The 57027-nt window shown below is 60.9% G+C and carries 57 protein-coding genes and 2 tRNA genes (2 of these 59 cut by a window edge); 21 read left to right on the top strand and 38 right to left on the bottom strand.

Annotation, left to right across the window (positions count from 1 at the left end; translation table 11 throughout):
• Both sufB and PZ897_RS04965 read right to left on the bottom strand, forming a co-directional pair.
• On the bottom strand, positions 1-111 hold the start of the coding sequence (gene sufB, locus PZ897_RS04970; protein WP_275750445.1) for a Fe-S cluster assembly protein SufB. The gene continues 1359 nt to the left of window position 1, outside the view; only the first 111 of its 1470 coding nucleotides appear in the window; its start codon is at positions 109-111; the stop codon falls past the left edge of the window.
• Positions 112-265: 154 nt separating this feature from the next.
• Complete coding sequence (locus PZ897_RS04965; RefSeq protein WP_275750485.1) at positions 266-1438, bottom strand: cysteine desulfurase family protein; 1173 nt, start codon at positions 1436-1438, stop codon at positions 266-268.
• Between the two features lie 244 nt (positions 1439-1682).
• On the opposite strand from PZ897_RS04965, the gene PZ897_RS04960 reads away from it, so the two are divergent.
• On the top strand, positions 1683-2360 hold the full coding sequence (locus tag PZ897_RS04960) for an alpha/beta hydrolase (RefSeq protein WP_275750443.1): 678 nt from the start codon (positions 1683-1685) through the stop codon (positions 2358-2360).
• 168 nt (positions 2361-2528) lie between these two features.
• Here the strand turns inward: PZ897_RS04960 and PZ897_RS04955 are convergent, their stop codons facing one another.
• From PZ897_RS04955 to PZ897_RS04840, 24 genes are all read right to left on the bottom strand, one after another.
• Complete coding sequence (locus PZ897_RS04955; RefSeq protein ID WP_275750442.1) at positions 2529-3230, bottom strand: ABC transporter ATP-binding protein; 702 nt, start codon at positions 3228-3230, stop codon at positions 2529-2531.
• Positions 3223-4518 (bottom strand): lipoprotein-releasing ABC transporter permease subunit, encoded by a 1296-nt coding sequence (locus PZ897_RS04950; RefSeq protein WP_275750440.1) that lies wholly within the window; start codon positions 4516-4518, stop codon positions 3223-3225. Before PZ897_RS04950 ends, PZ897_RS04955 begins: the two co-directional genes overlap by 8 nt.
• 27 nt (positions 4519-4545) lie before the next feature.
• On the bottom strand, positions 4546-5889 hold the full coding sequence (proS, locus tag PZ897_RS04945; protein ID WP_275750438.1) for a proline--tRNA ligase: 1344 nt from the start codon (positions 5887-5889) through the stop codon (positions 4546-4548).
• A 474-nt stretch (positions 5890-6363) separates the two neighbouring features.
• Entirely contained in the window at positions 6364-6597 is a 234-nt protein-coding gene (locus PZ897_RS04940) for a hypothetical protein (RefSeq protein ID WP_275750436.1), read from the bottom strand.
• 96 nt (positions 6598-6693) lie between these two features.
• Positions 6694-6975 (bottom strand): DUF1467 family protein, encoded by a 282-nt coding sequence (locus tag PZ897_RS04935; RefSeq protein ID WP_275750434.1) that lies wholly within the window; start codon positions 6973-6975, stop codon positions 6694-6696.
• An 11-nt stretch (positions 6976-6986) separates the two neighbouring features.
• The gene (gene mce, locus PZ897_RS04930) at positions 6987-7391 is read right to left on the bottom strand and encodes a methylmalonyl-CoA epimerase (RefSeq protein ID WP_275750432.1); all 405 of its coding nucleotides are present in this window, start codon (positions 7389-7391) and stop codon (positions 6987-6989) included.
• A gap of 10 nt (positions 7392-7401) precedes the next feature.
• Positions 7402-9069, bottom strand: coding sequence for a ribonuclease J (locus PZ897_RS04925; protein WP_275750430.1), 1668 nt, complete (start codon positions 9067-9069; stop codon positions 7402-7404).
• A 131-nt stretch (positions 9070-9200) separates the two neighbouring features.
• Positions 9201-9944 (bottom strand): biotin--[acetyl-CoA-carboxylase] ligase, encoded by a 744-nt coding sequence (locus tag PZ897_RS04920; protein ID WP_275750429.1) that lies wholly within the window; start codon positions 9942-9944, stop codon positions 9201-9203.
• Positions 9945-9962: 18 nt separating this feature from the next.
• Positions 9963-11405: an NADH-quinone oxidoreductase subunit NuoN gene (gene nuoN, locus PZ897_RS04915; protein ID WP_275750427.1), complete on the bottom strand. Its 1443-nt coding sequence runs from the start codon at positions 11403-11405 to the stop codon at positions 9963-9965.
• 20 nt (positions 11406-11425) lie between these two features.
• Complete coding sequence (locus tag PZ897_RS04910) at positions 11426-12937, bottom strand: NADH-quinone oxidoreductase subunit M (RefSeq protein ID WP_275750425.1); 1512 nt, start codon at positions 12935-12937, stop codon at positions 11426-11428.
• Positions 12937-14922, bottom strand: coding sequence for an NADH-quinone oxidoreductase subunit L (gene nuoL / locus PZ897_RS04905; RefSeq protein ID WP_275750424.1), 1986 nt, complete (start codon positions 14920-14922; stop codon positions 12937-12939). The genes PZ897_RS04910 and nuoL overlap by 1 nt, the downstream gene beginning before the upstream one ends.
• A gap of 7 nt (positions 14923-14929) precedes the next feature.
• Positions 14930-15238 (bottom strand): NADH-quinone oxidoreductase subunit NuoK, encoded by a 309-nt coding sequence (gene nuoK, locus PZ897_RS04900; protein WP_275750422.1) that lies wholly within the window; start codon positions 15236-15238, stop codon positions 14930-14932.
• Positions 15239-15264: 26 nt separating this feature from the next.
• Entirely contained in the window at positions 15265-15879 is a 615-nt protein-coding gene (locus tag PZ897_RS04895; protein WP_275750421.1) for an NADH-quinone oxidoreductase subunit J, read from the bottom strand.
• Positions 15880-16021: 142 nt separating this feature from the next.
• The gene (nuoI, locus tag PZ897_RS04890) at positions 16022-16510 is read right to left on the bottom strand and encodes an NADH-quinone oxidoreductase subunit NuoI (RefSeq protein WP_275750420.1); all 489 of its coding nucleotides are present in this window, start codon (positions 16508-16510) and stop codon (positions 16022-16024) included.
• A gap of 61 nt (positions 16511-16571) precedes the next feature.
• On the bottom strand, positions 16572-17618 hold the full coding sequence (nuoH, locus tag PZ897_RS04885) for an NADH-quinone oxidoreductase subunit NuoH (RefSeq protein WP_275750418.1): 1047 nt from the start codon (positions 17616-17618) through the stop codon (positions 16572-16574).
• Positions 17619-17632: 14 nt separating this feature from the next.
• A complete protein-coding gene (nuoG, locus tag PZ897_RS04880) occupies positions 17633-19714 on the bottom strand; it encodes an NADH-quinone oxidoreductase subunit NuoG (RefSeq protein WP_275750417.1) in 2082 nt (693 codons plus the stop codon).
• 110 nt (positions 19715-19824) lie between these two features.
• Positions 19825-20682: a hypothetical protein gene (locus PZ897_RS04875; protein ID WP_275750415.1), complete on the bottom strand. Its 858-nt coding sequence runs from the start codon at positions 20680-20682 to the stop codon at positions 19825-19827.
• A gap of 78 nt (positions 20683-20760) precedes the next feature.
• The gene (nuoF, locus tag PZ897_RS04870) at positions 20761-22068 is read right to left on the bottom strand and encodes an NADH-quinone oxidoreductase subunit NuoF (protein ID WP_275750483.1); all 1308 of its coding nucleotides are present in this window, start codon (positions 22066-22068) and stop codon (positions 20761-20763) included.
• Between the two features lie 9 nt (positions 22069-22077).
• A complete protein-coding gene (locus tag PZ897_RS04865; RefSeq protein WP_275750414.1) occupies positions 22078-23253 on the bottom strand; it encodes an NADH-quinone oxidoreductase subunit E in 1176 nt (391 codons plus the stop codon).
• A 98-nt stretch (positions 23254-23351) separates the two neighbouring features.
• Positions 23352-24542: an NADH-quinone oxidoreductase subunit D gene (locus tag PZ897_RS04860; RefSeq protein ID WP_275750412.1), complete on the bottom strand. Its 1191-nt coding sequence runs from the start codon at positions 24540-24542 to the stop codon at positions 23352-23354.
• Between the two features lie 11 nt (positions 24543-24553).
• Entirely contained in the window at positions 24554-25156 is a 603-nt protein-coding gene (locus tag PZ897_RS04855) for an NADH-quinone oxidoreductase subunit C (RefSeq protein ID WP_275750482.1), read from the bottom strand.
• An 11-nt stretch (positions 25157-25167) separates the two neighbouring features.
• Complete coding sequence (locus tag PZ897_RS04850; RefSeq protein ID WP_275750411.1) at positions 25168-25743, bottom strand: NADH-quinone oxidoreductase subunit B; 576 nt, start codon at positions 25741-25743, stop codon at positions 25168-25170.
• Positions 25734-26099 carry an NADH-quinone oxidoreductase subunit A gene (locus tag PZ897_RS04845; protein ID WP_275750410.1) on the bottom strand — a complete coding sequence of 122 codons (366 nt, stop codon included), beginning with the start codon at positions 26097-26099 and terminating at the stop codon, positions 25734-25736. The genes PZ897_RS04850 and PZ897_RS04845 overlap by 10 nt, the downstream gene beginning before the upstream one ends.
• Positions 26100-26531: 432 nt before the next feature.
• Positions 26532-26608 (bottom strand) — tRNA-Asp (locus tag PZ897_RS04840).
• Positions 26609-26854: 246 nt separating this feature from the next.
• Between PZ897_RS04840 and PZ897_RS04835 the strand changes: the two genes are divergently transcribed.
• Positions 26855-26930: transfer RNA gene (locus PZ897_RS04835), tRNA-Val, on the top strand.
• 167 nt (positions 26931-27097) lie between these two features.
• Here PZ897_RS04835 and PZ897_RS04830 read toward each other — a convergent pair.
• Entirely contained in the window at positions 27098-28249 is a 1152-nt protein-coding gene (locus PZ897_RS04830; RefSeq protein WP_275750409.1) for an anhydro-N-acetylmuramic acid kinase, read from the bottom strand.
• Between the two features lie 227 nt (positions 28250-28476).
• Between PZ897_RS04830 and tyrS the strand changes: the two genes are divergently transcribed.
• The gene (gene tyrS / locus PZ897_RS04825; RefSeq protein ID WP_275750408.1) at positions 28477-29730 is read left to right on the top strand and encodes a tyrosine--tRNA ligase; all 1254 of its coding nucleotides are present in this window, start codon (positions 28477-28479) and stop codon (positions 29728-29730) included.
• A 60-nt stretch (positions 29731-29790) separates the two neighbouring features.
• Here the strand turns inward: tyrS and PZ897_RS04820 are convergent, their stop codons facing one another.
• Positions 29791-33174: a DUF3971 domain-containing protein gene (locus PZ897_RS04820; RefSeq protein ID WP_275750407.1), complete on the bottom strand. Its 3384-nt coding sequence runs from the start codon at positions 33172-33174 to the stop codon at positions 29791-29793.
• Positions 33175-33301: 127 nt separating this feature from the next.
• On the opposite strand from PZ897_RS04820, the gene bcp reads away from it, so the two are divergent.
• The 4 genes from bcp (at position 33302) to PZ897_RS04800 (ending at position 37957) form a co-directional block, all read left to right on the top strand.
• On the top strand, positions 33302-33769 hold the full coding sequence (gene bcp / locus PZ897_RS04815) for a thioredoxin-dependent thiol peroxidase (RefSeq protein WP_275750406.1): 468 nt from the start codon (positions 33302-33304) through the stop codon (positions 33767-33769).
• 35 nt (positions 33770-33804) lie between these two features.
• On the top strand, positions 33805-34632 hold the full coding sequence (locus PZ897_RS04810) for a ferritin-like domain-containing protein (protein ID WP_275750480.1): 828 nt from the start codon (positions 33805-33807) through the stop codon (positions 34630-34632).
• Between the two features lie 109 nt (positions 34633-34741).
• A complete protein-coding gene (locus PZ897_RS04805) occupies positions 34742-36046 on the top strand; it encodes a M23 family metallopeptidase (protein WP_275750405.1) in 1305 nt (434 codons plus the stop codon).
• A gap of 348 nt (positions 36047-36394) precedes the next feature.
• Positions 36395-37957 carry a DEAD/DEAH box helicase gene (locus PZ897_RS04800; protein WP_275750402.1) on the top strand — a complete coding sequence of 521 codons (1563 nt, stop codon included), beginning with the start codon at positions 36395-36397 and terminating at the stop codon, positions 37955-37957.
• Positions 37958-38067: 110 nt separating this feature from the next.
• Here PZ897_RS04800 and PZ897_RS04795 read toward each other — a convergent pair whose 3' ends face one another.
• From PZ897_RS04795 to PZ897_RS04765, 7 genes are read right to left on the bottom strand one after another with little or no spacing between them, the layout of a single operon-like run.
• On the bottom strand, positions 38068-38385 hold the full coding sequence (locus tag PZ897_RS04795) for a TfoX/Sxy family protein (RefSeq protein WP_275750400.1): 318 nt from the start codon (positions 38383-38385) through the stop codon (positions 38068-38070).
• Positions 38375-40024, bottom strand: coding sequence for a molybdopterin-binding/glycosyltransferase family 2 protein (locus tag PZ897_RS04790; RefSeq protein ID WP_275750398.1), 1650 nt, complete (start codon positions 40022-40024; stop codon positions 38375-38377). Before PZ897_RS04790 ends, PZ897_RS04795 begins: the two co-directional genes overlap by 11 nt.
• A gap of 4 nt (positions 40025-40028) precedes the next feature.
• The gene (locus PZ897_RS04785; RefSeq protein ID WP_275750396.1) at positions 40029-40724 is read right to left on the bottom strand and encodes an XdhC family protein; all 696 of its coding nucleotides are present in this window, start codon (positions 40722-40724) and stop codon (positions 40029-40031) included.
• Positions 40724-41083 carry an XdhC family protein gene (locus PZ897_RS04780; protein WP_275750394.1) on the bottom strand — a complete coding sequence of 120 codons (360 nt, stop codon included), beginning with the start codon at positions 41081-41083 and terminating at the stop codon, positions 40724-40726. The genes PZ897_RS04785 and PZ897_RS04780 overlap by 1 nt, the downstream gene beginning before the upstream one ends.
• A gap of 49 nt (positions 41084-41132) precedes the next feature.
• Complete coding sequence (locus PZ897_RS04775) at positions 41133-42362, bottom strand: VWA domain-containing protein (protein ID WP_275750392.1); 1230 nt, start codon at positions 42360-42362, stop codon at positions 41133-41135.
• The gene (locus PZ897_RS04770; protein WP_275750390.1) at positions 42362-43288 is read right to left on the bottom strand and encodes a MoxR family ATPase; all 927 of its coding nucleotides are present in this window, start codon (positions 43286-43288) and stop codon (positions 42362-42364) included. The genes PZ897_RS04775 and PZ897_RS04770 overlap by 1 nt, the downstream gene beginning before the upstream one ends.
• 41 nt (positions 43289-43329) lie before the next feature.
• Positions 43330-43824, bottom strand: a complete 495-nt coding sequence (locus tag PZ897_RS04765) for a flavin reductase (protein ID WP_275750389.1) — start codon at positions 43822-43824, stop codon at positions 43330-43332.
• 179 nt (positions 43825-44003) lie between these two features.
• On the opposite strand from PZ897_RS04765, the gene PZ897_RS04760 reads away from it, so the two are divergent.
• The 7 genes from PZ897_RS04760 to PZ897_RS04730 all read left to right on the top strand — a co-directional run bounded on the left by PZ897_RS04760 (position 44004) and on the right by PZ897_RS04730 (position 49976).
• Positions 44004-45128 (top strand): ABC transporter substrate-binding protein, encoded by a 1125-nt coding sequence (locus PZ897_RS04760; RefSeq protein WP_275750388.1) that lies wholly within the window; start codon positions 44004-44006, stop codon positions 45126-45128.
• A complete protein-coding gene (locus PZ897_RS04755) occupies positions 45125-46135 on the top strand; it encodes a P1 family peptidase (RefSeq protein WP_275750386.1) in 1011 nt (336 codons plus the stop codon). Before PZ897_RS04760 ends, PZ897_RS04755 begins: the two co-directional genes overlap by 4 nt.
• A gap of 87 nt (positions 46136-46222) precedes the next feature.
• Positions 46223-46954, top strand: a complete 732-nt coding sequence (locus PZ897_RS04750) for a DUF2259 domain-containing protein (protein ID WP_275750384.1) — start codon at positions 46223-46225, stop codon at positions 46952-46954.
• Positions 46951-47535, top strand: coding sequence for a hypothetical protein (locus PZ897_RS04745; RefSeq protein WP_275750382.1), 585 nt, complete (start codon positions 46951-46953; stop codon positions 47533-47535). The genes PZ897_RS04750 and PZ897_RS04745 overlap by 4 nt, the downstream gene beginning before the upstream one ends.
• Positions 47536-47612: 77 nt before the next feature.
• The gene (gene purB / locus PZ897_RS04740) at positions 47613-48941 is read left to right on the top strand and encodes an adenylosuccinate lyase (RefSeq protein ID WP_275750381.1); all 1329 of its coding nucleotides are present in this window, start codon (positions 47613-47615) and stop codon (positions 48939-48941) included.
• 130 nt (positions 48942-49071) lie between these two features.
• A complete protein-coding gene (locus tag PZ897_RS04735; protein WP_275750379.1) occupies positions 49072-49308 on the top strand; it encodes a hypothetical protein in 237 nt (78 codons plus the stop codon).
• Between the two features lie 113 nt (positions 49309-49421).
• Positions 49422-49976 carry an alpha/beta hydrolase gene (locus tag PZ897_RS04730; RefSeq protein ID WP_275750377.1) on the top strand — a complete coding sequence of 185 codons (555 nt, stop codon included), beginning with the start codon at positions 49422-49424 and terminating at the stop codon, positions 49974-49976.
• 17 nt (positions 49977-49993) lie between these two features.
• On the opposite strand, the gene PZ897_RS04725 is transcribed toward PZ897_RS04730, so the two are convergent.
• Together PZ897_RS04725 and PZ897_RS04720 are read right to left on the bottom strand one after the other, a co-directional pair.
• Positions 49994-50755, bottom strand: coding sequence for an aldolase/citrate lyase family protein (locus PZ897_RS04725; RefSeq protein ID WP_275750375.1), 762 nt, complete (start codon positions 50753-50755; stop codon positions 49994-49996).
• A 116-nt stretch (positions 50756-50871) separates the two neighbouring features.
• Positions 50872-51192 (bottom strand): DUF1476 domain-containing protein, encoded by a 321-nt coding sequence (locus PZ897_RS04720; protein ID WP_275750373.1) that lies wholly within the window; start codon positions 51190-51192, stop codon positions 50872-50874.
• 223 nt (positions 51193-51415) lie between these two features.
• Between PZ897_RS04720 and purC the strand changes: the two genes are divergently transcribed.
• From purC to PZ897_RS04685, 7 genes are all read left to right on the top strand, one after another.
• Positions 51416-52180, top strand: a complete 765-nt coding sequence (gene purC / locus PZ897_RS04715) for a phosphoribosylaminoimidazolesuccinocarboxamide synthase (RefSeq protein WP_275750371.1) — start codon at positions 51416-51418, stop codon at positions 52178-52180.
• A gap of 18 nt (positions 52181-52198) precedes the next feature.
• Entirely contained in the window at positions 52199-52441 is a 243-nt protein-coding gene (gene purS, locus PZ897_RS04710) for a phosphoribosylformylglycinamidine synthase subunit PurS (protein WP_275750369.1), read from the top strand.
• Between the two features lie 3 nt (positions 52442-52444).
• Positions 52445-53119 carry a phosphoribosylformylglycinamidine synthase subunit PurQ gene (purQ, locus tag PZ897_RS04705; RefSeq protein WP_275750368.1) on the top strand — a complete coding sequence of 225 codons (675 nt, stop codon included), beginning with the start codon at positions 52445-52447 and terminating at the stop codon, positions 53117-53119.
• Positions 53120-53286: 167 nt separating this feature from the next.
• The gene (locus tag PZ897_RS04700; RefSeq protein WP_275750367.1) at positions 53287-53664 is read left to right on the top strand and encodes a hypothetical protein; all 378 of its coding nucleotides are present in this window, start codon (positions 53287-53289) and stop codon (positions 53662-53664) included.
• 148 nt (positions 53665-53812) lie between these two features.
• Positions 53813-56044, top strand: coding sequence for a phosphoribosylformylglycinamidine synthase subunit PurL (purL, locus tag PZ897_RS04695; RefSeq protein ID WP_275750479.1), 2232 nt, complete (start codon positions 53813-53815; stop codon positions 56042-56044).
• A 21-nt stretch (positions 56045-56065) separates the two neighbouring features.
• Positions 56066-56299, top strand: coding sequence for a BolA family transcriptional regulator (locus PZ897_RS04690; protein WP_275750365.1), 234 nt, complete (start codon positions 56066-56068; stop codon positions 56297-56299).
• A 9-nt stretch (positions 56300-56308) separates the two neighbouring features.
• Positions 56309-56584, top strand: coding sequence for a hypothetical protein (locus tag PZ897_RS04685; RefSeq protein WP_275750364.1), 276 nt, complete (start codon positions 56309-56311; stop codon positions 56582-56584).
• Positions 56585-56606: 22 nt separating this feature from the next.
• Here PZ897_RS04685 and PZ897_RS04680 read toward each other — a convergent pair whose 3' ends face one another.
• Positions 56607-57027, bottom strand: partial view of a phosphodiester glycosidase family protein gene (locus PZ897_RS04680; RefSeq protein ID WP_275750362.1) — the 3' portion only. 284 nt of this gene lie beyond the right edge of the window; 421 of the gene's 705 nt are visible here — the last part of the coding sequence; its start codon lies beyond the right edge, outside the window; the stop codon is at positions 56607-56609.

The following is a 57027-nucleotide window of genomic DNA, read 5'->3' as shown; positions in this document are numbered from 1 at the left end:
GCTCAGGCCCTTGGGCGCGGTATCGCTCTCGATAACCGTCTCAAAGCCGTATTTGTACTGGTCAACGTCAATTTCTCTGACCTGATCAATAGTTTCCTGCACAGCACGCATGGCGCTCTCCAATCTCGCCGGGTCAAGGCCGGCAGCTTGTTAACGTCGGGTGATGGACCTCAAAAGGCTCACCACTATGTAGGGTGTGGCGACTGGTAACGCCACATTGCACGCGAAATAATTCTGTCTCGCGCACCAAAAACTCTTGGCTGCATCAAGCCGCCGCTGGTGCGCTCCTGCGCGCCATTCGCCGGCTGTTAATGGCATTGAACGAGCCAAGGAACTGCTCAATGTCACTCTCTGTGTGCCCATTGCCAAGGCTGATCCGGATCGCGCCCAGATCCGCGTCGGCGCCCATGGCAGACAAGACGTGGCTCAGGCCAATCTTGCCTGACGAGCAGGCAGCTCCCGCCGACACCGCCAGCCCTTCCATATCGAAAGCAATCTGCGCCGTCTCTGCCTTGAGGCCGGGAAGCGAGAAAAAGCTGGTGTTGCCCAACCGCAAAACCGCATCGGCGTGCACGATCAGATCGGGCGCGCTCGCGCGCATGGCGGTTTCCATCTGGTCGCGCAAACCGGCAAGCCGGGGCATGTCGGACAGCGCAGCACCGGCAGCCTCCGCTGCTGCGCCAAAGCCTGCAATGCCGATCAGGTTTTCAGTGCCGCCACGATGGCCCTTTTCCTGACCGCCGCCGCGCACCAGCGGGACTGGCATCAATGTTTCACCGGCACTGACAAGCGCGCCTGTCCCCTTCGGTCCGCCGAACTTGTGCCCTGACAGAATCAGGAAATCCGCACCAAGATCGCCAAGCCACAGCGGCAGCCGGCCCGCACCCTGCACTGCATCAACAACCACCAGGCCGCGATGCGCGTGGACAAGATCGGCCGCCTCACGGACGGGCTGAATGACACCGGTCTCATTGTTGGCCAGTTGCAGACCAAGCATCACCTGACCGGTGGTTTCGTCATGATCGGCCAAAGCCTGTTCAAGCGCGCCAAGATCCAGTCGTCCGTGACGGTCAACGGCGAGCACGGTAATCTGATCGGCCGAAAACCGGCCGCCCGCCAGAACTGCCGGATGTTCCACCGCCGAAACCAGCAAGCGGGAGACGCGAATGGCAGAGCGGCCCATCCGGTAGTCAGGCGTCAACACATGGTTGGCCGCTTCCGTCGCGCCCGAGCAAAAGCTGACCTGCGCGCCCGGCACGCCGCAAAGGCTGGCGACGGCCTCGCGTGATTTCGACAGGACCGATCTCGCCCCGCGTCCCTCGGCATGCACCGAAGACGGATTGCCGGAGAGCTCCATCGCATCGATCATCGCAGCCCGCGCTGCCGGCAAAAGCGGCGCGGTGGCGTTGTAATCGAGATAGAGACGCTCTTTTTTCATGTTTTCCTTGCCTGCGGAGTGCGGAAACCAGGTGGTCAACGCATTTTCCTTGAATTTTCTGTATCCGATGCCGTAAGACACATGCACGTTCAGCGATCACGCTGCAGTTTCGAACGATTCTAAACTAGGTTCTAAGGAGACGCCCCGTCCCCGTCAAGGGCACGGAAGCGATATCCACCCGTCCGCCAGCTTTCAACAAAACCAGCGGCAGGTCACGCGAACCCAGACTATGCACGGAGTAACAATGCCTGAAGTAATTTTCAACGGACCCGCCGGACGTCTCGAAGGCCGCTATCAGCCGGGCAAGGAAAAGAATGCGCCGATCGCCATCATCCTGCACCCGCATCCGCAATTCGGCGGAACCATGAACAATCAGATCGTCTACCAGCTGTTTTACATGTTCCAGCAGCGCGGCTTTACCACCTTGCGGTTCAACTTCCGCAGCATCGGCCGCAGCCAGGGTGAGTTCGATCATGGCGCCGGTGAACTGTCCGACGCCGCCGGCGCTCTCGACTGGGTCCAGAGCCTGCATCCCGATTCGCGCAGCTGCTGGGTCGCCGGCTATTCCTTTGGCGCCTGGATCGGCATGCAGCTGTTGATGCGGCGGCCCGAAATCGAGGGTTTCTTCTCGATTGCGCCGCAGCCCAACACCTATGACTTCTCGTTCCTGGCGCCCTGCCCTTCATCGGGCCTGATCATTCACGGTGACGCCGACCGGGTTGCGCCGGAAAAGGACGTCAACGGCCTGGTCGAAAAGCTCAAGCTGCAAAAGGGCATCCTGATCACCCAGAAGACCATGCCCGGCGCCAACCACTTTTTCTCGGGCAAGATCGACGAGCTGATGAGCGAGTGCGAGGATTATCTCGACCGCCGGCTGGCCGGCGAACTGGTGCCCGAAACCGCTGCCAAACGCCTGCGCTGATCCGGGCAAACCGATACGATTACAAAGGCATGGTGGAGAAATCCGCCATGCCTTTTTTTTGGGGTTTGATTGTGATCGGCGCCAACTCCAAGCGAGGAGGGAATGCGGCGCGGCCGGGACGCGGAACGCACCCGGGAGCTGGAAGAATTGCGGACGCGGCGCTCCGGCCTAAACTTCCACCACCTTGCCATCGTGCAAGGTCACCCGACGATCCATCAGGCTCGCCAGGTCGTGGTTGTGCGTGGCAATCACGGTCGACAGCCCGGACTGCCGCACCAGCGCGTCAAGCGCCTCGAACACATAGCCGGCGGTTTCGGGGTCAAGATTACCGGTCGGCTCGTCTGCCAGCAGCAGCAACGGCGCATTGGCGACAGCGCGCGCAATTGCCACACGCTGCTGTTCACCGCCCGACAGTTCGGACGGGCGGTGCGCGCCCCTGTGTCCGATCCGCATGTAGTCCAGCAATTGCTCTGCCCGTTCCTTGGCGTCGGCCTTCGACAGACCCGAAATCAGTTGCGGCATCATGATGTTTTCGAGCGCGGTGAATTCCGGCAGCAGATGGTGGAACTGGTAGACGAAACCGATTTCCGAGCGCCTGATCGCCGTACGGCGGTCATCCGACAATTGCCCGCACGCCTCGCCGGCGATGATCACATCGCCTTCGTCAGGCCGCTCGAGCAATCCGGCCAGATGCAAAAGCGTGGATTTTCCGGTTCCCGACGGCGCCACCAGCGCCACGGTTTCACCCGCCTGCAGGCTGAAACTCGCGCCATCCAGAATCGATATGTCTTTCTCACCCTGGACGAAATGACGCCCAACGTCGATCATCTGCAAAACCGCAGGCTTAGGCGTGCGGACGGGATCATTCATAGCGCAGCGCCTGTACCGGATCGAGCCTTGACGCCCGCCAGGACGGGATCAGCGTGGCGATGAAAGACAGAACAAGGGCCACCAGCAGCACCACGATTGTTTCGCCGGTGTCCATGTCGGCAGGCAATTGGCTCAGGAAATAAAGCTCCGGATTGAACAGGGTGGTGCCGGAGAGCCAGGAGAAAAACTGGCGGATGCGTTCGACGTTGAGGCAGACCACAACTCCGAGCAGGAAGCCGGCAATGGTACCGGACACACCGATGGCGGCACCGGTCATGAAGAAGATTCGCATCACCGAACCTGCCGACGCCCCCATGGTTCTCAGGATGGCGATGTCCCTGCCCTTGTCCTTGACCAGCATGATCAGCCCCGACACGATATTGAGCGCGGCCACCAGGATGATCAGCGTCAGGATCATGAACATCACATTGCGCTCGACCTGTAGGGCTGAGAAGAAGGTCTGGTTGCGTTGCCGCCAATCGGTGATGAAGATCTGCCGTTCGGCCGCAGCCTCAAGCAGGGGGCGCATCCGGTCGATCTCATCCGGTTTGTCCACGAAGATCTCGATGGATTGAACCAGTCCCTCGGCATTGAAATAGAGCTGCGCCTCTTCGAGCGGCAAGTAGATGATCGAGGAATCATACTCCGACATGCCCACTTCAAAGATCGCCGATACCGGGTAGGCCTTGACCCGCGGGGTCATGCCGAAGGGCGTCACATCGCCTTCCGGTGCCACCAGCGTGATCAGGTCGCCTGCAGCCAGGCCGAGCGACTGCGCCATCCGCGACCCGATCGCCACCCCTTCGCCAGAGAGAAACCCGACCAGATCACCTGCGCGGATATTGTCGGAGATGATCTTCATGGATTGAAAGTCTTCAGCCCTGACGCCGCGAACCAGCGCCCCGGTTCCAGCCCCGCCGGCGCCGGAGGCCAGGGTCTGTCCCTCGACCATCGGAATCGCATTGACCACGCCATCAACCAGTTTGAAGCGCGATGCCAGCGCCGCATAATCGTCCAGCGGGCGGTCGATCGGCTGCACCACCATGTGACCATTGATGCCCAGAATCCGGGTGATCAGTTCACCGCGAAACCCATTCATCACCGCCATGACGATGATCAGGGTCGCCACCCCGAGCATGATTCCGAAAAACGAAAACCCGGCAATCACCGAAATGAAGGCTTCCTTGCGCCGTGACCGCAAATAGCGCCAGGCGACCATGCGTTCAAACGCCGAGAACGGCTTGGCGACAGGCGCGGCAACAGGGGGTACGGTATCCGGATCGGTCATGGCGCTATCCTTTGGATCAACCTTGGCCTAGCGGGCTTGTGCGAGGCGGTTGATAGCAGCGTCGATCGACATCGTTTCCCGCTCGCCCGTGGCCCGGACCTTGATTTCGACATTGCCGTCGGCAACGGCACGCGGCCCCGCAATCACCTGTATCGGCAGGCCGATCAGATCAGCCTTGGCGAACTTGCCGCCGGCGCGCTCGTCGGTGTCATCGTAAAGCACCTCCAGTCCCGCATTCTCAAGCGCTGACTCGATACGTTCGCAGGCTGCATCGCAAGCGGCATCGCCGGGCTTCATGTTGATAAGGCCGACATCGAACGGCGCCACGCCTTCAGGCCAGATGATGCCGTTCTCGTCGTGCGATGCCTCGATGATGGCGCCAAGCAGGCGGGACGGGCCGATCCCGTAAGAGCCCATCGAAACGTAATGCTGCTTGCCGTCCGGCCCCTGAACAAAGGCATTCATCGGTTCGGAGTATTTGGTGCCGAAATGAAAGATGTGACCGACTTCGATGCCGCGAGCGGAGACGCGGGCGTCCTCGGCGAGCCCATCCCAGGCTTCCCGCGCCCAGTCTTCCTTGTCCATGATCTCGTCGGTGGCTGCAAACGGCGCCGTCCATTTGTCGACAATGGCGGCGACGGCTGCGGCATCGTCATAATTGATATCCGCACCCGGCACGGAAAAACCTTCAAAATCGCGATGGCAGAAGACCTGACTTTCCCCTGTTTCGGCCAGAACGATGAACTCATGGCTGAGACTGCCGCCGATCGGCCCGGTGTCGGCCCGCATCGGGATCGATTTCAGTCCGCAGCGTTCGAATGTGCGCAGATAGGACACGAACATCCGGTTGTAGGCGGCCCGTGACGCCTCATAATCGAGATCGAAGGAATAGGCATCCTTCATCAGGAACTCGCGGCCGCGCATGACCCCGAAACGGGGCCGGCGCTCATCGCGGAACTTCCACTGGATATGATAGAGATTGAGCGGCAGATCCTTGTAGGACTTGACGTAGGAGCGGAAGATATCCGTCACCATCTCCTCATTCGTCGGACCGTACAGCATCTCCCGATCATTGCGGTCCTTGATGCGCAGCATTTCCTGACCGTAATCATCGTAGCGGCCGCTTTCTCTCCACAGGTCCGCGGGCTGCACGGTTGGCATCAGGATTTCGATTGCCCCTGCCCGGTCCTGTTCCTCGCGGACAATGGTGCACACCTTGTCGAGAACCCGCTTGCCAAGCGGCAGCCAGGAATAGATCCCGGCCGATTGCTGCTTGATCATGCCGGCGCGCGCCATCAGACGGTGGGAAACGATTTCCGCATCCTTGGGGTTTTCCTTGAGGATGGGCAGAAAATATTTAGACAGACGCATGGGATGATCCGCTTTGGCTCAGCTCTGAAGGAAGAATCAGGCAAAATAAGGGTTGCCCGGCCGGGGCCAGGACTCATGCGTTCTTATCCGCTTCGCCCGCCAAAGAAAACCCGTAGCGCCGCCTGTCATCGGCTTCATGGCCAGATTGCCGCACGATTGTGAATGCAACCGGCATTATTGTCATAAAAAGCGCGTGACAAGCCTTCCGCATTGAGTTAAATAAAGCCCACTAAAGAGGCAAGTCCTATCAGGAGTTGCCCAATTCGCGGTCAAAGTCTTGGGAGGATAGGATCTCAGGCGCGCTTTGTTCGCAGCCCCCGGGCAACCGGGAAACAGATCACGCGACACTTAAACAGCAAGGCTTCGAGCCTTGTTTTTTTTGTCCTGATTCCCCCGGCCTTCTCTTGGGCAGGCTGGTGTGCCGCTCCGGCCATCTCGCAGATTCACTCAAGCGAGGGAACCACCCGTCGCGTTTCAATCGTCCTTGCGCGCGCCTTTGCCAAGCTCGGCTTTGGCACGGACATCCTTGTCGGCTTTCTTCAGGCTCTCGATGACGCTGTCATCGGCCTTTTGCTTCACATCGGGAACGGCATGGCGCTGGTTGCGCACATTCGCCTGGTCGTCGCCCTGCAGCGAATTGTCGCCCATCTCGTCCTGGGCGAGGTCGGATTCCGTCAAGCGGTCGGGTTTGTGGGATGCAGTGCTCATCAAAAGCCTCCGTGGAACGGTTACGATGCCCCTACAACGGGGGCGCCGGGACAAAGTTCCATGGATCGACCGCTGCGCCCAGGCTTCCAGCCCGGATCAGATGCCTGAACGCTTGAAATCCGGTGTGAGCGCGATCAGGTCGTTGAGCGTGAAACCGCCCACCACTGTGACCAGGAAATAGAGGCCAAACACCACGACCGACAGGGCGGTCGTCCGCCAGAACACCGTTGAAAAGTGGAAATCTGCCGGAGCACTGGGCGGGGTTCCCGGCGTGACGTTATCCTCGTCGGCCTGGCTGCGTGCAGAAAACGGCAGCACCGTGAACAAGACCACCCACCAGATGATGAAAAAAATGGCAAAACCTGCGCCCAAACCCATGTCAGCGCTCCTCAGACTTGCTCGAGTTCGATCAAGGTACCGTTAAAATCCTTCGGATGAAGGAACAACACCGGCTTGTTGTGCGCACCGATTTTCGGCTCGCCATCGCCCAAAATGCGCGCGCCCTGCTGCCTGAGATGATCTCGCGCCGCCAGGATATCCTCAACTTCGTAACAGACATGGTGCATGCCACCGGACGGATTCCTGGCCAGAAAGGGGGCGACCGGCGACGTCTCGTCCAGCGGTTCGAGCAATTCGATCTTGGTATTGGGCAGCAGGATGAAGACAACCGTGACGCCATGCTCGGGTAGCACCTGAGGCTCTGTGACTTCGGCACCGAGCATGGTCCGGTACTGGGCGCTTGCCGCGGCCAGATTCGGCACTGCAATCGCGACATGGTTCAAGCGTCCCAGCATGGCTATCCTCTCACACCTTGATGACGAACACCGTCACCACCGGCTTCTTGCCCCATACCTCGTTGGCCGCACCGCGAACAGAGCGGCGAATAGCCTCTCGAACACCGTCAATATCCTTGCGGCGGCCGCGCGGAATACTCTCCACTGCCCCCAGAACTGAATCATAGAGGATATCTTCCATGTCATCGCCATCGCGATCACTGGCCGGCAGTCCGATCGCCGAGACAACGGGATCGCGCTGGAATTCAAACCGCTGATCAAGCACGACACTGACAGACACATGACCGGCAAATGACAGCTTGCGCCGTTCCGAAATGCCCATTTCGTCATAGTCACCGATCAGGTTCCCATCCTTGTAGATACGGCCATGATGCGCGTCACCAATGACTTCCGGGACGCCTGGCGCCAGCCGCAGGATCGAGCCGTTGCGCACACGCGGCGTGATCGCAATTCCCGATGCCTGTGCCAGTTCGGCCTGTGCAGTCAGGTGTGCAGCCTCGCCATGCACCGGCACCAGGATCTGGGGCTTGACCCATTCATACATCTGCACCAGTTCGTTGCGGCGCGGATGGCCTGACACATGCACCAGCGCATCGGTGTCGGTGACAATCTTGACACCCTGTTCGATCAGGCCGTTCTTGATATCGTTTATGCCCTTTTCATTGCCGGGAATGGTGCGCGAGGAAAACACCACCGTGTCTCCGGATGCCAAAGCGACGTTGCGCATTTCATCCCGTGACAGCTTGGCCAGCGCTGCGCGCGGTTCGCCCTGGCTACCGGTCAGGATGATCACCACCTTGTCGCGGGGGATATACCCGAACTCGTCTTCGGCCAGAAATTCGGGAATCCCATCCATCATCCCCAAATCCGTGGCAACATTGACCACCCGCTTGATCGAACTGCCAAGCAGCAGCACTTCGCGTCCGGCATCGCGCGCAGCTTCGGCGATCGAACGGATACGACCGACATTGGAGGAGAACGTGGTGATCGCCACTCGGCCTTCAGCCTGTTCGATGACTTCGCGCAGACCCGCACTGACTTCCTTCTCCGATGGTGAAATCCCGTCCCGCATTGCGTTGGTCGAATCGCACATCATGGCAAGGATTCCCTCCTCGCCCAATTGCCGGAACCGGCGCTCGTCGGTCAGCGGTCCCAGCGAAGGCGTGATGTCGATCTTCCAGTCGCCGGTATGAATGAGATTGCCCAGCGGTGTGCGGATCGCCAGCGAAAACGGCTCCGGAATCGAGTGATTGACGGCAATCGGTTCGATCTCGAACGGGCCGACGGTGAAGCGCTCTCCGGCCTTGAACAGCGTAACCGGAACCTCTGCGCGTGTGCGCTCATAGGAACGTTTGGCTTCCAGCATCCCGGCCGTGAAGGCTGAAGCGTAGACCGGCGCTTTGAGCTGCGGCCATATCTGCGCCAGACCGCCGTAGTGATCCTCATGGGCGTGGGTAATGATGATCGCCTTGAGCCTCTTGCCCAGGCTCTTGACGAAGTCGACATCCGGCAAGATCAGGTCGACGCCCGGCAGTTCCGGGCCGGGAAAGGTAACGCCGCAATCCACCATGATCCAGTCGCGCTTTTTGGGAGAGCCAAAGCCATACAGCGCAAGGTTCATGCCGATTTCGCCGACGCCGCCCAAGGGGACGAATACGAGATCCTGGTCTTTTGTCATCAAGTGTCCTGTCTTGTCATTTCATGCAGCGCCACGCATCGGGTTTGATGCTCCAAGGTCGCTGTAAACTACACATTTGGCATGACTTTTCGCTTCAGCCGGACTCGGCTCAAGACAAAAACCATGCGGCGTCAGGTGAAAAACACATCGCCTGAAGCGATCATCTGTTTACTCCCGTCCGGCATGGCGAGCATCAATCTGCCCTCGCCGTCAATTCCGTCAAACAGACCACGGATTTGGCGGTCTGGCAAATTCACAGTCACCGGCTTTCCCAAACCGTCAGCACGATCGATCCACGCCTTACGAATACCGGCAAGACCACGCCCCTCATCCCAGTCTTGCAGTGTTGCGTCCATCGACACAACCAGCCGCGCGAACAGGCCCTGCGGTGTCGCAGCACTGCCTTGTTCGGAAAGGCAGGTCGCCGGGTAGATCCCCGTGTCAGGCCGGTGCGCGATATTGATACCGCAGCCGATCACGACCGCCCGGCGGCCGTCAGAAAGCTGTTCGGCTTCAATCAGAATACCAGCGGTCTTGAAACCGTTGATCAACAGGTCATTTGGCCACTTGATCCGCAACCCGCCCCCGCCGCCGTCTGGGAGCATTGACGCCACCGCCCCATGCACAGCGAGCGTGACCGCCAACGGCAGGCTGCCCAGCGCCGCCCACGGAGCCGGATCAATCAGCAGCAAGGACGAATACAGATTTCCCGGCTCCGAAATCCATGTCCTGCCCCGGCGTCCACGGCCACCGGTCTGACGTGCGGCGGTGATCCACAGCCGCCCGGCGTCCCCTGCCCGCGCCCGCTCCAGGCACTCGGCATTGGTGGACGCGACATCCCCCAGCTCAATATGCCGGAAGTCGGGCACCTTCATGCAGTCCGCCGCGGCATTCTAGAAGAAGGTCTTTGCAGCAACGTCGGCGGCCAGGCCCAGAGGGTTGGAGACAAGCACATAAAACAGCACGAACAGGCCCGATGCCCCGAACACCAGTTTAAGTTCGCCCGCAACCGGCACAAAAGCGTCGTCCGGCTGGTCAAACCACATTATCTTGACAATCCTGAGATAGTAATAGGCTCCGACCACCGATGCGAGCACGCCAATAATGGCGAGGGCATAGAGCTTGGCCTCGATTGCGGCGACGAAGACGAAATACTTGCCGAAGAACCCTGCAAGCGGAGGAATTCCGGCGAGCGAAAACATCAGGATGGTCATCATCAGCGCCATGAATGGGTTGGTCGACGCCAGCCCGGCAAGATCGTCGATCTGTTCGACATTGCCGTCTTCCTTGCGCCGCATGGCGAGAATGCAGGCAAATGTACCCAGCGTCATCACCATGTAGATCAGCATATAGAGGATGACACCGCGAACACCGGCCTGGCTGCCTGCGGCAAGGCCGACCAAGGCAAACCCCATATGCGCGATCGACGAGTAGGCCATCAGCCGTTTGATATTCTTCTGGCCGATTGCGGCAAAGGCGCCAAGCACCATCGAGGCGATCGAGATGAACACCACGATCTGCTGCCAGTCGGGCGTCACCGGCTCAAAGGCAACGATGACGATGCGAATGAAGAGCGCCATGGCCGCGATCTTCGGCGCGGACGCGAAAAACGCCGTGACCGGAGTTGGCGCGCCTTCGTAGACATCGGGCGTCCACATGTGGAACGGAACGGCCGAGATCTTGAAGGCAATACCGGCAAGAATGAATACCAGACCGAAAACCAGGCCAAGCGAACGTTCGCCACCGGCGACCGTTTCAGCAATCTCGTCAAATCCGATATGGCCGGTATAGCCGTAAACCAGTGAAACGCCGTAAAGCAGCATGCCCGATGACAGCGCGCCCAGAACAAAATATTTGAGCCCCGCCTCGGTCGAGCGCAGGCTGTCGCGGTTGATGGCGGCCACGACGTAGAGTGCCAGCGACTGCAGTTCGAGACCCATATAGAGCGCGATCATGTCGTTGGCCGAGATCATGATCAGCATGCCGAGCGTCGCCAGCACGATCAGCACCGGAAATTCGAACTTGTCGATCCGCTCGACCTTGGCGTGGCCCACCGACATCACCATGGCCGTGATCGACCCGACCAGCGCCAGAACCTTCATGAAGCGCGCAAACGGATCGGAGAGAAAGGCGCCGTTGTAGGCTTCCCCGTTACCGGTGACCAGAACCAGCACCAGGCCGGCCATGATCAGCAACGCGACTCCAAAGCCGTTGACCAGGGTTACCGATTTCTCCCCCGAGAATACGCCGATCATCAAAAGCACCATGGCTCCGACGGCCAGCATGAGCTCGGGCACGGAAAGCTGTAGGCTGGATGTAAGTATTTCTGGCGTCATGGTCCCGCAGTCTCCGTAGCTCAGTTAACCGACAGCGCAAGATCGCGCGCTGCCTGGAGCGAAGCCGTGTAATTGTTTATCAGCGCGTCAACCGAAGCTGCCGTCACATCAAAGATCGGTGCCGGATAGACACCAAAGAAGATTGTCAGCGCGACAAGCGGATACAGGATCGCTTTCTCGCGGCCCGACAGGTCGAGCATGCCCTTCAGGCTTTCCTTTTCCAGCGCACCGAAGACGACGCGGCGGTAAAGCCACAGCGCATAGCCCGCTGACAGGATCACGCCGGTGGCGGCAAACAGCGCCACCATCGAGTTGGCCTGGAACACGCCGATTAGCGTCAGGAATTCACCGACAAAACCTGACGTGCCGGGCAGACCGACATTGGCCATGGTAAACAGCATGAACACCACGGCATATTTCGGCATGTTCTTGACCAGTCCGCCATAGGCCGCGATCTCACGGGTGTGCAAACGGTCATAGACAACACCCACACACAGGAACAACGCACTCGATATCAATCCATGGCTGAGCATCTGGAAGATGGCGCCCTGCACACCCTGCTGGTTGGCGGCGAAGATTCCCATCGTCACAAAGCCCATATGGGCCACCGAAGAATAAGCAATCAGTTTCTTCATGTCTTCCTGCATCAGCGCCACCAGCGAGGTGTAGACGATCGCGACAACCGACAGCGTGAAGATGAGCGGCGCGAAATCGGCTGATGCCAGCGGAAACATCGGCAGCGAGAAGCGAAGAAAGCCGTAGCCGCCAAGCTTCAGCAAAACGCCGGCCAGGATAACCGAACCCGCGGTCGGTGCCTCCACATGCGCATCAGGCAACCAGGTGTGAACCGGCCACATCGGCATCTTCACCGCAAACGATGCAAAGAACGCCAGCCACAGCCAGGTCTGCATCTCCGCCGGAAAATTATGCGCAAGCAGCGCGCGTATGTCGGTGGTTCCCGAATCCCAGTACATCGCCATGATCGCCAGCAGCATCAGCACCGAACCGGCAAGCGTGTAGAGGAAGAACTTGAAGCTGGCATAAACCCGGCGCTTGCCGCCCCACACGCCGATGATGATGAACATCGGTATCAGGCCGGCTTCGAAGAACACGTAAAACAGCACGATGTCGAGGGCGCAGAACACGCCGATCATCATGGTCTCGAGCACCAGGAAGGCGATCATGTATTCCCGTACACGGGTTTCGACCGAATTCCAGCTGGCCAGAATGCACAGCGGCATCAGGAAGGTGGTCAGGATCACAAACAGCATCGAGATGCCGTCCACGCCCATGGCGTAGGAAAACATAGAACCGGGCAGATCGATCGCTTCCACCATCTGGAAGGCGGGATCGCTGACATCAAAGCTTGCCCAGATCAACAGCGACATCACGAAGGTTGCGGTCGTTCCCAACAGCGCCACCTGACGAATGTTGCGTCGTCCGATCTCGGTGTCATCCTTGATCGGCAGAAGAAACAACACGCAAATCAGCGGTATGAAGGTGACAACTGACAAAAGAGGCCAATCGGTCATCAGAATGCACTCCCGAGCATCATCCATGTGACAAGCGCTGCAATTCCGATCAGCATCACGAAGGCGTAGTGGTAAAGATATCCGGTCTGCATTCGCACAACCCGGCCGGTGACGTCCTGCACCCGTGCGGCAATGCCATCCGGGCCAAAGCCATCAATGACGCGACCGTCCCCCTGTTTCCACAGGAAGGTGCCGAGCCACTTGGCAGGGCGGACAAAGATGAAATCGTACACTTCGTCAAAGTACCATTTGTTGAGCAGGAACCGGTACAGCAACTGATGATCCTCGGCCAGCCGCTTGGGTGTTTCAGGCGAGCGGATGTAGAAGAACCAGGCTGTGATAAGTCCAAGCAGCATGGCCACGAACGGGCTCCATTTGACCCAAAGCGGCACATGGTGGAAGTCGTCGAGAATGGTGTTCCCGGTGCTGGTGAACAAGGCGCCCTTCCAGAATTCGGCATACCCATGTCCGAAGAAGAACTCCTTGAACACCACACCCGAAAACAGGGCACCCACAGCCAGAATGAACAGCGGCACCAGCATCACCATCGGTGATTCATGCGCGTGATGCATCACGTCTGCCGATGCACGCGGCTTGCCGTGGAAGGTCATGAAGATCAACCGCCAGGAATAGAAACTGGTAAACATTGCTGCGATCACCAGAAGACCAAACGCGATGCCGGATGGAGAGCTGTGCGCCGCATAAACCGATTCAATGATGATGTCCTTGGAGAAGAAGCCGGCGGTTCCGATCAGGGTGCCGGGAATGCCGACACCGGTCAGCGCGATGGTGCCGATGATCATCATCCAGTAGGTCAGAGGCACCTTCTTGCGCAGGCCGCCCATGCGCCGCATGTCCTGCTCGTCAGAGACGGCATGGATGACCGAGCCCGCACCCAGGAACAACAGCGCCTTGAAGAAGGCGTGCGTGAACAAGTGAAAGATGGCGCCGCCATAGGCACCCACACCCAAGGCGACAAACATATAGCCCAACTGTGAACAGGTCGAATACGCGATCACACGCTTGATATCGTTCTGCACCAACCCAACGGTGGCTGCGAAGAACGCGGTAATCGCCCCGATCCAGATCACGACGCTGAGCGCATCGGGAGACAATTCGAAGATCGGCGACATCCGCGCCACCAGGAAGACGCCAGCCGTCACCATGGTCGCGGCATGGATCAGAGCCGACACCGGTGTCGGACCCTCCATCGCGTCGGGCAACCAGGTATGCAGCAGGAACTGCGCCGACTTGCCCATGGCTCCCATGAACAACAGCAGACAGACACCGGTGAGGGCATCAGCCCTGTCGAGATGCATGCCGAACAGCGTCAATATCGTACCGCCCGCATCCGCGCCTTCCGCCGGCAGATAATCGGCAGCAGCAGCAAAGATGACATCGAACGAAGCCGATCCGAACAGCACGAACACGCCGAAAATGCCGAGCAGGAAGCCGAAGTCACCAACCCTGTTGACAATGAACGCCTTCATTGCCGCGGCATTGGCCGATGGCTTCTTGTACCAGAAACCGATCAGCAGATAGGACGCCACGCCGACGCCTTCCCAACCAAAGAACATCTGCAGCAGATTGTCCGACGTCACCAGCATCAGCATGGCGAAGGTAAAGAACGACAGATAGGCAAAGAACCGCGGACGATGCGGATCATGATGCATGTAGCCGATGGAATAGACATGAACCAGGCAGGACACCGTGTTGACCACCACAAGCATCACCGCTGTCAGCGCATCAATCCGCAGCAACCAGTCGACGCTGAGCGAGCCGGAATCGATCCAGCGCATCACCGGGACCCGGACTGTCTCGCCGTCGCCCATGGCAATGGAGAAAAAGGCCACCCACGACAACAACGCCGCGACAATCAGAAACAGCGTGGTCACATATTCGGATGCCTTGGCACCGATAGCCCGGCCGCCGAAACCTGCAATGAGAGCGCCGACAAGTGGCAGGAAGACGATAGCTTGGTACATGGCTCTCTTAGCCCTTCATCATGTTGACGTCTTCCACGGCAATGGAGCCGCGGTTTCGGAAAAAGACGACGAGAATGGCAAGCCCGATGGATGCTTCCGCAGCCGCAACCGTCAGGATGAAAAGCGCGAACACCTGCCCGACGATATCATTGAGATGCATCGAGAAAGCCACCATGTTCAGGTTGACGGCGAGCAGGATTAGCTCGATCGACATCAGGATGACGATCACGTTCTTGCGGTTCAGGAATATCCCGAAAATGCCGAGCGTGAACAGGATCGCGCTGACAGTCAGATAATGGGCGAGTCCGATTTCCATGCAATTATTCCTTCACATCCCCGCGTTCAAATGCCCTGGCCGGGCTTGACCTTGACCACTTCCATAGCGGTTTCCGGTGTCCGGGCGATCTGCTGGTTTATGTCTTGTCGTTTGATATTCTGGCGATGTCTGAGCGTCAGCACGATGGCGCCGATCATGGCAACCAGAAGCACCATGCCGGCAATCTGGAAGTAGAATATGAAATCCGTGTAGAGCACGTCACCGAGCGCCTCGGTGTTCGTGCGTTCGGACAATGCCGGTATCGGACTGGTGCCGCTGCCCGCCACTGCCGGGTGAAACGTATTGCCAGCCAGCACGACGATCAGTTCCGCAGCCAGAATAAACCCGACCAGCGCGCCCATCGGCGCATATTCCTGGGCGCCGGACTTCAATTCCGAAAAGTCGACATCAAGCATCATCACGACGAAGAGAAACAGAACCGCGACCGCGCCGACATAGACCACCAGCAGGATCATCGCCAGAAACTCTGCCCCGGTCAGCAGGAACAGCCCGGCCGCATTGAAGAAGGTGAGGATCAGAAACAAAACGGAATGTACCGGATTGCGCGCGGCGATCACCATGAAGGCGGAAGCCACTGCCACAAAGGCAAACAAATAGAAAAACAGAGCCTGAAGACCCATGATCGGCGCCTTTTCGTATTTCCCCCGAGTGACTGGAACCCCGTGTTCCTGTCCCGGATGAAGGAGGGAGTGGTTTGAGCCGTCCCTGCCCCCGCGTTTGGTTTCAAGACAGTGCCCCCGTCCGGAGCGCTGTTCCCGTGTCTTACCTGTAGGGTGAATCGATCGCGATATTGCGGGCGAGTTCCCGTTCCCATCGATCGCCATTGGCGAGCAACCGGTCCTTGTCGTAGTAGAGTTCTTCGCGCGTCTCCGTGGCGAATTCGAAATTCGGGCCTTCGACAATTGCGTCAACCGGACAGGCTTCCTGGCAGAATCCGCAATAGATGCACTTCACCATGTCGATGTCATACCGCACGGTGCGGCGGGTGCCGTCGTTGCGCCGTGGTCCGGCTTCGATGGTGATCGCCTGCGCGGGACAGATCGCCTCGCACAGCTTGCACGCAATGCAGCGTTCTTCGCCATTGGGATAGCGTCGCAAAGCGTGCTCGCCGCGGAAACGCGGGCTCACCGGGCCCTTTTCGTAAGGATAGTTCAACGTCGCCTTCGGGGCGAAGAAATAGCGCATCGACATGAAGAACGCGCTGACAAATTCCTTCAGGAACAGTGATTTTGCAGCTTGAGCCAAGGCCATGACAGTCAGTCTCCGCTCTTGCCCGGCCCGATCAGCCGGAGGATGGAAGGGGTGGTCATGCTCATGGTGCCAGTCCTGTCAATTTGAGGAAGAACGCCACGATCACCAGCATGCCCAGCGAGATCGGCAGGAAAACCTTCCAGCCGAGTCGCATCAGCTGGTCATAGCGGTAGCGCGGCACAAAAGCCTTCACCATGGCGAACATGAAGAACACCATACAGACTTTGAGCACGAACCAGATGATGCCCGGCACCCAATTGAGGAACCACACATCAAGCGGCGGCAGCCATCCGCCCAGAAACAGGATCGTTGTCAGAGCGCACATCAGCACGATGGCCGTATACTCTCCGAGCATGAACATCATGTAAGGCGTCGATCCGTACTCGACCATGAATCCCGCCACCAGTTCCGATTCGGCTTCGGGCAGGTCGAAGGGCGGCCGGTTGGTCTCGGCCAGTGCCGAGATGAAGAAAATGATGAACAGCGGGAACAGCGCAAACCAGTGCCAGTCAAGCGCCGAACTTGGCAGCCCGATCCGGGTGCCGACACCGTCCACCTGCGCCATGACAATGTCGGTCAGGTTGAGCGAGCCGACGCACAGCAGCACCGCCACGATGACGAAACCCATCGACAGTTCATAGGAGATCATCTGCGCAGCGGAGCGCAATGCACCCAGGAACGGGTATTTCGAGTTCGAGGCCCAGCCGCCCATGATGATGGCATAGACTTCCAGCGAGGAAATCGCGAACACGAACAGGATGCCGACATTGATGTCGGCGATCACCCAGCCGGCATTGACCGGAACAACCGCCCAGGTGGTCAGAGCCAAAGTCACCGCCAACAGCGGCGCCAGCAGGAACACCCCCTTGTTGGCGCCGGATGGAATCACCGGCTCCTTGAAGACGAACTTCAAAAGATCGGCAAAGGATTGAAACAGCCCCCAGGGTCCGACCACGTTCGGGCCGCGGCGAAGCTGCACGGCAGCCCAGATCTTGCGGTCGGCGTAAAGGATATAGGCAACAAACAGCAAGAGCCCGACGAGCACCAGCAGCGACTGCGCGACCATGACGGCCGCAGGCCAGATATAAGTTGAGATGAAACCGTCCATGATGTTTCCCGCCCCTATTCCGCCGCCACTGCCTTGGCGGTCTTCGCCAAGGCCGAGCATTCAGCCATCACCGCCGACGCGCGTGCGATCGGATTGGTCAAATAGAAGTCTTTGACCGTGGACGCAAACGCCGATTTGTTCATCTTGCCCGCTTTCCTGGCAATTGCGGCAATCGCGCCGCCATCACCGGTGGAAATCATGTCGATTTCCGCAAAATGCGGATAGTCGCCATACAGGGCGGCCCGCAACGCGCGCAGCGAATCATAGGGCAGCTTCTTGCCAAGCACATCCGAAAGCGCCCGCAACACGGCCCAGTCTTCCCGCGCCTCGCCCGGAGCAAACGCCGCGCGGTTGGTCACCTGCACCCGGCCTTCGGTGTTCACATAGGTCCCGGATTTTTCGGTGTAGGTCGCTGCCGGCAAGATCACATCCGCATGATGGGCGCCATTGTCGCCATGGGTGCCGATATAGACCGTGAAACCGGCTGTCTTCTTGGTGAAGTCGAGCTCATCCGCTCCGAGCAGGAACAGCACATCCGTGCCGCTCAGCATCGCGCCCGCGTCAAGGCCGCCCTCTCCCGGCACCAGGCCGAGATCAAGCCCGCCGACGCGCGCTGCCGCCGTGTGCAACACCGCAAAACCGTTCCAGTCACCCTTCACCGCGCCCACGGCATCGGCAAGCTTGGCAACATTGGCGAGCACACCGGCGCCATCGCTGCGCGCCAATGCACCCTGTCCGACGATGATCATCGGCCTTTTGGCGCGCTTGAGCTTGGCCGCAAACTTGTTGCTGCCATCGAGCAGGCCCTTGAGCGTCTCCGGTCCGGCGCCGAGATATTCATGATCGTAACGCAGGTCCGCCTGTTCGCCGATCAGGCCGATCGGCAACTCCCCCATGCGCCAGCGCTTGCGGATGCGCGCATTCAGGATCGCGGCTTCACGGCGCGGGTTGGAGCCGACGATCAGGATCGCGCCTGCATCCTCGATGCCTTCGATGGTCGGATTGAAGATATAGCTCGCACGACCCAGAGCCGGATCCAGCGCAGCACCGTCCTGGCGGCAATCGATATTGACTGAGCCAAGCGAACTGATCAGCGATTTCAGTGCATACATTTCCTCGACTGTCGCCAGGTCGCCGGCAATGGCGCCGATGCGATCGGGCGTCGCGCCGGCCACAGCGGTTGCAATCGCGCCGAAGGCTTCTGCCCAGGAGGCTGCTTCCAGACGACCATTGCGGCGCACATAGGGCCGGTCGAGACGCTGTGTGCGCAAGCCGTCCCAGATGAACCGTGTCTTGTCGGAAATCCATTCCTCGTTGACCGCTTCGTTGACGCGCGGCATCACCCGCATCACTTCGCGGCCACGGGTATCGACCCGGATTGCCGAGCCAAGCGCATCCATCACGTCAATCGATTCGGTCTTGTCGAGCTCCCACGGACGCGCCTGGAAGGCATAGGGCCGCGACGTCAGCGCACCAACCGGGCAAAGGTCGATGACGTTGCCCTGCAACTCCGAGCTCATTGCATGCTCGAGATAGGTGGTGATTTCGGCATCCTCGCCGCGGCCGATCAGACCGAGTTCGGATATGCCGCCCACTTCGGTGGTGAAGCGAACACAACGGGTGCAATGAATGCACCGTGTCATGATGGTCTTGACCAGCGGGCCGATATATTTGTCTTCGACCGCGCGCTTGCTTTCGCCATAGCGCGAACTGTCCATGCCGAACGCCATGGCCTGGTCCTGCAGGTCGCATTCACCACCCTGGTCGCAGATCGGGCAATCCAGCGGGTGATTGATGAGCAGGAACTCCATCACCCCTTCGCGAGCCTTCTTGACCATCGGCGTGTTGGTGAACACTTCAGGCGTTTCGCCATTCGGGCCGGGACGCAGATCACGCACGCCCATGGCACAGGAGGCCGCAGGCTTTGGCGGACCGCCCTTCACCTCGACAAGGCACATGCGGCAATTGCCGGCAATTGACAGCCGTTCGTGAAAACAGAACCGCGGCACTTCCACGCCGGCCTCCTCACACGCCTGCAACAGCGTGTAGTGGTCCGGCACTTCGATCTCGTTTCCATCAACCTTGATCTTGGCCATGCAAGCAGTCCTACCTTTGCATACGGTCCGACGAACCGCGTATCATCCCTGAGCGGGACCAGTTGAGCGTCTTGCCGGGCAAGGAATCCATCCCGCCCGGCTGAGTGTTTCTATTCAGCGGTCGCCCCGCCCCTTGCCAACGCACCGGCCTGTGAAATCCAACCGTCCCGGTCAATCCGACCGCGGAACTGAAGGTAATCATCGACCCACGCCACTTCTTCCGGCTGCCACGCGGCAATCTGTGCAAACGTCCAGACACCAAGCCTGTTGAGCACCTGCTCGAGCTTCGGCCCGACACCGGCAATCAGTTTCAGATCATCCGGCGCTTCCGGCTTTGCGATCTCGGCGGGCCTTCGAAAGTGCTCAGGCGCCAGTGTCGCCGCAGGCTCCTTGTCAGCCGCCCTTCCCACCGATGCCCGTTCGCGGATCGCCGCTGCGGCAAGTTCAGCATCGGATTTGAGCTTATCGACCACTGCTGAAGCGGTGTCCATGCCGGCTGCAGATGCCGTGTCAGCCTTTGCCTTCGCAGAAGCAGCTTTCGGCTTGACGGCTTTTGCCGAACGGGACTTGGCCTTGGCCCTGGCAGCCACCGGTTGGGGCGCAGGCTTCAGCTCGACGATGTCCGCCGTCTTTGTTTTTGCCGTCGGCTGCACATCCGCCACCGCGTCGCTCTCGCCAGCTTCTGGCGCAAGGTCTTTGGCGAAGGCCGGCATCCAGCTCGGATCCGGAAGGCCACCCAGCAGCGATGCCTGGCTCTTCATTGCGCCCTGCATGGCTCCGATCATCAGACCGGCCATCTGTCCGGCAAGGCCGAAACCAATCGCGGTCGCTGCCGCTGTCGCACCCAACGGATAGACCATCAGCGGAGAGACACGCATCTCTTCCAGTCTGGTCCAGTCCGCCATGCTACTCATCGGTTTCATCATCTCGCTCATCATAAACTCGGTGGGAAAAGAAAACATCGACATCAGCATCTTCCTTGTCGATTGCGCGCTCTTATCCCCGTGACGTTTCCTGTCATGCCGGGCCCGGCAAATGCAGGCCTCTTATTCCGCCGCTTCCAGCCGCACATTGCGGCTTTGCACAGCATTGCGTGTGTACTGATCGATCCGCGCTTCCATTTCGGGACGGAAATGCCGGATCAGGCCCTGGATCGGCCAGGCCGCCGCATCGCCAAGCGCGCAGATCGTATGACCTTCGATCTGCTTGGTAACATCAAACAGCATGTCGATTTCGCGTTTTTGCGCATTGCCTCTGACCATACGCTCCATCACCCGCATCATCCAGCCGGTGCCTTCGCGGCACGGCGTGCACTGGCCACAGCTCTCATGCTTGTAGAACACCGACAGCCGCCAGATCGCCTTGACGATATCGGTCGACTTGTCCATCACGATCACCGCCGCGGTGCCAAGTCCCGACTTGAGATCGCGCAGACTGTCGAAATCCATCGGCGCATCGATGATGTCGGCAGCAGGAATGCACGGCACGGAAGAGCCGCCGGGAATCACCGCCAGCAGATTGTCCCAGCCGCCGCGAATGCCGCCGCAATGGGTATCGATCAGGTCGCGGAACGGAATCGACATCGCCTCTTCCACCGTGCACGGTGCATTGACGTGGCCCGACACGCAAAACAGCTTGGTTCCGGTGTTGTTGGGCCGCCCAATACCCGCGAACCAGGCGCCGCCACGGCGCAGGATTGTCGGTGCGACAGCAATCGATTCGACGTTGTTGACGGTCGTCGGGCAGCCGTACAGCCCCATATTGGCCGGGAACGGCGGCTTCAGCCGCGGCTGGCCCTTCTTGCCCTCGAGGCTCTCCAGAAGCGCGGTTTCCTCGCCACAGATGTAGGCGCCGGCCCCATGGTGAACATAAACGTCCATGTCGTAGCCGAGCTTGGAATTCTTGCCCAGCAATCCGGCGTCATAGCACTCGTCGATCGCCGCCTGCAGCGCCTCGCGTTCGCGCACATATTCACCGCGCACATAGATGTAGGTGGCAAAAGCCCCCATCGCGAAACCGGCAATCACGCAACCTTCAATCAGCGTATGCGGATCGTGCCGCATGATGTCGCGGTCCTTGCACGTGCCTGGCTCGGATTCATCGGCATTGATGACCAGATAATGCGGCCGACCGTCGCTCTCCTTGGGCATGAACGACCATTTCAGCCCGGTCGGGAACCCGGCTCCGCCGCGGCCGCGCAGGCCCGACGCCTTCATCTCGTTGATGATCCAGTCGCGGCCCTTTTCCAGGATGCCCTTGGTGCCGTCCCAATGGCCACGCGCCATCGCGCCCTTCAGCGACTTGTCGTAAATGCCATAGATATTGGTGAAAACCCGGTCTTTGTCAGCTAACATCATTCACCTCTAACGCGGCTTCTTGCCGAAGACCTTGATGTACTCGGCCTCGCCGCCCTTGGCCAGCGCCTTGGCCTGCTTGATCCAGTCGTCTCGCTCGATGCGGCCCTTGAAATTCAGGTATCCATCCACCCACTCACGCTCGGCCTTTTTCCACGCCGCCACCTGGGCGAACGTGTAGATGCCCAATGAATGCAACGTGCCTTCGATCTTTGGCCCGACGCCGGATATCTTCTTCAGATCATCAGGCTGTGCCGGCTTGGCGATGCCGGAGGGCCGGTTCTTGTCGTCAAGCGCAGGCGCAGACTTGGCACCGTCTCTTGTTGCCGCCCGGGAGGCTGTGGCGACCTTGCCGGTGTCGATTGCGGAAGAGGCCTTGCGCGCAACCGTCATCGCAGGCGCATCGGTGGCACTGGCCGCAGTCTTGGCGTCAGCCTTCACATTGGCTTTTGCAGCCGCAGGCGATCTGGTCGCGGTCTGCGTCGCAGGCGACTTCGGCCGCCCGGCCTTTGTCGCTGCCGGGGATCTCTTGTTTGCGCTCGCATCCTTTGCCGAGGCCGTCTTTCCGGGCTTGATCTCTTCGGTGACGCTTGTCAGCCCGCCTTCCGGCGCCGAATAAATCCGGTCAATTTGCGGGCCCGGACGAATTTCTTCAGGCCGGCCTGCCTCAAACCGGTCGATGATATAGGCCAGGCGCTCGGGCGACAGGTCCTCGTAAGCATCCTTGAAAATCATCACCATTGGCGCGTTGACGCAGGCGCCCTGGCACTCAACCTCTTCCCAAGACAGCGTTCCGGACTCATTGAGTTGCAGAGGCTCGGGATGGATCTTGTTGCGGCAGACCTCTATCAGCGCTTCCGAGCCGCGCAACATGCAAGGCGTGGTGCCGCAGACCTGAACATGCGCGCGCTTGCCCACCGGCTTCAGCTGGAACTGGGTGTAGAATGTCGCCACTTCCAGGGCCCGGATATAGGGCATCCCAAGCATGTCGGCGATCGTTTCGATGGCGCGCTTGGTGACCCAGCCATCCTGCTCCTGAGCCAGCATCATCAGCGGAATCACCGCCGATTGCGCCCGCTCCTTGGGATATTTCTTGATCCACACCTTGGCCTGGGCGGCAAATTCGCGATTGAACGCGAATTCCGCAGGCTGGACACTCTCTTCGGCAAGTCGACGAACGGACATGGTGAACTCTTTTGTCTTTCTTCCGGCTTATTTGAATTCGCCGAACGGCGACTTGGTCATGGATGGGTTACGGCTATTTGCGGCAGCTTGAAAACCAGTCATCGGTCAACCTCGCCAAACACGATATCGATCGAGCCGAGAATCGCGGAGACGTCGGCCAGCTGATGACCGCGGCAAAGGAAATCCATCGCCTGCAAATGCGCAAATCCAGGAGCCCTGATCTTGCACCGGTACGGCCTGTTGGACCCATCCGACACAAGATAAACGCCAAACTCGCCCTTCGGTGCCTCGACGGCGGCATAAACCGAGCCCTCGGGAACCCTGTAGCCTTCGGTGTAAAGCTTGAAATGATGAATCAAGGCTTCCATCGACCGCTTCATCTCGCCGCGCTTTGGCGGGACGATCTTGCCGTCTTCCGACGAAACCGGTCCGACTTTCTCATCGCCCAGCAGCAGGTCGACACACTGCCTCATGATCTTAACCGATTCACGCATTTCCTGCATGCGCACCAGGTATCGGTCATAGCAGTCGCCATTCTTGCCGATCGGAATGTCGAAATCCAATTCCGAATAGCATTCATAGGGCTGTGACCGGCGCAAGTCCCAGGCGGCGCCTGAGCCGCGCACCATCACGCCGGAAAAACCCCAGGCCCAGGCATCGTCGAGCTTGACCACGGCAATGTCGACATTGCGCTGCTTGAAGATGCGGTTGTCGGTCAACAGACCTTCGATGTCATCACAGGTCTTGAGGAACGGATCGCACCACTTGCCGATATCCTCGACCAGATCATGCGGCAGATCCTGATGCACGCCACCTGGCCGGAAATAGGCCGAGTGCATGCGCGCGCCACAGGCCCGCTCGTAAAACACCATCAGCTTTTCGCGCTCTTCAAAGCCCCAGAGCGGCGGTGTCAACGCACCAACGTCCATGGCCTGCGTCGTGACGTTGAGCAGGTGCGACAGAATCCGCCCGATTTCGGAATACAGCACCCGGATCAACTGGCCGCGCTTGGGAACGGTGACGCCGACCAGTTTTTCAACCGCCAGCGCAAAGGCATGTTCCTGGTTCATCGGCGCGACATAATCGAGCCGGTCGAAATAGGGAATCGCCTGCAGATAGGTCTTCGATTCGATCAGCTTTTCGGTGCCGCGGTGCAAGAGCCCGATATGCGGGTCCACCCGCTCGACGATCTCGCCGTCGAGCTCCAGCACCAGCCGCAGCACGCCATGTGCCGCCGGGTGTTGCGGGCCGAAATTGATGTTGAAGTTGCGGACGTTATGTTCGTTCATGGTATCCGTCCTCACCCCTTGGCTTTTTCATCGCCCGGCAGCACGTAATCGGTGCCTTCCCAGGGGGAAAGAAAATCGAAATTGCGAAACTCCTGCTTCAGCTCGACAGGCTCGTAGACGACTCGCTTGACTTCATCATCGTAGCGCACCTCAACAAATCCGGTCAGCGGGAAATCCTTCCTCAGCGGATAGCCCTCGAACCCGTAATCGGTGAGGATGCGGCGCAGGTCGGGATGGCCGGTGAACAGAATGCCGTACAGATCATAGGCTTCGCGCTCAAACCAGTCAGCACCTGGAAACACCGATGTCAGTGACGGCACGGCTGCCTCTTCAGACGTCGCCACCTGAACACGGATGCGGAAATTCTGCCGCGGCGACAGCAGATGATAAACCACATCGAAACGATCCGCCCTGCCCGGCCAGTCCACACCGCAGCAATCGATGAAACTGATGAACTGGCACTGCGCGTCATCGCGCAGAAACGTCATCAGTTCGATCAGGCTTCCCGGCTGTGTAACCAAGGTCAACTCGTCAAAAGCGATCTCGGCGCGGTCAATCAACCCACCTTTGACTTCGGTGAGATAGTCGGAAAGTTCCTTCAGCACTTGGCTCATCATCAGGTCTCCTAGCGCTCGATCGTGCCGGTGCGGCGCATCTTCTTCTGCAGCAGCAGCACACCGTACAAAAGCGCCTCGGCTGTCGGCGGACAGCCTGGGACATAAATATCCACCGGCACGACGCGGTCACAGCCGCGCACCACCGAATAGGAATAGTGATAATAACCGCCGCCATTGGCGCACGAGCCCATCGAGATCACATAGCGTGGCTCTGGCATCTGGTCGTAGACCTTGCGCAGGGCCGGCGCCATCTTGTTGGTCAGCGTGCCGGCAACGATCATCACGTCCGACTGGCGCGGGCTGGCGCGCGGCGCGATTCCGAAGCGCTCGGCGTCATAGCGCGGCATCGACATCTGCATCATCTCGACAGCGCAGCAGGCCAGGCCGAACGTCATCCACATCAGCGACCCCGTGCGGGACCAGTTGATCAACTCGTCCGTGGAGGTGACCAGAAATCCCTTGTCGGCCAACTCGTTGTTGATCTCGCCGAAAAACACATCGTCGCTGCCGACCGGCTTGCCGGTACCGGGATCAATGATTCCCTTGGGCGCAGGCGCCACCAATGGTGTGTTGCTTACTCCCATTCCAGGGCTCCCTTTTTCCACTCGTAGACAAAGCCGACCGTCAGCACGCAGAGAAACATCATCATCGACCAGAAGCCCATCCAGCCGATGTCCCCGAAGGAAACTGCCCAGGGAAACAGGAATGCGACCTCGAGGTCAAAAATGATGAACAGGATCGCGACCAGATAAAACCGCACATCGAACTTCATCCGCGCATCATCGAAGGCGTTGAAACCACATTCATAGGCGGAGAGTTTTTCCGGATCGGGATTTCTATAGGCGACCGCGAAAGGCGCGATCAGCAAAGCCAGACCGATGACAAGTGCCAATCCGATAAAGATGGCGATCGGTAGATATGAGCCCAGAAGTTCCGTCATGACGTTTGTTCCTGTTTCCGTCACAGTCGAAGCCCGTCCTGCCCGTGGTCTGGAGCCGGTCCCTCGCCTGTACGGCTGATCATGTTGCAACGCGGCGTGGTTAGCGCAGCCCGGCACCCTGCGCAAGGGCGCAAGGAGGATTTGAGCTGATAGTATCAGTTTTCGTAGGCCTGTGTCTTGCTGCAGCCACAAAGGACGCATTTTTTTCGCACCCGCTCTCAAAACAGGCGGCCAAAGCGCGCGCAGGAGAATCAGCCGCTTGCCGCGCAAGCCTGGTCACGCCCGGCCTGATTCCCGCAAACGGGCCGCCGTGGCCCCGCGCCGAATCCCACTTGCAAAGCCGGCATTGGCAGATCAGGCAAAATCAATCTGTGAGGAGAAGATGTGCCCCGAAGGGCGAAGCAACATGGCGTCCGCTTCAAACTTGAAAAATGGCGCGAGTGACGGGACTCGAACCCGCGACCTCCGGCGTGACAGGCCGGCACTCTAACCAACTGAGCTACACCCGCGCATTTTTCAGCGGCAACAGCGGGTGACCGCCGTTCCGTGAGCGGTGAAGTACGGCGTTCGCACAGAGGTGTCAAGCGTCGATTGCAAAGGAAATACGACAAAGTTGAAACTTGTTGGAAAACAGCGCCTTCAAAGCCGGTTCGCAACCGCAGGCAATCGGGCCGGCTTGCGTTTAGATGTGGACCCCGGTTGTTTTTTGTTGCGGAACGGCGGTGAACCTCCTAAAGGAAGCGCCACCGAACTGAGGGCGATTAGCTCAGTTGGTAGAGCGCCTCGTTTACACCGAGGATGTCGGCGGTTCGAGTCCGTCATCGCCCACCATTTTCCCCACAGATGATGTATCAAAAAGACGGCTTCGCCGAGAATTTCTCCGGCGTGCAGGCGACTGGACGGCCCTTTGCCGAAGTCGACGCTCTGATGCGGCAATTGCTGCAGGCCCCGACCGATCTTCTTGAAAACCGGTCCGGACAAGCAAGCCGCCGGGAGCCTCAGGCGATGTCCGGCCTTTTGGCGCGCGCCAGCATCCCTCCCGTGGCCGGCTCGCTCACTCCTGTGGTTCCGGGATAGGTCAGCGGCAAGCCGCGCAAGGAGCGCACAGCCAGCCAGGCCCAGGCTTCCGCCTCCATCGAATCGCCATTCAGCCCCGCCTCTTCCGCAACGATCACCTGTCCGGTGTGTCGCGTTGCCACGGTCAGGTCCTCGACAATCAACCGGTTGTGGCGGCCGCCACCTGTCAGAATCCACAGTTCGGGCTTTTGAGGCAGGTGTGCTTGCGCCTTCGCAATTGCCGCGGCGGTCACGAAGGCCAGCGTGCGCGCGCCGTCCTCCAGCCCGGCTTCCGTGTCATCGGGCAGCTTGAAATCATTGCGGTCGAGCGAGATCCGCTCCCTGGCGGTGAAAAAAGGCGAAGTCAGATAGCGGTTGGCAAGCCCCGAAAGAACCCGGCCTTCCGATCCGATCGCCCCACCCGAATCGTACGGAATGCCCGCGTGCCGCGTCACCCACTGGTCGATCAGCGTGTTGCCGGGACCGCTGTCGAAGGCGCACAGATCACCATCCTGACCGATATAGGTGATGTTGGAGATGCCGCCGATATTGACAAAGGCCACCGGCAATTTGCCGGCCCAGTCCGGGTCCAGCCCGGCGGCCAGCGCCCGGTGGTAGGCCGGCACCAGCGGCGCCCCCTGCCCGCCAAGGGTCATGTCATGGGCACGCATGTCATGAACGACATCTATGCCCAATCGGGAAGCCAGACGCTGACCGTCGCCCAGCTGCACGGTCAACCGCTTCAACGGCCGGTGCAAAACCGTCTGGCCATGAAACCCGATGACATCGATCCGGGCTGGACTCAGACCTTCACGCGTCAGGAAGGCCTCGACCGCACCCGCATGCCGGTCAGTCAACTCCGCTTCGAGTTGAGCCAGCTCGCCGGGCCTGTCGCTGCGTGTCTCGATCGCCTTGGCCGTCTCCAGCGCCCGCTCAAGCCGTTTACGCAACCCGGCATCATAGGCGGTGAAGGACGCCGCACCGCGCTGAACACGGCCATCACCATCGGTCTCGAGCATGGCGAGATCGATCCCGTCCATCGACGTGCCGCTCATCAATCCGATGGCCCGCTTCACTCCACCCTCCCCTGCCATTGCCGTCTCCTCGTTGTTTATCCGACCGGCCTAGCAGATTCGCTCCCGCCCGCAGGGGGCAATCCGACAAGAGGCGCAGTTCGACGTCACCGCCGGCAGCCACGACCTGATTCGGGGCTCTTTGGTTGAATGCATGGCGCGCCGGTGCTAAAGGCGCGTCCGGGTGCCGGAACTTGGCCGGCGCCGATTTTTCCCGGTCATGACGAGATAACCGCAAGGACAGCGACATGTCAGCCTACAAATCCGATTTCCTGCGCACGCTTGAGGAGCGCGGGTTCATTCACCAGACCTCCGATGCGTCAGGTCTTGATGAACTGTTCCGGAAAGAGACTGTGACCGGCTATATCGGCTTCGACCCGACAGCCCCGAGCCTGCATGCCGGCGGTCTGATCCAGATCATGATGCTGCACTGGATGCAAAAGACCGGCCACCGGCCGATCGCCTTGATGGGCGGCGGCACCGGCATGATCGGCGATCCGTCCTTCAAGGATGAGGCCCGCAAGCTTATGACGCCGGATGTGATCGCCGGCAACATCGCCGGCATCAAGAGCGTCTTCGCCAACTACCTTGAGTTTGGCGCCGGGCCGCAGGATGCGCTGATGGTCGACAATGCCGAATGGCTGATGGGCATCAACTATGTCGAATTCCTGCGCGATGTCGGCCGGCATTTTTCGGTCAACCGGATGCTGGCCTTCGATTCGGTCAAGACCCGGCTTGATCGCGAGCAATCGCTGTCGTTCCTGGAATTCAACTACATGATTCTCCAGGCCTATGATTTTGTTGAACTGAACAAGCGCTATGGCTGCCGCTTGCAGATGGGCGGATCGGACCAGTGGGGCAATATCATCAATGGCATCGATCTCGGCCACCGGATGGAGTGTCCGCAGCTTTACGCGCTCACGTCGCCGCTGCTGACCACATCGTCGGGAGCCAAGATGGGCAAATCCGCCAATGGCGCGGTCTGGCTCAACGCCGACATGCTCGGCGCCTATGAATTCTGGCAGTACTGGCGCAACAGCGAGGATGCCGATGTCGGCCGCTTCCTCAAGCTCTACACCACCTTGCCGCTCGATGAGATCGCCCGGCTTGCGGCGCTTGGCGGTGCTGAAATCAACGAAGCCAAGAAGCTGCTGGCGACCGAAGTCACTGCCATGCTGCATGGCCGGGCCGCAGCCGAACAGGCCTCCGAGACCGCCCGCAAGACCTTTGAGGAAGGCCAGACGGCAACCGATCTGCCCACCATCACGGTTGCAGCGTCCGAACTTGCGGCCGGCATCGGTCTGCTGGCGCTGTTTGTCCGCGCTGGCCTGGCTGGCTCCAATGGCGAGGCCCGCCGACATGTCCAGGGCGGGGCGATCAAGCTCAATGATGCGCCTGTCACCGACGACAAGATCCTGGTCAACACCAGCTATCTCAATGATGACGGAGTGATCAAACTCTCGCTTGGCAAGAAGAAGCACATCCTGGTTCGGCCGCAGTAGCGCGCGCCATACCCGCATTGATCAAGCCGCCGGCGCGCCCAGCACCGGCGGCCTTTTTTGTCACGGCCGGAACTCGAAGATCGACCGGAACACACCCGGTGCAATCACCGACAGCGGGTTGACCTCCACCAGCGGCGAAGATGTCTTGCCTGCCAGCCTGAAGGTGATGCCGATCAGACCCCGGTCGCGGCCATTGCCTAGCAGGACCCCGATCAGCGGCAACTCGCTGAACAGCCGGTTGACCCCATAGGCCGGCATGAAGGTGCCGGTCAGATCGATGCGCCCCTTCTGATCGTAAACCTGGCCCTGAAACGATGCGCCGATCTGCGGGCCGCGGATCACGCCTTCGCTGACGCTCAACTGGCCATTGCCGGACACCACACGGGCATTGGCCACTTCAAAGCGGGCTTCGGAAACATCAAGGCCACCCTTGACCGCGTCCTTGAGGCTCTTGCCGTCTTGATTGCCGGGCGTTGACACCAGCGATCCCAGCCGCGGCTCGCCGACCACATCGAAATTCCTGATGTCGATCACTCCCCGGCGCAGCGGACCGTCCTGGCGCTTCAACCGGATATTGAGCAACCCGCCGCGGATGCGGGAGTAAATCCCGGCGAAACGGGCGAAGGCACCGGCGTCGCCGCTGGTGACATCCATGGTCTCGCTGGTTTTGCTTCCCGCGACCGCGATCACCAGCGCCTGACCGCTGCCGGTCACCGCCTTGACGTCAAGAAGATCGATCCGCGCTCCCTGGCCCTTGTAACGCACCGATCCACCGGTGAGTGTTTCATCCGAATAGCCGTGAATCGACTCGACGTTCGCCTCCACCTCGACCGGCGCACTGGCGGATGCGTCTCCCGGTGCGCTCGCTCCCGCGGCTTTGGCCAGCGTGATGATCGGGCGCGCATCGATGGCCTTGCCGCCAATCTTGACCACGTAAGCTTTGCCCTTGCGGGAAACCGTCGCCCGGTAATTGTCACGCGGCGACAAGGCCACGTGATCGAACGTGGCTGCCACCAATTGTCCCTTGTTGAGGGTCACAGCGCCGGCAGCCTCGAACCCATCGCCCGACAGCTTCAGATCCGAGAGCTGAACCTTCTGGCCTTCGGTAAGCATCGAAAACGCAAGCTTTCCAGCCACCCCCTCTCCCTTGACCCAGCCGACGCCTGGAACGGTGAGTTTTGCGGCCTTGAGATCCAGGGTCACCGACTGCACGCCGTCGGCGCCGCCTTCAAGCGTGAACCCGACCGGGCCCGACACCAAGGCACCACTGCCGGGAGCGAGTGTTTCCCGATCTTCCGGGCTGAGGGTGCCGGACAGTTTGTTATGAACCGGCACCGACGACTTGCCGACCGGCTGCACCACATCAAGGGTCATCTGCGCCCCGTCCACCCGTGCGTCGGCTTTCAATTCGGCCCGCACCGGCGTCACGACGAGACTGCCGGTCATTTCGGTCAGCAACCTGCCATCGATCGGCTTGGCGATATCGACAGCTTGCAGGTCAAGACTGACATTCCAGTCCGGCGGCGGCGGTGACTGTTCATTGATAAGCCCGAACCGCGCCGTCACCTTGGAGGAAAGTTTTCCGCTCAACTCCTCCGGCACGAGTCCGATCTTATCAAGTGCGTCAATGGGATGATAGGAAATCAATTCGGCCACCGCATCCGCGTTGCCGCTCACTGACATCGCCAGATCTGCCATCAGCGGCTGCGAGTCCGTGTCCGGAATCGAGAATGTGGCATTGGTCACGTCAACGGTGCGTCCGGTCGGAAAAAATGCCGTGGCTGAGGCAATGTTGAAGCTGACACTGGTCCCGCGAAGGCGCATATGGCCGACGGTATCGCGCAATGGCGGAATGTTTCCGGCCACATTCATCCGGGTTCGTTCAATATCAAAATCGATCTGCAACTGGTCTTCCGTGAAACCGCTCTGGCCTTCCGGCTTGTAATGGCCCGCTGGCGCCGCCAATTGAATGCGGCCGTTGCTCACGGTTCCACCGTAAAGATTGTCAAGCGCCCACCGCCGTGCACGCTTGCCCACCCAATAGGGCCAGAATTGCTTCACCGCCGCTGTGCTCATGCGCGGCACCTCGGCAACCAGGTTTATCTCCGGCGAAATTCCCTCGACAAACCGCCAGGAGGCCGATCCGAACAGCGCGCCCTGCTCCGACGCTATTGTCAGCTCTTCCGCCACCAGCAGCTTTTGTGCCGCGTCAAACCGGCCGAACGCCTTTCCTTCGAAAGAAATCGGCGCTTCATCGGAATCGCCGGGTGCCGCGCGGCCCCGGGTGGTGACGAAATCAAGGGCAATGCCGGGTCCGGATGTTTTGTCGATCCGGTCCGCGTCAATCAGCCCACCGGTGAAGGGAATGACGGTTTCGCCAACACGGAAGATCGAAGGGGTGATCTCGATCTTGTGCAGCTTCGGCATGTAAACCAGGTTCAGACGAGCCTCGCGAATTGCGGCTTCCACCCCTCCCATCATCAAGGTTCCGTCGACCGCCAGCGCCTTGACAGAAAGAGCCGCCCTCCGCTCCGCCGTGGCGCGGGAGGCATCAAACGTGATCTCGAGCGGCGCTGACACACCGTTTTGCCGTTCCAGGGGAGCTTTCGTCCGGAAATCGATGGCAAGGCCGCCGATCTGTCCCGAAATAGCCGAAAGCCCGCTTTCCCGGGTGCGCGCGCTGGCTGTCCCCTTGAAGTTGATCCGGCGTCCGGCCCGCTCGATGTTCGCTTCGATCTCGTATCTTTTCGAATCAAGTCGGCGCACCGCAGCATTTTCAATCACAACCGGCGCACCGGCACCCGATATCCGAATGCCGGAAAACCGGAACTCCGTTGTGTCCACAGTGTTGGCTTGCTCGGCCACGCTGTTCAGAAGCGAAAACAACTGTTCGATCATCGCGTCCGTACCGTCGATCCGGAATCCGGCAAGGTCAGTCAGATTAAACCCATCGCCCTGCGGGGCGGTCAGGCCAACGCCGTCAACATCGACCGAAGACACCGAGATCCGGCCACCCAGCAACGCCAGCGGATCGAGCGCAATGAGTATGCTTTCGGCATGGCTGGGCTGTGTCGATCCGTCCTGCCGCCGCACCACAACATCGCGCGCCAGAAGCGCGAGCTGGCCGCGCGAGGTCAAACGAATTGCCGCCGATTCGAGTTGCGCCCGGTTTTCCGGGCCAACTGCCTGGCTCAGCGCCAGTTGGGCGCGGTCGCGGATGAAGCCGTCGATGCGACCTGTCTGCAAGGCTGCAAAGAATCCGCCGATCAGAACCGTCAGCAGCAGAAGGAGTCCGGCCACCCAGCCGGCAGTCGACCTTGCCCAGTGCCGCGGATGATGCCCCCGAACCAAAATCTGATCGTCCGCATTGGCAGACGGCATGTCGTGCAACGCGGCAATGTCGCGTTTTCTGAATTTGACCTTGTCTATCGGTTGATTCGGCATCGGCGGTGAGGTGTCAACTTTCGGATTTGTCAGTGATTCTGGTGGACTGTCGGGCTCAGCTATATATATCGGCGGACGACAGGGTCACATGTAAAACATTCCATCAATGCGATGAAAGGCTTCCCCAATGAGCGAACTTGACGAAGGTATGCGGGCTCCGGACTTCGATTTGCCACGCGATGGCGGCGGAAACGTGTCGATGAAGGATCTTTCCGGCAAGAAGGTCGTGCTTTATTTCTACCCCAAGGACGACACCAGCGGCTGCACAATCCAGGCAGTCGACTTTACGGCTCTTGCAGCCGAATTCGACGACGCCGGGGCTATCGTTGTCGGCATGTCGCCTGACCCGGTGAAAGCCCACGACAAATTCATCGCCAAACATGATCTCGGCATCATCCTTGCGTCTGACACTGACAAATCAGTGCTCCAGGCCTATGGGGTGTGGAAGGAGAAAAGCATGTATGGGCGGACCTATATGGGTGTCGAGCGCTCCACCTTCCTGATTGACTCCGATGGCACCATCGCCCGCATCTGGCGCAGGGTGAAGCCCAAGGGGCATGCGCAGACAGTGCTGGAGGCGGTGCGGTCGCTGTGACGCTCAATCTGCCGCACCAGGCGGAGTCGGACGCTCTGACTCCCGACCAGCCATTACGGTCACTGCGCGATGGTGCAGCCCGAGCCATTCGGGCCCGGGATCTGGACGACAAGACAGCCCTCACCCAGGAAGTGGCCCGGCGATGGCACAACCGCCGCCTGTCGTTGCGCTCGCCGCTCGACAGTCTTGCACCTGTTCGTCCGGGGCGGCCGGACAGGCCCGACCTGGTGCCGCCGACGCAAGTCAAGCGCCGCTCGCTCCACTCGCAGCGCGGACGTATCGCACTGCTGCATGCCATCGCTCATATCGAACTCAATGCGATGGATCTGGCGCTCGACATTGTCGCCCGTTTCGCCACCGCCCCGATGCCGCAGAGTTTCTTTGACGGATGGATGCAGGTCGCCTTCGAAGAAGCCAAGCATTTCAAACTGGTGCGACAACGCCTTCATGCCCTGGGCGCGGATTATGGCGATCTCCCCGCCCATGACGGGCTGTGGCAAGCCGCCCACGACACCCGCAATGACCTGACCGCAAGGTTGGCGGTCGTGCCGCTGATCCTCGAAGCCAGGGGGCTGGACGTGACCCCGTCGTTGCTGATCAAAATGCGGGAGGTCGGCGACGAGGAGACCGCTGCCGTACTCGAGGTGATCTACGAGGATGAGAAGAAACATGTCGCAATCGGCGCCAAATGGTTCCGGTTCATCTGTGCCCGCCAGGGCAAGGACCCGGCGGAGGTTTTCAGACTGCTCGTACGGGCCAATTTCCGAGGCGGCCTCAAACCGCCCTTCAATGACCTCGCCCGCGCCGCCGCCGGGCTGACGCCGACATTTTACCGCGCCTTGAGCAGCCAGAACATGTCCTGAGACCGCTCAATTGCCCCCGAAATGCGCGGGCTCAAATATTTGTTAACCTTAACACTGTGTAATCCCGCTTGAACAAGTAACGGCAACCCGTTCCCACGAGGATTACCGAGTGTCGCAGAGGCAGGACAGCCGTGTTTTTGGCAAAAAGCCAAAACATTCGCACACAATCATACTCGCCAGCGGCGAAAGCATCCGTCACGTGACCATTCGTCCGTGGATTGCCGGTCTGTTGATGTCATTTCTGGGGGTCATGGCGATCGGGTATCTCGGCGCGACGTCCTATCTGGTGCTGCGCGACGACCTTATCGGGGCATCAATGGCGCGCCAGGCCCGCATGCAGCACGCTTACGAGGACCGGATCGCTGCTTTGCGCTCCCAGGTCGACCGGGTCACCAGCCGGCAATTGCTCGACCAGCAATTGATGGAGGAGAAAGTCGCCGAGCTTATCGCCCGGCAGAACGCTCTGACAAATCGTCAAGGAAAACTGGGACCGTTGCTCGACCGCGCCGGTGCTGCGCCCGGCCCGATCCCGGTTCCCACCGAAAACCCGAAGAAACATGCTGCTCTGGCCACCGCCGCTGCCAAGACACAGCGTCTTGCCGCACTTGCGACCCGGGCGACGATTCTCACCGACCCGGCGCAGGCTCATATGAATCCTCTCGCCTTCACCTCCGGCATCGGCGCTGTCGAGCGGGAATCGGTCGGAGAGCGGGCGGACCGGATTTTCTCCAGTGTCACCCTGTCGCTCAAGTCCATCGAACGCGAGCAGATCGAGAAGATGCAGGCGCTGGCAATCGACGCCTTCGAGACCGCCTCTGAAATCGACGAGATCATCAAGACAACAGGCTTGCCGATGCCGGCATTCGACGACACCGCTGTGGGCGGACCCTTCGTGCGCCCCAATGACCCCAACGCCTTTGATGCAACGATGGATGATCTCGACCAGGCGCTTGGCCGACTCGATGCAGTGCGGCGTCACGCCAGCAAACTGCCGGTCGGCTATCCGGCGCCGGGACGCGAGATCACCTCACGTTTCGGCAATCGCCGCGATCCGTTTGTCGGCCGCCTGGCCTTTCATAGCGGCATCGATTTCCGGGCGCCAACCGGCACCCCGATCTTCAGCACCGGGACCGGTATCGTCATTCATGCTGGGCGCAATGGCGGATATGGCAAGATGATCGAGATCGACCACGGCAATGGCCTGACCACCCGCTACGCTCACCTTTCAGCCATCGAAGTGCGGGAAGGCGACCACGTGATCATGGGCGCGCGCATCGGCAAATCCGGATCAACCGGTCGCTCGACCGGACCTCATCTGCACTATGAAGTGCGCCGCAACGGCACTCCGATCGACGCCATGCGCTTTCTCAAAGCCGCAAAAAAACTCAAGACGTTGCTGGTTGCAAACCGGTAGACAGGCGCACGCCGCACGCCACCCAGGCCGAAAGCCAGGCTGCCGACTGCCAATGATGCGGCCGTCATCTGTCTTGCGGCCAATCCCGTCAAGGATAGTGCAAGTCCCAGCAATAACGCGACAGATGGCGTGACAATCAACTGGATGCGGCGCCTTGGGATCGAAGGTTCAGGCTGCTCAGTGATCTGAGATTCTTCAGGAACAGAAGGAAATGCAACCGCTAAAGGCCAAATTTCGGGCTTTTTCTTGACTCAGGCAGCGGTAACGATTAATCGAAACGGGCAGGACCTGCGATCTCATCGCTCTCCTGTGTTTTGCCGCACACTCCGAAACGGAAAACGCTCCCAATTGACCACTTTTGCTGATCTTGGCTTAAGCCAAAAAGTATTGTCCGCCGTCACTGACGCTGGCTACACGACGCCCACCCCGATTCAGGAAGGCGCTATTCCGCCGGCTCTGGAGAGGCGCGACATTCTGGGCATCGCCCAGACCGGAACCGGCAAGACTGCCGGCTTCGTGCTGCCGATGCTGACGATGCTGGAAAGAGGCCGTGCCAGGGCGCGTATGCCGCGGACACTGATCCTCGAACCGACGCGCGAACTCGCCGCACAGGTGCATGAGAATTTCGAGAAATACGGCAAGAACCATCGCCTCAACATCGTGTTGCTGATCGGCGGCGTCTCCTTTGACGAACAGGACCGCAAGCTGGAGCGTGGCGCAGACGTGCTGATCGCCACACCGGGCCGGCTGCTCGATCATACCGAACGCGGCAAGCTGTTGATGACCGGCGTGGAAGTTCTCGTCATCGACGAAGCCGACAGAATGCTCGACATGGGCTTCATTCCCGACATCGAGCGCATCGTCAAATTCATTCCGTTCACCCGTCAGACCTTGTTTTTCTCGGCCACCATGCCGCCAGAGATTCAGAAGCTGGCTGACAAGTTCCTGCAAAATCCCGCCCGCATCGAAGTGGCGCCGCCCTCGTCCACAGCCGCCACGGTTGAACAGCGCCTGGTTGCCTGCGGCGGCAAGGATTTCGAAAAGCGCGAACGCCTGCGCGAGTTGATCCGCAGCCAGAGCGAACTGACCAACGCCATCATTTTCTGCAATCGCAAGAAAGACGTGGCTGATCTTTTCAAATCGCTGCAAAAACACGGCTTTTCGGTCGGCGCTTTGCATGGCGACATGGATCAGCGCTCACGCACCAACATGCTTCAGGGCTTCAAGGACAACGAGATCTCGTTGCTTGTCGCCTCCGATGTCGCCGCCCGCGGCCTGGATATACCCGCTGTCAGCCACGTCTTCAATTTTGACGTGCCGATCCACGCCGAAGACTATGTCCATCGCATCGGCCGCACCGGTCGGGCCGGTCGTGCCGGCGCAGCCTTTACACTGGTCTCGCGCAAGGACGCCAAATATGTCGACGCGATCACCAAGCTGATTGACCGCGACATCGAGTGGCTTGATGGCAAGGACGCCCTGCAGTCGTCTTCCGACGAAGCTGACGAGAAGCCGGCGCGTGGCCGCCGCAGCGACAGCAAGGGGACTGCGCGCCGTTCCGGACGTGGCGAGAAGCGCAGCAACGACGAAAAGCCGGCGCCGGTCGAAGCTGCGGAAGCTGAGGTCGAAGCGGTGCAGCAGCCCGCCGAAATCGTCGAGGCCGTCTCCAAGGACGCGCCGCACCACGAACCTGAAGCACCTCGGCAACGCCAGGACCGTCAACGCCGTCCCGCGCCGCAGCGGACACCCGAACCGGCCAATGCCAATGCCAATGCTAATGCCAATGCCAATGATGATCGCAGCCGCAATCGCAACCGCCGCGGTGGCCGCGACAATGATGACCGCGAGCCGACACCGGTCGGGTTTGGCGACGAGATCCCGGCATTCATGATGATTGCCGGCAAGTACTGATCACCCCGACAGGCTTGCACAGGACCACAGCCGCTGGCTTTCGCGCCGGCGGCTTTTTTGTGTGATCCTCTCTTTTTGTGTGAGCCGCTCAAGTGCAGGTCTGCAGCCTGCTATGTCTTCGCCCGCAACGCCGCGGCCCAGGCAAGGCCCACCCATCTGGCCAGATCCTCGGGGTCATCCAGCGCCGCATCGGGAATTGACCAGTACGGCATTGCCACCGGCTTGGTTTTGCCGTCATAGCTCCACTGGCTGGCGCCCGCACCGGCAAATTCAGGCGCGGTTTCCGCATCGGCCTTGAGCAGGATTTCGCCGCTGACTTCCAGCGCCAGGATCTTGCCCTGATGATAGATGCCCTTGCCGCCGAACATGCGCCTGATCGTCACCTCGCCCAGGCTCGCAAACATCTCGCGGATGCGGTCATTGTCCATCTGCAGATCCGGTCGATTCGGTGACGCCACCCGCTGCCCGCACGGCCTCCGGCGTGTCGACATCCAGGCGCGCCGCCGGGCCGATTTCAACATCGACAACCGGAAAGACACCGCTTTCGATCAGGGCGCGGGCGCCGACATCGCCCGTCAGCGCCATCGCCTCGGCAAAGGCCGCCCGCGGCAGGATCACCGGATTGCCGCGCCGCTCACCGTCGCAGGCGCGAATGATCGCCCTGCCCTGGTGCTCGACGAAACGGGCGATCAGCCTGTCCAGATGCGCGGCGGTCAAAGCCGGCATGTCGCCGAGCAGGATCAACGCACCGGCGCTGGTCTCATCGAGCGCGCCCAGACCGCATTTCAGCGACGAGGCCATGCCGCTTTCGAACGCCGGGTTGTGCGCCAGGTGCACGCCAAGCCCGTCAAGCTGGGCGGCAATGTCCTCGCCCCGGTATCCGGTCACCACCACCGTCTGGCGCGCCGTTGACGACATTGCCATCCGTGCCAGCCTGCGGATCAGCAATTCCCCGTCAAACACCGCCAGCAGTTTGTGCCCCGCCGCCTCGCCCATGCGGCTGGCCCGGCCGGCCGCAAGCAGCACAATGCCGACGCTCAAATCCGCCCCGTCCGGATTGGATTTTACGACGGGCTGCCGCAATTGCGGCCGTGTGACAATTTCCGTGAGCAATCCGCCCACACCCATTGCTGCGATATCTGCCGTTGACGGCATCTGGCCGGCAAGAAGTCGCGCCAGCACCCAGTCAAACCCATTCTCCTTGGGGCTGCGGGCACAGCCTGGCGCGCCAATGACCGGAACATCGCCGACCGTCCCCAGCACCAGCAGATTGCCCGGATCGACCGGCATGCCGACCCGCTCGACATGCCCGCCGGCCTTGCGGATTGCCGCTGGAATGACATCCTCGGGATCGGTGACGGCGGAAGCCCCGAAGACCATGATCATCTCGAGCCCGGCCGCCATCCGGGCGATCTCGGCGGCAACCGCTTCGGCCGTGTGGGCCACGCGGCTCTCCTCGACCAGGCTCGAGCCGCTCGGCGCCAGCCGCACAGCCAGCCGCTCCCGGGTCTTGTCCATCACCGAGGTCTTCAGAGTCGGCAGCATCGTCGCGATCAGCCCGGCGCGCACCGGTTTGAACGGCGCGACCCGCGAAAAGCCGGGGTCGGCAATCACCCTGCCGGCCTGCTCCAACGTCACACCGGCAACAGCCAACGGAATGATCTTGATGGTGGCAACCATCTCGCCTGCTTGCACGGCAACATGCTCGGCAAGGCAGGCATAGGTGATCGCAGGATCTATTCGGTTGAAGCCGTCGATCAGCCCGCGATCGGGACAAAACAGCCCGGCCTGGGTGGCAAACAGGTTAACGCGGCCGGTGGATGCATTGGCCGCGCGGATATGCGCGCCGGTGAAGGCCGCCGCCAGGGTATCGGCCGCAGCGTCCTCGCCAACGTCGCCATCATCCAGACGCGCCACGATGACCGTGCTGATGCCGCCTTGGCCGATTGCCTCGAGATCGCCGGCCGTCAGCACATGCCCCTTCTTCAGCCGCAGGCTGCCGGTTCGCAGCGAATGCGCCAGCACCGTGCCTTCGGCCTCTCGCAGCGGAACTGACCCGTAAAACACGCCGTCAGTCTTTCAACGGCCGGGGTGGTTCGCGCAAGGCAGCGATGGTCTGCGCCAGAATTGCCACGGCAATTTCCTCCGGGCTCTGGGCGCCGATGGAGAGCCCGATCGGTGCCGCAATCCGGCCGATAACCGCATCGCTCAAACCTGCCTCCGTCAATCGCTCGACCCGCCGCGCATGGGTCTTGCGCGATCCCAGCGCTCCGACATAGAACGCCTCTGCCTTGAGCGCCGAGATCAGCGGCCAGTCATCGATCTTGGGGTCATGGGTGACCGCCACCAGCGCCGTGAACGCGTCCAGCGGTTGCTCTTTGAGCACATCCTCGGGCCAGTCCGCGGCCAGATCGACGTTCCTGAACCGGTCAGGGGTTGCAAATGCCGTGCGCGGATCGATCACCCTGACGTCGAAACCGGCGATTTTCGCCATCGGCGCCAGCGCCTGCGAGATGTGCACCGCGCCAATGATCACCATTCTGGGTGACGGAACATGCACATTGAGAAAGAACTGCTGCCCCTCGGCCTCCACCACGCCGGATTTGCCGGTCCGGAAAGCCTTGGCAACCGCACTGCCCAGATCCCCGGCTGCCGGATCGCCTTTCATCACCAGGCGGTTCCGGCCGTCGGCAAGATCGGTGAGCATGATCGCCGCTTGCCGGTCGCGCCGCGCTGCATTGAGCTTTTTCAGCAGATGCGGGTCCATCAGCCGATCCGCTCCAGATAGACCTCGATCGTGCCGCCGCAGGAGAGCCCGACCCGCCAGGCGGTCTCGTCCGCAACGCCGAATTCGAGCATTCTCGGCTCACCACTGGCAATCACCTCCGCCGCTTCGGAAATCACCGCGCCTTCGACACAGCCGCCCGAGACCGAGCCGCTGAAATTGCCGTCCGCATCAATCACCAGATGGCTTCCGACCGGCCTTGGCGCCGACCCCCAGGTCTTTATCACCGTTGCCACGGCCACCTCCCGGCCCTCCAGCATCCAGCTCTCCGCCAGCATTAAGGGATCAAGCTGCGCTGCAAAGGTCTCGGCAGGTGCTTCAACTGAAATCTGTGATGTCATGTCTGCCTCCATCGCTGTCCCCCAGTATGGCCACCGCCGACAGACGAATTCAAGTCATATAGCGCCGCGGGTCGGACTTGGCCGCATCGCTTGCACCCAGAGCCGCCACCAGATCGGCCATCGCTGCAATATTGTGGATCGGGCGGAATTCATCGACATGGCCAAGCAAGGTGCGCACACCCCGCGCGCGGGCTTCGAACCCGTCAAAGCGCAGCAGCGGATTGAGCCAGATCAGCCGGCGGCAGGAGCGGTGCAGCCGGTCGATTTCGGTTTCAAGCTCCTCGACCGAATCGCGCTCAAGCCCGTCGGTGATCAGGATCACCACCGCCCCCTGCCCCAGCACCCGGCGCGACCAGCGAAGGTTGAACAGCCGAAGCGCTTCGCCGATCCGGGTGCCGCCCGACCAGTCCTTGACCGCGCTGGTGCACTGATCAACCGCCTCGTCGGGGTCCCGGTGGCGGAGCTGCCGGGTGATGTTGGTCAGCCGGGTGCCGAACAGGAAGGTGTGAACCCCGCGCCGTTTCTCGCTGATCACATGCATGAAATGCAGGAACACCCGCGTGTACTGGCTCATCGAGCCGGAAATATCGGCGATGATGACCAGCGGCGGATGGGTTTTCCGGCGCTTGCGGAACCGCGGCAGGATCAGATCGCCGCCGGTCCGCATCGCAGCCCGCATGGTGGCGCGCGGATCAATCTTTTTTGGCACCGGCGACGGTTTGTAGCGGCGGGTCTCGACCAGATCGAACGGCAGTGCCAGCGCCGCGATCGCCCGCTTGGCCGCAGCCATTTCGCTGGCGGTCATCTGCGCGAAATCCCGCTGCCGCAACACTTCATTGCCCGAAATCGTTTCGCGTGCATCGATATCGATGACCGGCTTGTCTTCGGGCGGCCGCTTCGTCTCGTGCCCCTCAAACAGCGCCTGACTGACTCGTGTCTCGCCGGGTCTGAGCTTTTCCCGCTGCCTGTTTTCCATCGCCACCGGGGAAAACATCGCGATCATTTTCTCGACAAGATCGCGCGTCCTCCAGAACAGTCTGAACGCCTGATCGAAAACCTCGTGATCCTCGCGCCGCTTGACGAAGACCGAGTGCAGCACCCAGTAAAACTCCTCGCGGCTGCCAATCCCGGCGATTTGCACCGCCTCGACCGCATCGCGCACCGTTGCCGGGCCGACCTTCAGTCCGGCCTTGCGCAGCACCCGTGCGAAATAGACGATATTGTCGGCGACGCGGCCGCCGCCGTCCTTGCCATCGATCCCGGTCGCGGGTGCCGCCATTACAATGCCTGAGCCAGATCGGCCTTTACCTCGGCCAGCAGCTCCCGTCCGGCGCTGCCTTCAATGCGGGCGATGTCGTCTTGGTACTTGAGCAGGGTTCCGATCGTGTCAGACACAGTCTCCGGGTCGAGAGCGAGCCGGTCGAGTTCGGTCAGCGCCGTGGCCCAGTCAATGGTCTCGGCCACGCCGGGGCTCTTGAACAGATCCATCTGCCGCAGCTTCTGAACGTAGCTCACCACCTGCCGCGACAGTTCCGCATGGCAGCCCGGCACCTTAAGGCGGACGATTTCGAGCTCCACTGCGGCAGAGGGGTAATCCACCCAGTGATACAGGCAGCGCCGCTTGAGCGCGTCGTGAATCTCGCGGGTGCGGTTGGTGGTGATGATGACGATCGGCGGCTCACTGGCCGTGATCGTGCCCAGTTCCGGGATCGTCACCTGATAATCCGACAGGATTTCCAGAAGGAACGCCTCGAAGGCTTCGTCGGTCCGGTCCAGCTCATCGATCAGGAACACCGGCGCCCGGCCATCGGCCCCGTCCAGCGCCTGCAGCACCGGACGCCGAATCAGGTGTTTTTCCGAGAATATAGAGCGCTCGATCGCCGACCGGTCGTCTTCGCCGGTGGCCTCGGCCAGCCGGATTTCGAGCATCTGCGCCGGATAATTCCACTCGTAGACCGCCGAGGACACATCCAGTCCTTCATAGCACTGCAGCCGGATCAGCGGCCGGTCGAGCGCCTTGGCCAGAACCTTGGCGATTTCGGTCTTGCCGACACCCGCCTCGCCTTCGAGAAACAAGGGCCGCTTCATCCGAAGGCTGAGAAACAGCACGGTTGCCAGCGCCTTGTTCGCCACATAGCCCTGGCTCGACAGCAGGGCGAGGGTTTCATCTATCGAATCTGGCAACGGAAGAGTGATCGACATCATGGCTCCGGGGTGGGGATGGGGCAGCGCCATCTCTCGCGAGGCTAAACAGAATGGTATCCGCGGTCCATATACAAAAGCGCCGGTCCGGCCGGCCCGGTCCGCAATCCGGTGACTTCGCCGATCAGGATCGTGTGTGTCGCCACGGTCTTGGCATCGATCAGCCGGCAGTCGAACACCGCCGCAGCGCCAATCAGCGCCGGCGCTCCGGTGGTGATGGTATCCCACTCGGCCTGCGCGAACCGGTCTTCGACACTGAGATGGTCAAGACCGGAAAACGCCACGGCCAGATGTTCGTGGCTAGCCATCAGCGTGTTGAGCGCGAAAATGCCCGATTCGGCAAAAATCTCATTGTGCGGATTGGCGTGATTGAGACAGACAAGCAACGTGCCCGGATTGTCCGATACCGAACATGCCGCCGTCACCGTCACACCGCGACGCTTGCCGTCATGCGCTGTTGTGGCGATTTGCACATGCCCCGCATACCGCGCCATCGCGTTGCGGTAGTCCTTGGAATCAATCGTTTGCCGTTTCAACACGCCTGCGCCTCAATTCTGGGATTTCTCCCGGTATTGCACTCATTGTGCCTCATACATAAAGTGCGGACGCCAATTTGAAAGCCGCCACCGGCGACTTTTTATCGATCGACCGCGCCTCACCGGCCCGAATCTGCGAATTTTGCTTGGTTTAGCCCGCACTGGCAGGCTAGATACCGCCCATGATGATCCGCCATGCGCTGTTCCCGTTCGCCCTCGTTGTGGCGGCTCTGCTTGCCGCAATGCCGGTGCGCGCCGAATCGCTGCATGTCGGTCTGGTGATCCCGCAATCGGGTCAGTTCCAGCCGCTAGGCGATCACGTCCGTCAAGCGTTTCAGACCTGGGACGCCGCAAACCCGAATTTGTTCGAAGACATTGTCGAGGGCGACGACGGCTGCACCGAACGGGCCGGAGCCGACGCTGCCGCAGCGATGATTGAAGCCGGCGTCCATATCGTGGTCGGGTTCTTGTGCACCGAAAGCCTCGCAGCCGCATTGCCGCTGCTCTCAGACGAGAACATCCCGGTCATCACCCTGACGGTCCGCGCCGACATCATCGGCGAGGAGGCGCAGCGGCTCGGATGGAAATTCCTCCGCCTTGCGCCACGCTCCGGCTCCGAGGCCGAGATTGCTGCGGATGCCATCTTCCGCCTGTGGGCCGACAAGCCATTCGCGCTGATCGAGGACGGCGCCATTTCCGGACGCGAACTCGTCCAGACCATCCGCATCAATCTGGAAAACCGTGGCCTCAAGCCAACCTTTGTCGACAATTTCCGCCCCGGCCAGGCCACCCAGCCAAGCCTGATTCGCAGGCTCAAATCCGCAGGCGTCAGCCGGGTCTTTGTCGGGGGTGAGCGCACCGATCTGGCGGTGATCGCCCGGGAGGCCGAGCTTCAAGGCGTCAACCTTCACTTCATGGGCGGCGACATGCTGCATGCGCCCCAGGGTGAAATCCCACTTCCCGACGGCACCATCGCCATACTTTCCGCCGGCGCGCTTCCGGGCCCTGAGGCCGAAGCCGCCAGAGTCGCCTTCGAAAGCCGCGGCCTGATTGCGGAAGGCTTGCGCATCCCCGCCTACGCGGCGGCCCAAATTCTCGGCGCCGTCGCAACGAGGATGGACTACAGCCGGTCCGGCCTTGACCAGGCCCTGCGCACGGCGAGCTTCTCGACAGCGCTCGGCCGCGTGACCTTCGGGCAGAACGGCGAACGCCGCGAGCCCGGCTTCGTGCTTGCGATCCTGGAAGACGGGAATTTCCGCCGGCTCAGCCTTGAAGACACTGCACAACTGACCAGTGACAGCCAATGATGACAGCCGGACCGCGCAACCTGATCACCGATGTGGACGGGCTGACCGTTGGCAATGCCGGCGATGCGGGATTGAGTTCCGGCGTCACCGCGATTGTGTGCGATCCGCCTGCAACCGCCGCAGTTCAGGTGCTTGGCGGCGCCCCCGGCACCCGTGAAACCGATCTGCTTGAGCCGCACAACACCGTGGAGACTGTCAACGGGCTGATCCTGTCCGGCGGGTCGGCCTTTGGCCTTGATGCCGCAAGCGGCGCACAGGCGTTTCTGCGCCAGCAGGGCAAGGGGTTTGAGGTTGGCCCGCACCGAATTCCGATCGTTCCGGCAGCCATTCTGTTTGACCTGATCAATGGCGGCGACAAGGACTGGGGGGTTTATCCGCCCTATCGCGAGCTCGGCTACCAGGCGACGCAAGCCGCGTCGCAGGCGTTTGCCATCGGCAGCGCCGGCGCCGGCATGGGCGCGCTGACGGCAACCTTCAAGGGCGGTCTTGGCTCCGCCTCTGCCCGTCTCGCAAACGGCTTTACCATCGGCGCCCTTGTTGCCGCCAATCCGATGGGCTCGGCCACCATTGGAAACACAAGGCATTTCTGGGCAGCCCCGTTCGAGATCGGCGCCGAATTCGGCGGCCTGGGCATGCCCTCGCCGTTTCCCGGCGACGCGGCCGATCTGAAAATCAAGTTCCGGGATCGGGCCCGTGGCGTCTCCAACACCACAATCGCCGTCATTGCCACCGATGCCAGCCTTACCAAGGCCGAGGCCAAACGCCTCGCAATTGCCGCCCATGCCGGCTTCGCCCGGGCAATCTGGCCCAGTCACACGCCCTTTGACGGTGACCTGGTGTTTGGCCTTGCCACCGGCGCCTCCGCACGCAAGCCCTCGCCCGATGACTTTATCGAGCTGTGTGCCGCCGCCGCATCGGCCATGAGCCGCGCCATCGCCCGCGGGATCTGCCACGCCACGCCCGATCCGCGAGACTTGATGCCCGCCTGGGCAACCACGAGCGGCTGAACCGATACCCTGCCGGATCAGTCTTCCGGTTGCCTGCCTGCCTGTCGGATGCTACCCGGACAGGCCAACCAGTCAGAAAGCTCCACGATGTTTGCCGCGCGTTCCATTCTGCTTCTTTTGGTGTCGTTGCTGCTCGGCCCGGGCGCGGCGCACGCCGGAGAATTCTCCGAATTCCGGCCGCTTGGATTTTCCGCTGACGGCAAGGTCTTCGCGTTCGAGGAGTTCGGCATTCAGGATGGGTCCGGATTTGCCTTTGCCAACCGCTTCTTCATCGACACCACACGGGATGCCTTCCTGCCGGGATCGACGGTGCGCGTTGTCATCGAGGACGAATCGGCCGGGATCGGCGCTGCCCGCGCAGAGGCGGCGAGCAAATCTGCCTCCCGCGAGGCGATCCATCGCTTTTCCGACAATCCGGGCGTGATTGCCGCCTTCAGCCCGGCCTCAAGCCTCGACGCGGCCGCGCACCGGCTGCGCTATACGCCTGTGTCGATGGTGCCGCAGCCGTTTGGCGCCTACACGGTCCGCCTGCGCGAAGAGCCCTTGCCGGCCTCCAGCCTGTGTGACGTCTTTGGCCAGACCTCGACCGGGTTCGGGCTGGAGATGACCGAGATCAATGGCCAGCCTGCGGCGTTGCTTCTGCATCAGGACAAAGCCGTGCCGCGAAGCCGCGGCTGCCCCGTCGGCTACCGCATTGGCGGCGCTGTTACCCATCTGTCGGGTGGCGTAGTGACACAGGCAATCCTGGTGCTGGTGCGGTCCCATGGTTTTGAGGGTGAAAACGGCCGCTGGATCGCCATCACCCGACGGTTTGAATGAACAATCTCGTCAAACGGCGCAAAGGCCCGGCGCCAAGACCGGCCAATGACAACTCCAATCTGCGCGACCGGCTTTGCGCCGCCAGAATCGGCTGGCGTGAGGGCATTTCCGGCGCGCTTGGCTGGGGGGCTGCCATGGCGATCTCGGCCCAGGCCTCGTTATGGCTGTCGATGGCCGCGCTGACCAGCCACTACTGGAGCCTCACCGCACTTGTGTTTGCCGGGGCGGCCTGTGCCTGGCCGCTGAGCCTTGCCCTGTTCCGCTTCATCGCATTCCGCCGCCGGCGCGAGGCGGCCTTCGCGGTCGCGTTTTTGTGCCTGACACTGTTCACCATCGGGCTGACATCGGCGATGTTTGCAGTGATCTACCGGGCATTTTACGCCCAGTGGCATGGCGATCCGTTCACCAAATTGTGGCTGGCGCAATTTGTCTTCACCGTCGCCTCGGCTCTCTACCAGTTCGCTGTGCAGGGCGTGCGGCTCTACCTTCCGCTGGGTGTGGTCTTTCTCGGCCTCGCCTCTTACGGGCTGGCCTGGGCGCATTCACACCCGAAACAGCCGAAATCCGGCGTTATCTCCTGATCTTGAGCGGAGCGACGTTTGCATCCGCACCGAAATGATCTAGACCCGGCGCAACGCAACTTACCACGGATTTCGCCATGATACCTCGTTACTCCCGCCCGGAAATGGTCGCTGTCTGGTCGCCCGAATCGAAATTCCGTATCTGGTTCGAGATCGAGGCCCATGCCTGCGATGCGCTTGCTGAACTCGGGGTCATTCCGGTGGAGGCTGCAAAAACCATTTGGGAAAAGGGCAATGCCGCCACCTTCGATATCGACCGCATCGACGAAATCGAACGCGAAACCAAGCACGATGTCATCGCCTTCCTCACCCATCTGGCCGAGATCGTCGGGCCGGACGCACGGTTCGTTCATCAGGGCATGACCTCATCGGATGTGCTCGATACCTGCTTCAATGTTCAACTGGTCAAGGCCACGGATATTCTGCTGGCTGACATGGATGCTCTGCTGGCGGCCCTCAAGCGACGCGCGATCGAGCACAAGGACACTGTCTGCATCGGCCGTTCGCACGGCATCCATGCCGAGCCGGTCACCTTCGGGCTCAAGATGGCCGAAGCCTATGCGGAATTTGATCGGTGCCGTACCCGCCTGGTCAATGCCCGCGCCGAAATCGCCACCTGCGCCATTTCCGGCGCGGTCGGAACCTTCGCCAACATCGACCCGCGCGTTGAAGAACATGTCGCCAAGGCCATGGGCCTGACCGCCGAACCGGTGTCCACCCAGGTGATCCCGCGGGACCGTCATGCGATGTATTTCGCCACCCTCGGCGTCATCGCCTCCTCGATCGAGCGCGTTGCCACCGAAATCCGCCATTTGCAGCGCACCGAAGTGCTGGAGGCCGAGGAATACTTCTCCAAGGGCCAGAAGGGCTCGTCGGCCATGCCGCACAAGCGCAATCCGGTGCTGACCGAAAACCTCACCGGCCTGTCGCGGCTGGTGCGCATGGCGGTCACGCCGGCAATGGAGAACGTCGCATTGTGGCATGAACGGGATATCTCCCATTCCTCGGTCGAACGCATGATCGGCCCGGATACCACCGTGACGCTCGACTTTGCCCTGTCGCGGCTGACCGGCGTCATCGACAAGCTTCTGATCTACCCCGAGCGTATGGTCGGCAACATGGACCGACTCGGCGGACTGGTGCATTCCCAGCGCATCCTGCTGGCCTTGACCCAGGCCGGTTCGTCACGCGAGGAGGCCTACAGCCTGGTCCAGCGCAACGCCATGAAGGTCTGGGACAGCTATCAGGTGTCCGGCGATTCCGAGATCGACTTTCTCACCGAGCTGCTCGCCGACGCGGACGTGCGCACCTATCTCTCCGAGACCGAAATCAGGGACCGCTTCGATCTCGGCTACCACACCAAACATGTCGACACCATCTTCGCGCGGGTGTTTGGCGAGAGCTGAGGCCGGTTGACAGGGAATTCGTGACAGGCGTTCATGCGACGTGAACGCCTGTCATCAAACAGCCCCGCTGCTGCCGCCTTGTTGCCGCTGTTGCCGGCCATTCTGCTGCTCAATTCAGATATCGGAGAGCATGATGCAGGATTATCCGCCCTTGGCCGATCGCGGGCGCCGCGCCCGCGGCAAACACGGCTACGACCGCAATGACCGCCACGACACCGGCGCCAGTCTGTGGCTTGCAACCGCAACCGTCCTTGCCGCGCTGGCCGCATTGCTGCTGTTCAGCCATGACAATCTGCGCAATGGCGGCGGCCCCTTTGTCATCACGCCGCCGGGCCCGGCCGGGACTGCGCCGAACGGCGGCCTGTAAGATCAAGGCCGGGGCTGATGGCAATCGTTGTTGACAGAGCCCTTTCCCGCCACCGACACCATTGTTGTCAGCGGGTTGTTGACATTTGATCGCGTCTCGCCCACCTCGGCAGCATGAAAGTTGCCCAATCTGACATCCTGATCGTCCCCGGATACACCAATTCCGGCCCCGACCACTGGCAAACCCGCTGGCAGGCCCGGCTGTCGACGGCCCGCCGGGTCGAGCAGGACGCCTGGTCAAAACCGGTTCTTGAAGACTGGACCGCGCGCTTTGCCGAGGCCGTCAACGAATCGGTCAAACCGGTTGTCATCATCGCCCACTCGCTCGGCGTCGCAACCGCGGTGCAGGCGTTGCCGCAGTGCAGGCAAAAGATTGCCGGCGCGTTTCTTGTTGCTCCGCCGGAAGTGGACAACCCGGCGATTCGGCCCAGGCACCTGATGACCTTTGGCCCCTACAAGGACGATCCGCTGCCGTTTCCGTCAATCGTTGTGGCGAGCCGCAACGACCCGTTCGGCTCCTACGAACACGCCGGCGACAGGGCCAATGCCTGGGGCGCCATGCTGATCGACGCGGGAGAAGCCGGTCACCTCAACGCAGAATCAGGCCATGGCCCCTGGCCCGAAGGCATCATGGTGTTTGCCAATTTTCTCTCGCGGCTGACGCCCTGAGTGGAAACACCGCAATCTCAGCCCTTGGCCTGTGCGAGCATCACGGCCGCCCCGGCCTGCAAAATGCCCGGGTCCGTGTTCAACGCCGCAAGCCGGTATCCCATCCGGGCAAAACCCGGCACATCGGCGGGATCGACCGCAAACACTGCGGCAAACTTGCCGGCGTCCCGCGCCCGGCTGGCAATGTCGGCAATGACATCCTGAAGCGCGGCATTGCGCGGATCCACGCCGGCGCCGTCTGTCCAGGATATCGAAAGATCTGAAGGCCCGACAAAGACGCCGTCGATTCCGTCCTGCGCCAGAATTCCGTCGAGCGCGGCAATGGCGGCACGGGTTTCGATCATCGCAAATGCCAGGGTTTGCCTGTTGGCAGTCTTGAAATAGCTATCTGGCGAGACCGACCCGTGCAGGTGCAAGGCCTTCGTTGGCCCCCAGGACCGCTCGCCAAGCGGAGGGTATTTCATTGCATTGGCAAAGGCTTCCGCGTCAGCCACTGAATTGATCATCGGCGCGATCACGGCCTCAAACCCCATATCAAGCGCCCGGCTGGCAAGATCATTGCGCCCCACCGGAATCCGCAGGATTGCCGGTTTGCCCACCGCCGCAACCGCTTGCACGGAGGCGAAGGCAGAGGATTCGCTATGGGCGCCATGCTGCATGTCGACGGTGACCGCATCGAACGGGCAGCGGGCCAGCCCCGCGGCCATATCGGACGAGGCGCTGGTCGACCACGCCGTAATCAGCATTTTGTCCTGATCAAGATTATCGCGCAATTGCATGGAAAGCTTCTCCTCAATCGATCTCCCGCCCGCGGCGGAAGTGGGTCAGTCTCAATCCAACAAAAAACCGCCGACGGCAAGCCGCAGGCGGTTTGATGACATCAATCAGCGTTCAGTCAGCCGGCCTCGATCTGTTCGACGGCCACAGCCAAGAGTTCATCCATTTTGCGGCGCAGCTGATGATCGGACTGACTGACGCCCGCTTCATCAAAATCGCCGCGCACCTTGCGGAACACATCCTCATCGCCGGCTTCTTCCAAATCAGCCACAACGACGGTTTTGGCGTAAGCTTCGGCGTCGTCACCGGTCTTGCCAAGCAATTCGGCGGCCCAAAGGCCCAAAAGCTTGTTGCGGCGGGCCTCCGCCTTGAATTTCAACTCCGCATCGTGAGCAAACTTGTTCTCGAATGCGTTTTGACGGTCTTTCATGTTGCCCATGGCTAGCTCCCGGCGCTGAAGTGATTATCCCTATATGGGTGTCCGCCCCATAAAACAAAAGACTGCCCAAGTTGCAATGCAATCCCGGACAATGCCACGCATTTCCGGGGACATCCGTGACAACATCGTTGTGAAAGCCCGGACAATCGGCTAAAGCACGGCTCAAAATCGACCCTATGCCGAGTTGCCGCGGCTTCAGACGGCACAATTGACAGGGATTGCCATGACCCGTCGCCGCCGTATCTACGAAGGCAAAGCCAAGATTTTGTATGAAGGCCCCGAACCGGGAACGCTGATCCAGTTCTTCAAGGATGACGCGACCGCCTTCAACAAGAAGAAGCAGGATGTTGTCGATGGCAAAGGCGTCCTCAACAACCGGATTTCCGAGTACATCTTCTCGCATCTGAACCGGATTGGCATCCCGACCCACTTCATCAAGCGCATCAACATGCGCGAGCAATTGATCAAGGAAGTCGAGATCATTCCGCTTGAAGTGGTGGTCCGCAATATCGCGGCCGGCTCACTGGCCCAGCGGCTCGGCATCGAGGAAGGCACAGTCCTGCCCCGCTCGATCATCGAATTCTACTACAAGGCCGACGCCCTCGACGATCCGATGGTCTCCGAAGAGCATGTCACCGCCTTTGGCTGGGCCAGCCCGCAGGAGATCGACGACATCATGGCGCTTGCCATCCGCGTCAATGACTTCCTCACCGGCCTGTTCCTTGGCGTCGGCATCCAGCTGGTCGATTTCAAGATCGAATGCGGCCGTCTTTTCGAAGGCGACATGATGCGCATCGTCGTCGCCGACGAAATCTCGCCCGATTCCTGCCGGCTCTGGGACGTCAATACCAACCAGAAGTTCGACAAGGACGTCTTCCGCCGCGATCTCGGCAATCTTGTCGAGGCCTACCAGGAAGTCGCCCGCCGGCTCGGCATCATGAATGAGAACGAGATGAACCGTCCGTCCGGGCCGGTTCTGGTCAAGTAAACGCCGGGAGTTGTATTTATGATCAAGGCACGTGTCACCGTGACCCTCAAGAACGGCGTCCTCGATCCGCAGGGCAAGGCCATCGAGCACGCGCTTGACGGTCTGGGCTTTTCCGGAGTCGGCCAGGTCCGCCAGGGCAAGGTCTTCGACATCGTTCTGGAAACTTCCGATCGCGCCGAGGCCGAAGCCGAACTCAAGGCAATGGCGGAAAAGCTGCTTGCCAACATGGTGATCGAAGATTTCACTGTCGAGGTGCTCTGAGCCATGAAAGCCGCTGTCATCCTGCTCCCCGGCCTCAACCGCGACCGCGACATGATCGCGGCGCTGACCAAGATATCGGGCCAGGCTCCGCAAACCATCTGGCAGACCGAAACATCGATCGATGACGATATTGATCTGATCGTCATTCCGGGCGGGTTTTCCTATGGCGATTACCTGCGCTGCGGCGCCATTGCGGCGCGCATGCCGGTCATGCGGGCGGTGCGTGAGAAGGCCGAAAAAGGCACCCGGGTGATCGGGGTCTGCAACGGCTTCCAGATCCTTTTGGAAACCGGCCTGCTGCCCGGCGCGCTGATGCGCAACGCCTCGCTCAAATTCGTCTGCCGTGAAGTCAACCTCGAAGTTGCCAATTCCGGCACGGCGTTCACACAAGGCTACTCCCAGGGCCAGATCATCCGGTGCCCGGTCGCCCATCACGACGGCAATTATTTCACCGACCCGGACACACTCGCCAGCCTCGAGGCAAACCGCCAGGTGGCGTTCCGCTATACCCCCGACACCAATCCGAACGGCTCGCTCAACAACATTGCCGGCATCGTCAACACCGCCGGCAACGTGCTCGGCATGATGCCGCACCCGGAAAACCTGATCGAAGCCGCCCATGGCGGCAGCGACGGTCGCGCCCTGTTCGAATCCGCTTTGGGCCTTGTCGACGCCTGAGTTGCATCACCCGGCCGGTCTTGTCGGATGACATGGAAGCTGTTTTGCCTGCGCCGTCTGTCGGGCCCCGCCGCCTTCAACCCACTGATGGCACGCTTGGTCGGAGCAAGAATCGTGGTATTGCCTCGTCAAACATGATCGCGCCGTTCCAGGCGTCGGAGACCCTGATGACGCACATTTGGCCGTTTCTTGCCCTGGCCTCCGGGTTGGCAGTGTCCGCCTGCGCTCCCGCCTCCACACCTGCCGCCGGGATGAGCGCGCATTCGCTTTCCGTCTCGACGCTGCAAAAGGTCAATGCCCAGGCCCATGCCTGCTGGCTCAAGGATCGCGACTTCGCCGATTACGGCCTCGTGCCGGAGCTCGACACCGGCAGCACCCCCCGGGTCTTGATCGTTCCGCGCGGCAAGCCGCAGGCCTTGCCCAAGGCGGTCATCGTCGCATCCGCCGGCCATGCCCAGTTTTACGGTCCGCTGTCCGCCTCGCCACTGGCCGGCCGTATCAATGGCGACATCACACGCTGGGCTTCGGGCGTGACCGGATGCTGACCAAAGCCGCTGCTGCGCGGTTTTGGCGCGGGCCGTGTCCACAGAATAGCACCGTTGTTCGGCCAAAAGCTCAAATACAAGGTGCCATCGGCCCCGCCAGTGCGCTATAGGCTGCTGTATGACGATGACAAAAAGGGCGACCGCCGCCATGACCATTCCGAACACCATCCCGATCACCGAAGAGCTGATTGCCGCCCACGGGCTCAAGCCCGAAGAGTATCAGCGCATTCTCGACCTGATCGGGCGTGAACCCAGTTTCACCGAACTCGGCATCTTTTCGGCCATGTGGAACGAGCATTGTTCCTACAAATCCTCGAAGAAATGGTTGCGGACGCTGCCGACCACCGGCCCGCGGGTCATCCAGGGCCCGGGGGAAAACGCCGGCGTGGTTGATATCGGCGACGGTGAGTGTGTGGTCTTCAAGATGGAAAGCCACAACCATCCCTCCTATATCGAGCCCTACCAGGGCGCCGCCACCGGCATGGGCGGGATCCTGCGTGACGTCTTCACCATGGGCGCGCGGCCGATTGCGGCGATGAACGCGCTGCGTTTTGGTGATCCCGACCATCCCAAGACCCGTCACCTCGTGTCCGGCGTCGTTTCCGGTATCGGCGGTTACGCCAATTGCTTCGGCGTCCCCACGGTCGGCGGTGAAGTTGAGTTCGACACGCGCTACAATGGCAATTGCCTGGTCAACGCCTTTGCTGCCGGTATTGCCAGGACCGACGCGATTTTTCTCTCCGAAGCCAAGGGCGTTGGCCTGCCGGTCGTCTATCTCGGCGCCAAGACCGGTCGCGACGGCGTCGGCGGGGCGACCATGGCATCGGCCGAATTCGACGAATCGATCGAGGAAAAGCGCCCTACGGTTCAGGTTGGCGACCCGTTCACCGAGAAATGCCTGCTTGAAGCCTGTCTTGAGCTGATGCAGACCGGCGCGGTCATCGCCATTCAGGACATGGGCGCTGCGGGCCTTACCTGCTCGGCGGTCGAAATGGGTGCCAAGGGCGACCTCGGCATCGAGCTCGATCTCGACATGGTTCCGGTGCGTGAAGAAAACATGAGCGCCTACGAGATGATGCTGTCGGAAAGCCAGGAGCGCATGCTCATGGTGCTCAAGCCGGAGAAGGAAGCCGAAGCCAAGGCGATCTTTGTCAAATGGGGTCTCGACTTCGCCATTGTCGGCAAGACCACCGACGATCTGCGCTTCCGCATCCTGCATCAAGGTGACGAAGTCGCCAACCTGCCGATCAAGGATCTCGGCGACGAAGCGCCAGAATATGACCGCGAATGGCGCGAACTCGGCGGCCTTTCGCCGCTCGATATCGCTGACGTCGAAGAGCCGGAAGACTACGGCCAGGCGCTTCTCGACCTTCTCGGGTCACCCAACAACGCCTCCAAGCGCTGGGTTTGGGAACAGTACGACACGCTGATTCAGGGCAGTACGCTGCAGATTCCGGGCGGTGACGCCGGTGTCGTGCGTGTCGAGGGCCACGACACCAAGGCGCTTGCCTTCTCGTCGGATGTGACGCCGCGCTATGTCGAGGCCAATCCTTACGAGGGCGGCAAGCAGGCGGTGGCCGAGTGCTGGCGAAACCTGACTGCCACCGGCGCGGAACCGCTGGCGTCGACCGACAATCTCAATTTCGGCAATCCCGAGCGGCCCGAAATCATGGGCCAGCTGGTGATGGCCATCCAGGGCATCGGCGAAGCCTGCACCGCCCTCGATTTCCCCATCGTCTCGGGCAATGTCTCGCTGTACAACGAGACCAATGGCGAGGCGATCCTGCCGACACCGACCATCGGCGGCGTTGGCCTGATTGACGACTGGAACCAGATGGCGCGGATCGGCGGTGCCGGGGCTGGAGACTGCGTCATTCTGATTGGCGGCGACGGCACGCACTTGGGCCAGTCGGCGTGGATGCGCGATTGTCTTGGCCGCTGCGAAGGCGCACCGCCATCGGTCGACCTGATGGAAGAACGCCGCAACGGAGATTTCGTCCGGTCCGCGATCCGCAACGGCCAGGTCACTTCCTGCCATGACATCTCCTCAGGTGGTCTGGGCGCAACATTGGCAGAAATGGTGATGGCGTCCGATCTCGGCATGAAGATCGATCTGTCCTCGAGCCAGGGCCCTGCCCATGCCTTGTTGTTTGGCGAAGACCAGGCCCGTTATGTTATCACTGTACCTGCCGATCTCGGCAGCTACATCATGGCCAGTGCCGAAGGTGCGGGGGTTCCCTTCCGCCATCTCGGCACGGTCTCGGGTAGCGCCCTTCAGATTGAAGGCGTGTTGTGCGTTGCCGTATCGGCATTGCGCGCAGCCCATGAATCGTGGTTCCCTGCCTATATGGACACCCCGACAACCCTTGCTGCAGAATAGTGAAATCAGGAGCCGATCCAAATGGCAATGAACGCAGGCGACATCGAAAGACTCATCAAGACCGGGATTCCTGACGCCAAAGTCACAATTCGCGACCTGGCCGGAGATGGCGATCACTATGCCGCCGAAGTCGTCTCCGAGAGCTTCCGCGGCAAGAGCCGGGTGCAGCAGCACAAGATGGTCTACGACGCTCTGCAGGGCAACATGGGCGGCGTTCTGCACGCATTGGCACTGCAAACCAGCGTGCCCGACTAGGCGAGATGAATGGCCGGCTTTCTTGAAGGACTGATTGAAGAAATTATGGCCGGGGTGGCCAGCGCCGGGGGAAAAAGTGCAGTGATCCGCAAGCGCCGGCGCTCCACCCGGCACAAGTCGAGCCGCAAAACCACCCCGAGGCGCAGGCGATCCAAGACCACGTCAACCATCGAGGAAGCGTTGATCAAAGCCTTGACCGGCAACAAGCACGAGCTCACCCCAACCAAGACCCGCCGCAGCAAAAACCGCGCCACCCGCCGCAGATCGGCAGCGCGCAGACGGTAGGGCAATCACGGAATATCGGTCTTCAGTCCTGATCTTTCCCGAACACCGCCACAACCGGCCCGGCAGGCTCGCCCGCATCGATTTCCATCTTTCCACCCCAGGCCAGGCTTGAGACCGCGCCGTCGAAAAACAGCGCGTTTGGGCATTTCGCCACATCCCGAAACAGCCGCCCGAACGAGCCGAGACTGACCGGATCACGGGTGATCGCCAGCACGACCTTGCCGTCCGCCCGCACGCCTGCGCCATTGCGAATATATTTCGAGCTGCCGTCGGGCAGGAAGCGCGGATGGAGCGCGCCGTCAATCACCAGCATTGGCCCTGACTGACTGGCGAAAGCCGGTGCGATGGCTGCTGCGGCATAGGCCTCGGTCTCCAGCACGCCGGCGCGACCGTCCTCAAGCACGAAAAACACGCCATTCGGCTTGAGAAAGAAATTGCCGAAC

This window comes from Hoeflea sp. YIM 152468, from assembly GCF_029210485.1.
Classification (GTDB): domain Bacteria; phylum Pseudomonadota; class Alphaproteobacteria; order Rhizobiales; family Rhizobiaceae; genus Hoeflea.
The sequence above is the reverse complement of the archived record's forward strand: the minus strand, read 5'-3'. Positions and strand labels throughout refer to the sequence as shown.

Excerpts from the sequence above, each read along its gene's own strand:
- purL (WP_275750479.1), top strand. The coding sequence starts at position 53,813 with ATGACCATTCCGAACACCATCCCGATCACCGAAGAGCTGATTGCCGCC.
- purB (WP_275750381.1), top strand. The coding sequence starts at position 47,613 with ATGATACCTCGTTACTCCCGCCCGGAAATGGTCGCTGTCTGGTCGCCC.
- nuoI (WP_275750420.1), bottom strand. The coding sequence starts at position 16,510 with ATGGCCTTGGCTCAAGCTGCAAAATCACTGTTCCTGAAGGAATTTGTC.
- PZ897_RS04760 (WP_275750388.1), top strand. The coding sequence starts at position 44,004 with ATGATGATCCGCCATGCGCTGTTCCCGTTCGCCCTCGTTGTGGCGGCT.
- tyrS (WP_275750408.1), top strand. The coding sequence starts at position 28,477 with ATGTCAGCCTACAAATCCGATTTCCTGCGCACGCTTGAGGAGCGCGGG.
- purQ (WP_275750368.1), top strand. The coding sequence starts at position 52,445 with ATGAAAGCCGCTGTCATCCTGCTCCCCGGCCTCAACCGCGACCGCGAC.
- PZ897_RS04955 (WP_275750442.1), bottom strand. The coding sequence starts at position 3,230 with ATGAATGATCCCGTCCGCACGCCTAAGCCTGCGGTTTTGCAGATGATC.
- PZ897_RS04685 (WP_275750364.1), top strand. The coding sequence starts at position 56,309 with ATGGCCGGCTTTCTTGAAGGACTGATTGAAGAAATTATGGCCGGGGTG.
- PZ897_RS04920 (WP_275750429.1), bottom strand. The coding sequence starts at position 9,944 with ATGAAGGTGCCCGACTTCCGGCATATTGAGCTGGGGGATGTCGCGTCC.
- PZ897_RS04845 (WP_275750410.1), bottom strand. The coding sequence starts at position 26,099 with ATGACGGAACTTCTGGGCTCATATCTACCGATCGCCATCTTTATCGGA.
- PZ897_RS04965 (WP_275750485.1), bottom strand. The coding sequence starts at position 1,438 with ATGAAAAAAGAGCGTCTCTATCTCGATTACAACGCCACCGCGCCGCTT.
- PZ897_RS04925 (WP_275750430.1), bottom strand. The coding sequence starts at position 9,069 with ATGACAAAAGACCAGGATCTCGTATTCGTCCCCTTGGGCGGCGTCGGC.
- nuoN (WP_275750427.1), bottom strand. The coding sequence starts at position 11,405 with ATGACGCCAGAAATACTTACATCCAGCCTACAGCTTTCCGTGCCCGAG.
- PZ897_RS04935 (WP_275750434.1), bottom strand. The coding sequence starts at position 6,975 with ATGGGTTTGGGCGCAGGTTTTGCCATTTTTTTCATCATCTGGTGGGTG.
- nuoK (WP_275750422.1), bottom strand. The coding sequence starts at position 15,238 with ATGGAAATCGGACTCGCCCATTATCTGACTGTCAGCGCGATCCTGTTC.
- PZ897_RS04865 (WP_275750414.1), bottom strand. The coding sequence starts at position 23,253 with ATGTCCGTTCGTCGACTTGCCGAAGAGAGTGTCCAGCCTGCGGAATTC.
- PZ897_RS04910 (WP_275750425.1), bottom strand. The coding sequence starts at position 12,937 with ATGACCGATTGGCCTCTTTTGTCAGTTGTCACCTTCATACCGCTGATT.
- nuoG (WP_275750417.1), bottom strand. The coding sequence starts at position 19,714 with ATGGCCAAGATCAAGGTTGATGGAAACGAGATCGAAGTGCCGGACCAC.
- PZ897_RS04725 (WP_275750375.1), bottom strand. The coding sequence starts at position 50,755 with ATGCAATTGCGCGATAATCTTGATCAGGACAAAATGCTGATTACGGCG.
- PZ897_RS04895 (WP_275750421.1), bottom strand. The coding sequence starts at position 15,879 with ATGGGTCTTCAGGCTCTGTTTTTCTATTTGTTTGCCTTTGTGGCAGTG.
- PZ897_RS04720 (WP_275750373.1), bottom strand. The coding sequence starts at position 51,192 with ATGGGCAACATGAAAGACCGTCAAAACGCATTCGAGAACAAGTTTGCT.
- nuoL (WP_275750424.1), bottom strand. The coding sequence starts at position 14,922 with ATGTACCAAGCTATCGTCTTCCTGCCACTTGTCGGCGCTCTCATTGCA.
- PZ897_RS04785 (WP_275750396.1), bottom strand. The coding sequence starts at position 40,724 with ATGGACCCGCATCTGCTGAAAAAGCTCAATGCAGCGCGGCGCGACCGG.
- PZ897_RS04770 (WP_275750390.1), bottom strand. The coding sequence starts at position 43,288 with ATGATGTCGATCACTCTTCCGTTGCCAGATTCGATAGATGAAACCCTC.
- PZ897_RS04860 (WP_275750412.1), bottom strand. The coding sequence starts at position 24,542 with ATGAACGAACATAACGTCCGCAACTTCAACATCAATTTCGGCCCGCAA.
- PZ897_RS04755 (WP_275750386.1), top strand. The coding sequence starts at position 45,125 with ATGATGACAGCCGGACCGCGCAACCTGATCACCGATGTGGACGGGCTG.
- PZ897_RS04820 (WP_275750407.1), bottom strand. The coding sequence starts at position 33,174 with ATGCCGAATCAACCGATAGACAAGGTCAAATTCAGAAAACGCGACATT.
- PZ897_RS04950 (WP_275750440.1), bottom strand. The coding sequence starts at position 4,518 with ATGACCGATCCGGATACCGTACCCCCTGTTGCCGCGCCTGTCGCCAAG.
- PZ897_RS04850 (WP_275750411.1), bottom strand. The coding sequence starts at position 25,743 with ATGGGAGTAAGCAACACACCATTGGTGGCGCCTGCGCCCAAGGGAATC.
- bcp (WP_275750406.1), top strand. The coding sequence starts at position 33,302 with ATGAGCGAACTTGACGAAGGTATGCGGGCTCCGGACTTCGATTTGCCA.
- purS (WP_275750369.1), top strand. The coding sequence starts at position 52,199 with ATGATCAAGGCACGTGTCACCGTGACCCTCAAGAACGGCGTCCTCGAT.
- PZ897_RS04750 (WP_275750384.1), top strand. The coding sequence starts at position 46,223 with ATGTTTGCCGCGCGTTCCATTCTGCTTCTTTTGGTGTCGTTGCTGCTC.
- PZ897_RS04775 (WP_275750392.1), bottom strand. The coding sequence starts at position 42,362 with ATGGCGGCACCCGCGACCGGGATCGATGGCAAGGACGGCGGCGGCCGC.
- PZ897_RS04700 (WP_275750367.1), top strand. The coding sequence starts at position 53,287 with ATGACGCACATTTGGCCGTTTCTTGCCCTGGCCTCCGGGTTGGCAGTG.
- PZ897_RS04780 (WP_275750394.1), bottom strand. The coding sequence starts at position 41,083 with ATGACATCACAGATTTCAGTTGAAGCACCTGCCGAGACCTTTGCAGCG.
- PZ897_RS04735 (WP_275750379.1), top strand. The coding sequence starts at position 49,072 with ATGATGCAGGATTATCCGCCCTTGGCCGATCGCGGGCGCCGCGCCCGC.
- PZ897_RS04940 (WP_275750436.1), bottom strand. The coding sequence starts at position 6,597 with ATGAGCACTGCATCCCACAAACCCGACCGCTTGACGGAATCCGACCTC.
- PZ897_RS04875 (WP_275750415.1), bottom strand. The coding sequence starts at position 20,682 with ATGTCGATGTTTTCTTTTCCCACCGAGTTTATGATGAGCGAGATGATG.
- nuoF (WP_275750483.1), bottom strand. The coding sequence starts at position 22,068 with ATGTTAGCTGACAAAGACCGGGTTTTCACCAATATCTATGGCATTTAC.
- nuoH (WP_275750418.1), bottom strand. The coding sequence starts at position 17,618 with ATGGACGGTTTCATCTCAACTTATATCTGGCCTGCGGCCGTCATGGTC.
- PZ897_RS04730 (WP_275750377.1), top strand. The coding sequence starts at position 49,422 with ATGAAAGTTGCCCAATCTGACATCCTGATCGTCCCCGGATACACCAAT.
- PZ897_RS04690 (WP_275750365.1), top strand. The coding sequence starts at position 56,066 with ATGGCAATGAACGCAGGCGACATCGAAAGACTCATCAAGACCGGGATT.
- PZ897_RS04795 (WP_275750400.1), bottom strand. The coding sequence starts at position 38,385 with ATGGACAATGACCGCATCCGCGAGATGTTTGCGAGCCTGGGCGAGGTG.
- purC (WP_275750371.1), top strand. The coding sequence starts at position 51,416 with ATGACCCGTCGCCGCCGTATCTACGAAGGCAAAGCCAAGATTTTGTAT.
- PZ897_RS04960 (WP_275750443.1), top strand. The coding sequence starts at position 1,683 with ATGCCTGAAGTAATTTTCAACGGACCCGCCGGACGTCTCGAAGGCCGC.
- PZ897_RS04830 (WP_275750409.1), bottom strand. The coding sequence starts at position 28,249 with ATGGCAGGGGAGGGTGGAGTGAAGCGGGCCATCGGATTGATGAGCGGC.
- PZ897_RS04745 (WP_275750382.1), top strand. The coding sequence starts at position 46,951 with ATGAACAATCTCGTCAAACGGCGCAAAGGCCCGGCGCCAAGACCGGCC.
- proS (WP_275750438.1), bottom strand. The coding sequence starts at position 5,889 with ATGCGTCTGTCTAAATATTTTCTGCCCATCCTCAAGGAAAACCCCAAG.
- PZ897_RS04855 (WP_275750482.1), bottom strand. The coding sequence starts at position 25,156 with ATGAGCCAAGTGCTGAAGGAACTTTCCGACTATCTCACCGAAGTCAAA.
- mce (WP_275750432.1), bottom strand. The coding sequence starts at position 7,391 with ATGCTGGGACGCTTGAACCATGTCGCGATTGCAGTGCCGAATCTGGCC.